Raw genomic sequence first — 55,124 nt, 5'->3', positions numbered from 1 at the left:
CCACGTCCCCAATGGCTGTGTATATTATAGAGATCGTTTTATTATGACAAGCCCTTTTTTCGAAAAAGACACTCGTTTGTTTAAATAAAAAACAAATGTTGCAAATACTGCTTTTTGTTTAAACAATTTGGCTTAATACTTGTTTTATTTGATAAATATTTGAGCAACGTTGCCCTGTTTTTTTCATTAACATCGCTGTTAAAACCATTTCAAAAATTTTAAATCGCTCTGGTAACACTACATTTAACTGCTGACAATGTAAAAATGCCCAATCTTGATAGCTTTTTGCCGATAAGCGCTGTTGTGTCAACCACTCCAACCAAACGATTCCCAACGCATAAATATCGGATTGAAATGATTTTGGTTGCGCATGAAACAATTCTGGTGCCATATACCGTGGTGTTGCTGTATGTGTTGCGATATTTGTTAAATTTGCCTCTTCAGCGGTGTTTACAGCCTGTTCAAAGTCAATCAAATAACTTTTCTCATCCTTAGCGCGAAAGTGCTCAACTTTGATATCACCATGCAGATAACCATAGTCATGCAAATGTTCAAGCACATCTAAGCTGAGCATTAATCGCTTACCAATTTCAGCCAAGCTAAGTTGATCAGGTAGATCCTGAAAAAGCTTTGGGGCATCTTCCACCCATAAAGCTTGATCAATGACCTCTTCATCCATTTGAAATTGCTGTAATGGATCAAATATTGAAAAGTTTAACAATACAGGTTGAGTTTCAGTCTCTAATGCATTCAACTCGCTATAACAGTTCAGCTCATTGAAAAAGTGCTGTTGATAACAGTGATTTGAATTTTTGAGCTGCAATTTCAACCAAAACCATTGCTGTCCCTGTTGAATTTGATAAATACGGCGACCCAATTTTTGACTTTGGATTGAATTATATGCAACTGGAAGAATTCTGCTTTGGCTCATACTTCTGTCAATTGTTCTGCGGGTATATCTTTCGTCATTGGATGATTCAAAACTTCTAGACAATGTTGGATTGTTTTACCAATACGTGCATGTGTTTCTATACTTGAAATTTTTGGCCAAGTTGCACGCTCACCTTCTCGTTGCAACAGCTTAAATAGATATGGGCGTGGGTTCTGTAACATATAGCTATAATGGCGCAGACTATACTCCCCAATAATATTGACATCACCATAGTAGCGCTGGTCAATAATACCGTAACCGTGATCGAGTAAACGACGCATAGAAGGAACTCGTCCCATACGGCCTCTGGCAAAGTCCATGATCCCCATTGCAGCCATGCGTCCTTGACTACGCACTATACGTTCAGGCCAACTCAGTAAGTCTCTACGGTAACGTTCTTCATCATTCTGCATAAACGGTACAATATGTGGATTAACCTGACTGGCAATGGTGTAATTCAAATTATAAAGACGTGACATGCGTTCTTGGGGGAAATCATTGCGGACACTGCCATCCACCCAACGCGTATTTGCCAAATAAGGGGTATGTACACCATCGTAACGCTTACTGATCAAACGCACAGGTGGAAATAAAACCGGTACAGCACATGATGCCAATACTGCACTCCAGACCAATAAATCTGGTGAGGTATATTTATTCATGATTCGTACATCTTCTTGAGAGACATCATAAGGCGCAACGGTGACATTGATATCTAAGCCTGATTTTTCAAACGCCTCCTGAAAGGTTACATCACCTAAATTTTCAACCAAGAACTTTTTAAGATATCGGACATCTGCAAAACCACCATTGCCTTTGATTAATTCTTTTAAGCTTCTGAAGTGAAAAGCTTCACTATAAAACTGGTCACCACTGAGCAAGTTTGGAATCTCACCCGGTTCATTTACCCCCAGCATCGCTGTCATGATTGCCCCAGCACTTGAACCAGAAAGTACTTTTGGCATTAAGTCTTGTTCCATTAATGCTTTACAAACACCGCTATGAAATAAACCTAACGTTGCTCCACCTGAAAACATCAGTGCGGGCTGACCATAGGCCTTTTCACAGTTTTCAAAAAACTTCCTTTTGCTTTCATGACATAAGGCTTGGCAACTTTCTGAAGCAATGAATGCCAAGCTATTGCTAACTTCATCGATATAATCTTCAATTATTTTTTTAGTTCCAACATAGGTATGTGCAAATAGCATCGGATGTCCGATGTTGGCAACATCGTGACTAAATCCTTCTCTTAGGATATACATCAAATCTTGGGTGCGATTTTGTAGACGGTAACGGCGCAATAAATTTAACCGATGGGAAATAATTTCAGCATCAAAATATGGTGAGGTATTATCTAGCTTCCACTCCTGTGCCCCCGTTTCTTCATCCAGTTTTAACGCTATAGATTTCCACTCTTCATAGTTTTCTGCATGTTTCAGTTTTCTTTTTAGTTTTTTAATACGATAAGCCTGATGCGGATTTAAATCTTGAGTGAGTTCTAATAACATTTCTAATATTCCTTTGATTTTTAATCCGACACTTTTAAATACCTGTCGATAAACTATGCTGAAAAATAACCAGATAATCAATTACCATAAGTCATTTAATTCTTGCTTTAGATTCCAATTATCGCCTATTGAGATTAGCTCAATAAATTTACTGTGCTAATATCAACCACACATTGTAATTTCTGAAAATAGCGAACGGATATGGCAACTTTCGACTTACCTGACAATATCATCCAAAAATTATCCACTGTTCTTGATCAGTTACATCAAGTCCTTCCTGAAAAGAAACAAGATACTGACTTTGCAGCAGTGGCTTTTAGGTGGCACGATAAACAACTCAAAGCGATTTATAACCCGAAAGCAATGCATTTGGATGATCTTAAAGGGATTGAACGTCAGAAAGCTAAAATTTTACAAAATACTGAACAATTTCTACACGGCTTACCTGCCAACGATATTTTACTGACTGGCTCACGCGGTACAGGAAAATCATCCATTGTCCGTTCTTTACTTACCCAGTATGCAGAACAGGGCTTACGTTTAATTGAAATTGAACGAGATGATTTGTCTGACTTGCCAGAAATTCAAAAAATTATTAAAGATCGCCCAGAAAAGTTCATCGTTTATTGTGATGACTTGGCATTTAATGCTGAAGATGAAAATTACCGTAGTTTAAAAAGCGTGTTAGATGGCTCGCTACAATCTGGCTCAAGTAATTTTGTGATTTACGCAACCAGTAACCGTCGTCATTTATTGCCTGAATTTATGCATGAAAACACGCCTGTAACCAAAGTCGATGTGCCGCAATATAAAGAGTTGCATCCGCAAGAAGCCATCGAAGAAAAGATTTCATTATCAGATCGTTTCGGTATGTGGTTGTCGTTTTATCCAATGGATCAAAATCTTTATTTAGAAATTGTGGAACATTATTTAGCAAAAGCAGACATGCCCTTTGCTGATGATGTCCGTGCTGAAGCATTAAGATGGTGTCAAGCTCGTGGTCAACGCTCAGGGCGTGCAGCATATCAATTCTCTAAACATTGGATTGGTTCAGAACGTTTAAAAGCATTATAAGCCCGACTTTTTTAGATATACAAAGCCCTAACTGAATAATAGTCAGGGCTTTTATTATTTATCAGTTAGATCATGTGCGATAAGAATAAGTAAGCTAAGCAAATAGCGATATCAAAACGTCCAATAAGCTCATTCATGCTAAACCCATTTATCACCCGATAAAATCTCACTGCATCTTTGTCCCATTCAATAACAATAGCTTGAATGGATTGCCCTGTTTCATTCAATCCATATCATTCAAATAAAGCTTAAATTATTCGTTTCTATATAAAAAAGACCATCAACACACAACTCAAGCTGACTGCTGGTTAATCATGCAACTAAAAGCCAAAATAAAAAAATTCAGTATATTTAAATATATTTCAAATACTTAAATACAAAGCAATAATTCATCCAGAACATTTTATTTCAGCACATCACAGTTTAAGCGTGATAAAATAGCCGACAGTTTCATATAGGATAGGTCTATGCAGTTTGTTCATCTTGGTATTCATACCGAATTCTCGATTACAGAATCGATCGTACGTATACCTGATCTGATTAAAGCTGCCGCATCTGATGAAATGCCTGCTTTAGCCATTACAGACCTATCCAACCTGCATGCAGCAGTTAAGTTTTATAACAAATCGCTGGGGAAAGGGATTAAACCTATTTTCGGCAGTGTAATTCGATTAAATGATGCAAACCATAAAGCAACCTTACTGGCAATGACCAATAAAGGCTGGCGTGGTCTGACTGAAATTGTCTCTCGCGGCTTTATTGAAGGACAACAGCTTTCGATCCCATGTGTACAAAAAGATTGGGTACTTGAACAGTCTCAAGACATCATTGTACTTTTGGGCCTACATAGTGATGTGGGAGAAATGCTCTGTGCAGCTTATCCTGAAAAAGCCGAACCGCTGTTAGAACAATGGATCGAAAAATTTGGCAATCGTGTTTATTTAGCGCTGACGCGTACAGGTCGCCCATTAGAAGAAAGCTTCAATGAAGAAGCGGTTAAACTCGCTGCAAAATATAATATTGGTGTTGTGGCACATAATGATGTGCATTTTGTTAGACCAGAAGATTATGAAGCACATGAAGCACGCGTTTGTATCGCAGATGGTTATGTTCTAGGCGATAGTAAACGTCCTAAGCATTACAGCCCTGAGCAATATTTTAAAACCTCTGCTGAAATGATTAAGCTATTTGCAGATATTCCAAGTGCCATAGAAAACACCTTACAAATTGCAAAGCGTTGTACCGTTTCACTCCGTTTAGGATTTCATGATCTACCAGACTATCCAATTCCGGAAGGTCATACTATCCATTCTTACTTTGAGCATCTTTCTGAAATTGGTTTAGAAGAACGCTTAGACTTCCTTTACCCTGTTGAAACACGTGATGAAGATTGGGCTGAAATTCGTAAGCCTTATGATGAACGTCTGGCCTATGAGCTTGGCATTATCAATAAAATGGATTTCCCTGGTTACTTCCTCATCGTCATGGACTTTATTCAATGGTCTAAAAACAATGGGGTTCCTGTAGGTCCCGGTCGTGGTTCAGGTGCAGGCTCACTCGTCGCTTATAGTTTAAAAATTACTGACTTAGACCCGCTGCGTTATGACCTACTCTTTGAACGCTTCTTAAACCCAGAACGTGTATCCATGCCTGACTTTGATATCGATTTTTGTATCGCTGGGCGTGATAAGGTCATTGACTATGTAGCACGCCATTATGGTCGTGATGCGGTTTCTCAGATTGCAACCTTCGGTACCATGGCTGCTAAAGGTGCGATTCGAGATGTAGCACGGGTTTTAGGTAAATCTTACGGTTTGGCAGATCGTATTTCTAAAATGATTCCGACTAAACCTTTAGGACTCACCTTAGAAGAATCTATTGAGGCTGAACCACAACTTAAAGATATTGTGACCAATCCATCCAACCCAGATTATGACGATGCTGCTGAAATCTGGGAAATGGCACTCAAGCTTGAAGGCATTACCCGTAATACAGGTAAACACGCAGGTGGTGTGGTGATCGCACCAACCAAAATCACCGATTATTCGGCAATTTTGTGTGAAGCTGATGGTACAGGACGGGTTGCCCAATTCGATAAAGATGATGTAGAAGCTGCGGGCTTAGTAAAATTCGACTTCTTGGGCTTACGTAACCTTACTGTAATTGAAGATGCGATTCAAAATATTAATAAGCGTATTCAATCTGATAAGCCGTTAAATATTTCAAACATTCCTTTGGACGATCCTAAATCCTATGCAGTATTTGCTGACGCAAATACCACCGCGGTATTCCAGTTTGAATCCGTGGGCATGAAAAAAATGCTTAAAGAAGCACGCCCAAGTAAATTTGAAGAAATTATTGCCTTCGTATCCTTATATCGACCGGGTCCAATGGACCTTATCCCTGACTTTATCCATCGTATGCATGGTGGTGAGTTTGAATACTTACATCCGCTATTAGAAAGTGTACTCGAACCCACTTATGGGATCATGGTATATCAGGAACAGGTGATGCAAGCCGCACAGTTCTGTGCTGGCTATACACTGGGTGGTGCAGATTTACTTCGTCGTGCGATGGGTAAAAAGAAAGTTGAGGAAATGGTCAAGCAACGTGCCACCTTTATTGAAGGTGCTGCGAAAAAAGATATTGATGAAGGTACAGCCAACCATATCTTTGACTATATGGAAAAATTCGCAGGCTATGGTTTTAACAAATCACATGCCGCTGCGTATGCTTTAGTTGCCTATCAAACGGCTTGGTTAAAAGCACATTACCCTTCTGAATTTATGGCTGCGGTCATGTCTTCGGAAATGCAAAATACAGATAACATTGTATTTTTAATTGATGACTGCCGAATCAACAACTTAGTGGTATTGCCGCCATCGGTAAATATGTCGTTCTACCAATTCTATGCCAGTGATGTAAACACCATTATTTATGGCTTAGGTGCAATTAAAGGTGTCGGCGAACAAGCCATGCAATCCGTGATTGATTCACGTGAGCAAGATGGTCCTTTTAAAGATTTATTCGATTTCTGCCACCGTGTAGATTTGAAGAAAATCAATAAAAGAACATTGGAAGCATTGATTCGCGCTGGTGCACTGGACTGTTTGGGAATTGAACGCTCAAGTTTAATGGCTCAACTTCCAGAAGCCGTCCAAGCCGCTGAACAGGCGCGTTCTAATCGTGAAACGGGCATCATGGACTTATTTGGTGAAGTTGAAGAAGTTCAACGTAAGCCAGCTAAACCTGTAAAACCGTGGTCTGATGAAGTGCGTCTAAAAGGCGAAAAAGATACATTGGGTTTATATCTGACAGGTCATCCAATTGATGTCTATCGTGCAGAATTAAAATCCTTTATTCCAAATAAAATTAATGAATTAACCCCTACTCGCCGTGGTGTAACCACTGTTTTCGCAGGTTTAGTGGTCGATATTGCTAATTTCCCGAATCGGATGATGATTACCCTTGATGACGGCACAGCACGTATCGAAGTCTCTGCGAATCATGAACGCTTCCAACGCTTTAAAGACATTATTCAAAATGAAAAAGTGGTGGTGATTGAAGGTGAAATTTATGAACGTGAAGGTTTTGACCGCCCTATGGGTCGTTTGACCAAAGCATTCACCCTCAATGAAATTCGACAAAAGCGTGCCAATAGCATTGCCATCACACTGAATAACGAAGTGATGACGAAAACTTTAGCCTCGGATATTCAAAAGATCTTACTGCCTTTCTGTAATGTCGATATGTGTCAACACATTCCAATGCAGATTCAGTTAGATTATGACTATGCCACGGCTGAGTTACATTTAGGTCAACAATGGAAAGTTGCCCCATTGGATGAGTTACTTTCTAAATTACGTGATTACTTTGGTAAAGAATCTATTCATATTGAATACCAAGTCAAATCTAAAGCGGCAAAAGCCGTGGATCATCGTGGACTTGCCCAACCGACTCAAGTTGCACCACCGCCAGAAAATATGAGTATGGATGATGCAATGGATGACTATATGGCAGATGCAGGCCAATTTTCCTAACCTCCTATTTGAATTTAAAGCTTAATATTTTGGAATATTCATGGATATTTTCGACAATGCTGTGATTTCACAGCATTTAAGTCATGTACGTATTGTCATGGTCAATACGACACTTCCTGCCAATATCGGAAGTGCTCTACGTGCAATGAAAACAATGGGCTTAACTAAACTTGTGCTCGTTGCGCCTAAAACCTACCCTCACCCAGATATAGATGCCTTGGCAGCGGGTGCAGCAGATCTGATTGAGCACATAGAAATTGTCGACAGCTTAGAAAATGCCATTAAAGATTGTCATATTGTATTTGGAACCAGTGCACGTAGTCGCACCATTCCATGGCCTTTGCTTGATGCACGCCCTGCGGCGCAAAAATCAATGCAGGCTGTTATCCAACACCAACAAGAAATCGCTATTGTCTTCGGTCGTGAAGATCGTGGTTTAACCAATGAAGAGCTTGCGCTGGCAAACTTTCATGTCACCGTACCAGTGAATAGTGAATATGGAGTGTTAAATGTCGCTCAAGCCATTCAAGTACTGTGCTATGAAATGCGTATGGCAACATTAGAACTCGCTGATAAGACATTGGATACTGAAGCAGTGATGCGGGTAACAGATTCAGAAGATATGCATTGGGATGAACCTTTGGTCACACACGAACAAATGGAACAGTTTTATCCGCATATTGAAAAAATGTTGGCTGATATCGAATTTTTAGACCCTAAAAACCCGCGTTTACTGCCTTTACGCTTGCGTCGATTATTTGGGCGTATACAATTAGATAAGATGGAATATCATTTATTAAGAGGCATTTTTAGCCGAGTTCAAGCCTTAAATAATGGTACATGGAAAAAGTCAAAAGATGAGGATCAAAACTAATGCTAAAACAGCTTAAAGAAGATATCCAAGCTGTATTTGCGCGAGATCCTGCTGCGCGTAATACATTTGAAGTTTTAACCACATATCCTGGGATACATGCATTAATCATGCATCGTGTTGCCCATGAATTATGGGAAAAAGATTGTAAAACTTCAGCACGCATTTTGTCTTCTTTTAGTCGTTTTACCACAGGTATTGAGATTCACCCTGGCGCTAAAATAGGTAAACGCTTTTTTATCGATCATGGTATGGGTGTGGTGATTGGTGAGACAGCAGAAATTGGTGATGATGTCACTTTGTATCATGGGGTGACTTTAGGTGGCACGACATGGAATAAAGGTAAACGTCATCCGACTTTAGCAGACGGTGTTGTAGTAGGCGCTGGTGCAAAAATCCTAGGCCCTTTTGTGGTCGGTAAAAATGCTAAAGTCGGCTCAAATGCTGTGGTGACTAAAGCTGTACCTGATGGCGTCACGGCGGTAGGTAATCCTGCTCGCTTTATTAGCAAAGATAAAGAAATCGTCACTACACCAGAACCAAGTTGTCCACAAGAAATGACCAGTGGTATTGAAAACACAGAATTTCAAGCCTACGCAGCCGTACCAGAACAATCTGACCCTATGCTTGATGGTATGCGTGTTTTGTTAGATCGTTTGGAACAAAATGAAAAACGCATCAATAGTTTGTGCCAGCGTTTATCACTTTTAGACCCAACCTTTAATTTACAACACAATATTGAACAGCCTTTAAGTGAAGATGAAATCAAAATTATCGAAGAAGTTAGACGTGAATGTGAAGCACAAAACCACTCATCGAAAGCATAAGGTTTCCTAATACTTCACAAAATGAAGTGTCAATAGACTGTAATGTATAATTTTTAATAATACGAACCAAATCAAGTTGCATGTTCAGACGTCTTTTCATAGACTGATGCGCATGCACGTTTTTTAATATAAATTAATGGAAGAAACACATGACGATTAAGCCTTTGGCATATGCATTGCTCGCAACATCATTACTTACTGCGTGTTCAACAACACCGACCAAGCAACAGAATAAAATAGATGCAAACGAGCCGTTTATTTACACTGAGCCTGAATTGTCTCCTCCGTTTTATGCATTAAACCCTTTCGATTACTCGCAACCGCCAGTTTTTGAATTAGAGTTGAAAAAAGCAGCGGCTCAACCTGTAAACAAACTCGAAGTGACAGATCCGGCAAATCCAAACCAAAAAATCATTTTAGATACCAATAAACTGATTGTACCTACAGTAAATAGCGCACAACGTGCTATGAAATATGCAGTACTTGCTGGAAACAATGAAATTGACATCACTGCAATTGATGATTTCTTGCAAATGGTTGAAGGTAAAGCACGTCATTACCCACCACAATTTAGTGACCGTAAAGAACGTAAAGGTTTTGAAACTAAGTTGAAAGAAGTCTCTACTCAGCTTGACCAATTGGCTGCGGCACCAAATGCTTCTTTTGATATTTTGATTCGTGCATTTAAAGCCAGTGTTTTAGGCCGTAACCTTGACTTAGGTTCTTCTTATACCACCAAGTCACTAGAATATGCTCAACGTATTCTCAAAATCAACAAAGATGACGCTGAAGCAAACTTATGGTTTGGTTTCTCTTTATCTGAAGGTGGCGGTCAAAAAGAAGCGATTCCATATTTAGATAAAGCCATCAAACAAGGGGTTCAAGAAGCCTATTTATCTTCTGCAAACAACTTTATTGGTATGGAGCAAAAGAAAAATGCGATCCAAACCTTGAAAAACTATAAAGTGAAATACCCAGAAGAAGCTGAAGTTGCTGATCGTTTAATTCAAGAAATTGAAAAACAAGGTCGTTACAACGTTTGGCAGGTTTTGAAAAACCCAGCTCTGGCAAAATAAATTTATAAATTTTTGAAAAAATAGGCTGAACATTCAGTCTATTTTTTTGTTTATAAATTGAATAAAACTAACGTATGATTCAGACAAAGATTGATCTAGTTAATGATTATGCAATACTCAAAAAACAATATTTTGCTTTGTGCTTTAGCAATGAGCCCATTGATTTTATCTGGATGCCAAGTTGTCAGTGTAAAAAATCAAAAGGTGAATGTAACCATTACCAATGAACGTGACAGCATTTTAACACGTTCAAAAATGAGTGAAGCCAGCTTAAATGTCTTGTCGATGACTGGACGAGAAGCCAAATCTTGTACAGATGAACCCGAAAAATGTGTGGCAGATTTAGCTGAAATCCCACAGATTCAAGATGAACAACTGCTTTCGACCGCAAGTGAAATTTACTTAACCAAAGCAATCAATCTTGGCGACTCATCAGATTGTAAAGTCAGTCTTTTTTCTAAGCATCAATCCACTGACAAACAACAAGCCTCGCAGAAAAACTATGAGCAATGTTTAGATCAGCAAATGGTGATGCTTGATAACAGTATCCGTTATAGTTATGCCTATTTGTTTAAAACTGAACGCCAGCCTCAAGACCGTATTTTTAATAACCGACAAGTTCAGATACGTGACTTTTATAATCAAGCCTTAGCCAAACTGATTTCGACATATGCCATAAGAAATAAAAAACAAAAAGTGGCGAAACAAATTAAAGTGGGCAAAAGCACTTATCGTATTAATTTTAATGGCTACCCTGCACTGGCTCAAATTGAACTTGAGGATCTTGTTTCAAGCTATAATTTAAACTTCTCAGGATTACGCTCGATCAACCGTAGAGATGGTTTCGGTGCAGAATTTGTCGCAATTTTACCTAACACGACAGCACCTGAAGAAAACAAATATATTGTGAATCCATTTGATTATAAATACAAAAACGGCATAAATCCCAATATTCATCAACCGCGTTATTTATCGGTCAGTATTGCAGCACAACCTGAAAATGCAAATGAATCACTACAAAACATCTTACACAATCCAAACTTTCAACTGAATGTTTATGATCCTTACAGCATTGAAAATTTAAAAATTGGTGGCAAACAATACCCGCTTGCTGCAAACTTTTCAGCTCCCTATGGTCTATGGCTGGCTCAAAATAACTTAGGTATTGCGGCTTATCTTAGCTTAATCGATCGTGATCAAAGCCTGACCATGCCTCATTTATATATGCTTGAACCGTATAACCCAAATAAAAAAGTGATTGTTTTGGTACACGGTTTAGCCAGTAGCCCTGAAGCTTGGATTCGTTTAACCAATGATATTATGGGCGACAATGTATTACGTGAGCACTATCAAGTTTGGCAGGTTTTTTATTCAACCAATATGCCAATCTTAGAAAGCCGTTTTCAGATCAATGCTATCATTAATCAAGGTTTTGCTTCAATTAATCAAAATTCAGCTTCTGCTAAAGATGCCGTACTGATTGGGCATAGTATGGGCGGGATTATTGCGCGCTTATTAGTCAGTGATGCCAATCTGACTCAACCCGCCTTAAAGATGTTGAACAATCGTAAATTTGATAAATTTAAAGATGATCCAATGTTCAAATCTCGCTTGACTATTCAATCTGTACCTAATTTTGATCGTGCTATTTTTATTTCAGCACCACATCGTGGTACTGCATTTGCTGATCGCTGGTTCACTTTGGCTGCTCGTCGGATTATTAAGCTGCCAGGTGCATTCTTGGGGGCTTTAGCTGACTCTATTGATGATCGTGATTTAAATGCAAAAAACTTTTTAAAAGATGTTGGGCATGGACTGATTCAAAATGGTCCAAGTGACTTAAGCCATAGCTCAAACTTCACCAAATTGACTGAAAACGTGATGCCTAAGAAAGACATGATCTATCACTCAATTATGGGCAATATCACCAATAGCACCGATCCTAACGTGATGACGGATGGAATCGTTCCATATACCAGCTCGCATTTGGACGGCGCAGTATCTGAGAAAATTATCAAAGGTGGTCATTCGATCCAAGAGACACCTGAAGCGGTATTGGAACTTAGACGGATTTTAAGATTACATTTGACGGAACTTGGGCTTTATAAACCTTAAACTCAGCGTCCAAGCACATAAAAATGCCAGTCAATCTTAAATTGGCTGGCATAGGATTATTGGTTTTATAAAAATCTAAGGTCTTATCCGAATCAGTGAATAACTTATTTATAAATCAGTGGTTCCTGCAAAAAGCGCGATTACATCTGCTTCGGTTAGTTTTTTTGTCTCATTGTTAAAAGCATAAAACTCAGGCTTATTGTCTATAAAAATTTCCATATCGAATTTTATATCTTGAGGCTGTTGATCCAATGCAAAAGCATTGATATTGCAATAACTCTGGTCTTTAGTCCGCCAAAATAAATTTGTGCCACAGCAGTTACAAAAGCCTCGCTCGCCCCAAGCAGAAGAATTATAAATGCTTAAGTGCTCATCTTGAGTAAACTGTAAACTGCCCTGTTCGACATCAATCGTCATAATTACACCGCTCGTTTGTCTCCTGCAAATTGAACAATGACACGCATGAACATCATGATTTTTTAATTCAACCGTAAACGTTGTTGCCCCACAAACACATTGCCCTTTCATAATGATTTCCTTGTTTTATAAATTTTCCATAAAGATACTACAATGATGTAGTGAAATTATAGTGAAACAGATATTTTTTATCATACGGATGTTTTTTAATTGAAAAGCGAAATGATTCGCTCTAAATTAGTCAATACAACAATTTAAATATAATATTTGGAAAAGTATGCGTTATAAAATTATAGATGTTTATCAGCTCCAAAATATTCAACGGTATATTGCAAAGTGTCTAAAGACACAATCACCTCAATTCATTGTGATTGAAAGTGATCAAACCTTATGTAAAGAGCTAGATATTATTGATGTCGACTTACAAGCATCGATTGCCACATGGGCAACGGGTGAAAGAATTGATTTAAAAATCATTCATCAATCCAACCATATTGAAAAATTCTACGATTTTGAACATTAAAAACTTCATATGCACTAAGTGTTTGAATTTATAATTTTCTTCTTCTAGTTTTTTTATAATATAAACCGTATGTTATATTATGATTATTAAAAAAATAATGTGAGGTGCAATATGGTTAAGCGACTTAAAGATTTTAAAATTGAAAATCGAAAAGCTCGCCCAACTATAGCAGGTCAAGTTTTATCTATGCAATTCAGTAACGATGAAGCGACTAAGCGTATTGTGATGCATAGCGTTAAACGCGTAATTCATCAACACAAAGATGAACTTAACGAGCTTGCTTACAAATGAGTCTAATCACATCTACTTTTGTTATTGCTGTTCATGATGAAATCTTGAAGGAAACAGGAGTAGGCCGTGCAGGTTGTGACTACGCTAAACTTGAAGGTGTACTCAGCCGTATAGATCAACAAATGTATTACAATGATGTTAACTTTTTTAGAAATCCAAGGCGTTTCAATCAAAGATCACACAGGACTTGATGATCTCATGGTTGATATTGTTGAATCACAGGATCATCATGAAGTATTGGCATTAAGTGTTTCTGATTTCTTGTATGAAATTTCTGAAATTTAGTCATCTATAAAAAACTCATTGTTTATTTCAAACACCCCAAAATAAAACTCAATCGTTCAAATTCAATAAAAAGTTTGACAGTAAATCCCTCAACATCATATTTTATTTTAAGTTCTCTTTTAGAACCCCATATAAAGGATAAATATATGAAACACCCAAAAGAAATGACAGGGCTTGAATTTCTACAAGCAATGGTTGATGGACACATTCCTAGAGCATCAATTAGTGAAACCATCCCGATGGATTTACATGAAATTTCGCATGGTCATGCAAGTTTTAAAGTCAAAGCGGATCAGCGTCATTTAAATCCTTTAGGTGGCGTACATGGTGGTTTTGCAGCAACAGTTTTAGATTCAGCAACTGGCTGTGCTGTACATACCACCCTAGAAGCAGGCGTAGGTTATGGGACCATCGATTTAAATGTAAAAATGTGCCGCCCTGTACCTCAAAATAAGCAATTATTTGCTATTGGACAGTTGATTAATTTAAGTAAAAGTCTTGCCATTTCTGAAGGGAAACTGGTCGATGAAGATGGAAAATTATATGCACATGCAACAGCTACCTGCATGATTATCCGTGAATAACTGGCTGCTTAGAGTGCTATTTATATTGAATAGCACTTATTCAGCATTAGCCTTCGGTTCATCAACATACATCTTACCCATCTTCAGCTGTTTTAGGCTCTCATCCCATTCCAGATTACGCTTGCAATTGATTGCTTCTGCACGGCTAATTTCTGCCATGTTTTGCCCACAATATCCCCCACCAACTTCGACTTGAACGATAGCTTTGGCTTGATTATTGATAATCTGATAAGAAAATACCGCACTATTAAAAATTTCTTGTATGGTTTTATGATCTTTAGATTGGTAGATCACCAGCTGATCTCCCCCATGCCCTCTAAATACACCATCTTCAACACACCTAATCAAGTCAGGTTCATAAATATATTCTGGCTGATCATCCCCAATTAAATCCACAACCGTAACAACATCTTTCATATCAACCGCTACTGCTTGCTTACAATGTTTCTGTGCATCTTTTACCTGCTGTATAAGCTCATCAGGATAATTTAATCCTTTAGATTTATGCTCTATTTTTGCTTCAGTAACAGTCGTAGGAATTTCGACTTCAACTTCACTGCTTGCCTTTCCTGTATCAACTTTTACACGATCAACTTTGTCATTATTATCTGCTGCAATCGCTGCTTTTCTCGTAGACTCCGCTGGAGCTACATTCTGAGAATTTTGTTGAGAACAAGCGCTTAAGAAAAGAAGACCTGATAAACTCAAAATATTGACAATGTTCAAAATATTTTCCTAAATATAAATAGGGTTTGATGTAAAATTTTATGTAAGGTTTAATAATGTAGTAAATGCTTAATGATATGAGATTTAACTATAAAAATGAAATCAGCAAATTTATAAAAGACCGAATAATAACGATTTCTGCTCTGATATAAATTCACTTTTAAAATTTTGACAAATTTACTTTCGCATTTTGCTCAAAATGTTTTCTAAAATATTCAGTCTGATACAAAGGTTGCATTTGATAAAAATGCTGTAAAACTTCGGCTCTTTTGACTTTATAGATTTCAGCGTCAACCCACACGTATTCTTGTTGAATTTGCTGTTCATATTCTGCAAAACGTTCATCAGAGCTAGCCAAAATTGCTAAATCGATATCAAGTAAATAATTTAAATCATGCTGTTTAGACGGTTGATGCTCTTGTGTTGCAATGATCCATTGAGAAACTTTGTCTAAGACCGATTGCGTTAAAATATCCGTACAATGCTCGCGCATTAATTGAGCACTTTGTTGTTCATTATCTTTTGCTTGTGGATTATAAACGGCATCATGAAACCAAATTGCCAACTCAACAGCAACAGGATCATTCAATTGCGCTTTTACTTGGTGAAATAACTCAAGGCATTCGACAATATGTTGAACCGTATGATAATGACGTTGTGGCTCAGTATAAGCAGCAACAAGCAACTGCTGTAAAAAAATACACTGCTCTGTTTCGATTGCTATGTGATTCGCAAATTCACCCCAATACTGATTGAATGGTTTGAGGTAATCTTCTGTTTTAGCTATGATCATATTTATAGAACATCTAAGACTTTATATATTAATACAACATTTTTGGTTGTTATCCCATGTTCGGTGATGAGTTTACACATAAACAAATCACCGAAAGACCTGCAGATTATTTTATAGTCAAACTAGCTAATTATTCATACAAGTGATTTCTATCAAGTCATTGATCAAAAATGAAGCTTATTTTTTGTGCTTTTGAATCATAGATGGTGATCCTACCGTGGGGCGACAGGGATGTCGCCGTTGGGCGGGGGTACAGGACGTACCCCTCGCCAAACAGAAGATTTTTGTCACTTTTCATCTCTGAAAAGTGAGGCATCGCCTACGCAAAGCTATTTAAACATTGAATGTCAGGTGTGGCAGTGCTAGATTTTCATCATCAAATAATTGATTTAATTAAAGATATGTTTAACTTTGTTCAAATCAAAGCGGTAAATTCGCTTGGTCATGAATACATTATTTTTGAAAAAGAGCTGGCTTAAGCAAGCCAACTCTCTTTTAATACATTAAACGCTTGAAATACTTAAGCAACTTGCTCATCACGCTTAAATACCAGTTCACCTTTCAATGAACTCTCGGCATCGAAATAATAACCATCAGTATTAAAGGATTTAAGATCATCCATTTTTTTCAATTGATTTTGAATGATGTATCGGGCCATTAAGCCACGCGCTTTTTTAGCATAGAAGCTAATCACTTTATATTTACCATTCTTCTGGTCTAAGAATACTGGTTTAATAATATCAGCCTGAATTTTTGCTTCCTTGACCGATTTATAGTATTCATCAGAAGCAATATTGACCAATAACGTTGAGCCGCTTTGTTGCAAATCCTGATTGATCAAATCGGTAATTCGATCTCCCCAAAATTCATAAAGGTTATGACCACGGGTATTGGCAAGTTTTATTCCCATTTCCAAACGATACGGCATCATTAAATCAAGAGGACGTAATAAGCCATATAGACCAGATAAGCTGCGTAAATGATCTTGCGCAAAATTGAGATCGTCTTGCGACAAACTATATGCATCTAGACCAGTATAAACATCGCCTTTAAATGCAAAAATTGCTTGTCGCGCGTTGGCAAAACTAAAGTCAGCATTCCAGTCACGGAAACGCTCCACATTGAGATTGGCAATTTTTTCACTGACACTCATCAAACTGGCAATATCTGAAGCGGAGAGTTTACGACTTAGGTCTATAAGCTGTTGAGATTGATCCAGCAGTCTTGGTAGAGTGTGCGTATCGGTCGGGAGTGCTGACTGGTAATCGAGCGTCTTAGCAGGGGAAATTAAGGCGAGCATGGTCTTCCTGATCAAAAAATAACTAATCAAACTATAACAGTCGGGATATTTTAATTCCAATTCATGTTTTCTGTGAACAGAATCGGTAAACTATCGCACTTCCCTGCTTATGATCGTTTAAATTATGTCCGAACAACTGTTCATTCAAGGTTCGGTTGGCAAAATTGAAGTTTTTGTTGACTATCCTGTGGGCGAAGTAAAAGGTTTTGCTGTCGTTTGTCATCCTCACCCACTGCAAGGTGGTACACCTCAACATAAAGTTCCTGCTTTACTTGCACAAATCCTCTCTGAACAGGGTTGTGTGGTCTATCGCCCAAGTTTTCGTGGTTCTGGACAAAGCGATGGAATCCATGATGAAGGCTTTGCTGAAACTGAAGATATTCTAGAGGTCATTAGACACGTTAGACAATTACACAAAAGTCTACCTTTCTATGTTGGCGGTTTTAGTTTTGGTGCACATGTAATGGCAAAAGCCTATCATGCGCTACCTGATGAAATTAAACCACAACAAGTGATCTTATGTGGTTTACCAACATCCACTGTAGATGGTCTGCGTCATTATGTTACCCCAGCAATCAAAGGCGATATCCTGTTTGTACATGGTGAAGCAGATCCGACGACTAAACTCTCTGATTTGCTTGAATGGGCGAAACCTCAGCGCCATTTAATCACCGTATTGCCAGGTGCAAACCATTTCTTTACAGGTTATTTAAAGCAGTTAAGAATCGCAATTTCGCGTTTTCTTCTTGTGCCATAAATCTGAATTTAAAAAGAATTCTAGGATAAATAAGGTGAATGATTCACTTTATTTATCCGCTCACATCATCCCAACTCAGAGCAAATTTGGCCAAATACTTTTTCACTCGATCACTGTCGTTGGTGGTTTGTCTTTGCTCACGAGATACAGAAAATAAACGCCGTCCAGCATCGGCCATGGATTTCGATTTTTGGCAAACCTCAATCACCCCTTGCAATTGAATACGATCAAATTCATCAATCTGCGCCACTTGTTCAGCACTTAAAATTTTCATCAGTGACGATTGGGTTAAAGCATCTTTATTTTCAGCAATATTCCAAATTTGTTGTAGTCGGCCAATCTCAGCATTTACCTCATGTAAACCAATACGCTCGCCATTGGCTAAAGTCGCCATACGTGTCACGCTTGCCGTTAGATCACGAAAATTCCCCTGCCAACTGGCATCTGCAGATTGCGCAAATTTTAAATATTTTTCTAAGGCATCGGTATGAAAACGTAACTGCCGTTGATGCGCAACAGCAAAACGCTGTAATTCAAAGGTGATGTTCGGTTCAATATCTTCCACACGATCTTTTAAGCTTGGTAAAAAGAAGGTCCATGTATTTAAGCGAGCCCATAGATCTTCACGGAACCGCCCTGCACGAACTTCCTCACGTAAATCTCGATTGGTTCCTGCAATCAACTGAAAGTCAGCCTGAACCTCTTTATCACTTCCTACAGGAAAGAATGACTTATCCTCCAAGGCTTTAAGCAACATGGCTTGCTCATCCAACCCTAGCTCGCCGATTTCATCGAGAAATAAAATGCCATTATCTGCACTTTTTAAATAACCAGTACGTGCTGCAATAGCGCCTGTAAATGCGCCTTTACTATGACCAAATAATGTCGACATCGCACTATCACCAACCAGCGTTGCGCAGTTCACATCAATAAAGCGCCCTGAAAGATGAAATTTTTCCTTTTTCAATTGATAAATTTGCTTAGCTAAATGCGACTTACCGACTCCTGTTGCACCCATAATCAAAATTGGCGCACTTGAGCGTGTTGCAACCAGTTCTACTTCTTGAATCATTTGATTAAATTTTTGGTTCTTCGTGGCAATATTGGCTTTTAACTGCTGCCAATTTTCAGACTGTTCATGTTCAAACCGCTGGGTTAATGCTGCATATCGAGATAAATCTAAATCTATAATCCGATATTCACCCTCAGGTTGTTGTTTACCTGTAGGTGCACTTTGAATGAGTTTGGCTGGTAAATAATGCGCATCAATTAATAAATACCAGCATATTTGCGCAACATGCGTACCTGTGGTGATATGTAATAGATAATGATTGTTCTCAGTATCAAAAGAATATGATTTTACAAAGTCATATAATGCACCATACATATCCGAAAAATCCCAGGGATCACGGATATTCACCTTATGGCCAGTAATCTGGGTTTGTGGTGAGATTTCTAAAGCATCTTGTCGCAAATGATCAATTAAGCTGACATTTCGGCGATCATGTAACAAAACCAGCTCATCAACCACTAAATCTTCATGCATCAACAAACTCATGGTGGGACGCCAACGTTGCCAGCGATCAAGTTTTTTCCCTTGATCTAAAGTAGAACCCACAAAACCAATCACAACTGTTTTTTTAAATTTTTGCATATTTCTATAAATCTATAAAATTTTATATATCTTGCTTAAAGCATAGTTTTATTTTGTCAAAAATCAAATACTGTTTATACCGTCATTTTTTAATATTTTAAAAATCTCAGTTTCTCTTTTGAATATAATGCGACTATACTATTGATGTACAAAGCTTTTACTCACTTCTCCCATCACCGTCTGATTCGACACTTTTTTGATGGAATCCATCCTGCTTTGTTGTAAAAACAATCATAGAAAACATTTTAAATATTCAATAGGTTTTAATTCCTCATGTTACAGTTTACATTCTTAGGGACATCCTCTGGTGTGCCCACATTAACACGCAATGTGTCAGGTTTAGCGATTCATTATTGCAAAAGCAAAGACTGGATATTGGTTGATGCAGGCGAAGGTACACAGCATCGTATTCAACAAGCAAAACTCTCTTTACAACATTTAAAAGCCATTTGCATTACGCATGTACACGGCGATCATTGTTATGGCTTGATGGGTTTACTGGCAAGTGCTGGTATGAATGCACGTAAAGATCCAATCACGCTGATTGCACCCAAAGAAATTCAGCAATGGTTAGAAGTAACCTGTCAATTCACTGAACTTTTCCTGCCTTATCCAATACATTTTATCGATGTAAATACATTGACGAATCCATTGCAATTGGATGAGCATATTTCTATTGACGTTCATCACTTACACCACCGTGTGACAAGTTATGCTTATGGCTTTAAAGCGGCACAAACGCAGCGCAAACTCAATGTTGACGTTTTAAATCAACTCAAAATTCCGAAAGGTAAACTCTGGGGCGATCTACAACAAGGTCAAAATATTGAGTGGAATGGGCAGTCCATCTTAAGTCAAGATGTTCTCATTCAAAACACTCAAAGTGTTTACGCCATTGTCGGTGGAGATAACGACCAGCCAGAATTACTATCCAACGCTTGTCAGGATGCGGCACTACTGATTCATGAAACCACCTATACTCAAGCGGTGTTAGACAAAGTAGGTGCAGGTCCAATGCACAGTTCTGCGAAAATGGTCGCTGAGTTTGCCGAATCGATTCAGCTATCCAATTTAATTGCAACCCATCTTAGTGCCCGTTACCACGATGCACAAGGTGTGCAAAGCATTGGTGATGAAATTGCCCAGTACTATCATGGCAATTTTTATATTGCTGATGATTTTGATCAGTATGAACTAAATATGCACGGCGAATTAACACAGCTTCGCTCTGGGAAACCTTGGGAAAAGTAATTTTCCCAACTTCAATTTAACGCTATGCAATATTATTGAATCATAGATGGTCGTTCTATCGTGTGGAGATATGGATATCGCCCATTGTGTAGGAATGCGGGGGTACAGGATCTATCCCTCGCCCAACATGAGCAAAACAAAGCTCAGCTTTGTTTGCAGCGCAAGGTTTGGCCTCATCTTCAAAAGGTGTGGCAGTGCAAGCTTTTTATATTCAAATAGTTTATTCCGCCATGCAATTAATTTAATTAAAAATATGAATTAAAAAAAATATCTTTTTGTGCCTGAGTTTTTAATAGGTTGACTATATCCCAACTAACTTTGCTTTTAGCTGGAGTTAGTGTCCTTTTTTTATTTGCACAACATTAGGCTCATTGATTTTTATTTTAAAAATAGAAATAAAGATAAAAATCTATAAATAAAGATATTTTATTTTATACCTTTTAAATTTAAAAACACATAACCACTGAACTTTTAAATTTTTTAAACTAATAAAATCAGTAACTTAAAAATAAAATTTCATTCCAGAATAAAACTTGGCACACTCTCTGCAATATCTATCTCAAGAAATTAAAAAATCACTTGAGGATGCTGTCATGGCGAACAAGACAATTTTTGCCTCTAAACAACAGGCAAAACCAAAAACCATTGAATACAACGAAGCTGGTGGTCGCGCATATAAATTAAAATCTCGTGCCGCATTAGCGCAGCTTGCTGCAACAGGTACACTGAATCAGACCTTTTATCAAAATGCACAAGTGCAACTTGATAGTATTCTAAACCTAGCGCTTGAAGTAGAGCCTGAATTTGTGGCTAAAACTGCAATTTATGCACGCCAAAAGGCACATATGAAAGATACACCTGTAGTGTTATTGGCTTTACTTTCTGAACTTAATGCAGAATTATTTAAGCAAGTTTTTCCTTTGATTATTGATAATGGAAAACAGTTGAGAAATTTTGTTCAAATCATGCGCTCTGGAATGATTGGTCGTAAGTCATTAGGTTCATTACCGAAACGTATGGTCAATGAATGGATTCTTTCAGCATCGGATCAACAATTGATTGCGGCCAATATTGGAAACAGCCCTTCACTTGCCGATGTGTTAAAAATGACTCATCCAAAACCAAAGACAGTTCAACACGATGCTTTTTTTGCCTATGTCCTAGGAAAAGAATACCAACTTGTCCAACTACCGACTCAAGTGCAAGCATTGGAAGAGTTTCGATTGGGAACAGCAACACAAGTACCTAAAGTGCCGATGCAGCTTCTAACCAATTTAAATTTGAATGCGAAACAATGGGCCGAAATTGCAAAAAATGGTTCTTGGCAAATGCTACGTATGAACTTAAATACCTTCTTACGCCATGATGTTTTTAAAATCAAAGGAATGACAAAAATCATTGCCGATAAATTGATGGATGAGCAAGCCATAGCCAAAAGTCGAGTATTTCCATATCAATTGATGATGGCTTGGTCTGCACTTGCAGAGGATATGCCACATGAAATTGCCAATGCGCTAAAGTTTGCTATGCAGCGTGCCATCGCCAATGTACCGAAACTTGAAGGAAATGTGGTGATTGCGATTGATGTTTCCGGTTCGATGTCAAGTTCTGTGACAGGTTATCGTCAGGGTGCAACCTCTCAGTTACGTTGCGTAGATGCTGCTGCATTATTTGCTAGTGCATTTAAATATGTAAATCCAAATATTCGTTTGATGCCGTTTGATACTGAAGTTCGTCAATTATCCAATTTCAGCAAAGTACAGGAATATTTAAAACGAAAAAATTTTGGAAAACAGCAAAATTCAGAAATTGATATTTTTGCTTTGGCTAAAAAATTTGCCAGCATGTGTGGTGGTGGAACTGATTGCTCTAAGCCTTTGGAACTGTTAGTAAAAGAAAATGCCAAAGTCGATATGGTAATTTACTTCTCTGATAATGAATCATGGGCAGATCAAGTTCCAAGATCACATCGAAAAACAGGGATGATGCATTATTGGAAACAGCTAAAACAGCATAACCCTGATGCAAAACTGGTGTGTGTTGATCTGCAACCCTATACCACTACGCAAATGCCTGAACATAGCGATGTGATGAATGTCGGTGGATTTTCCGATACGGTATTTCAACTGATTGAAAGTTTTGCCAAAAATGAAATGCATGCAGATCATTGGGTAAACGAAATTGAAAAAATAGATATTACACAAACTCAGCTTTATGCAAGCTGAATGTATAAACAAATTTGATCGAGTCTCTTCAAGTGTTTACATTTAACAATGTCCACACTTGATAAGACTGGGTTAGATAAAAAGCACAAATGCCATAGGAACTACATTTCAAGATTATGCTGTTTCTATATTTAATTGTTGTGCTAAGTAAGAAATTGCCAAATGCAGATAGAACTACATTACTTTGAATAATTGATGTTTTATCGACACCTTTGTTGGCAAAATACATCGCATAAAATGCGTTAAGGACTACATCTTTAATGCGTAGGTCGGTGGTTCAAATCCACCCTTTTCACGCTTTTCCAAGTTTGAAAAGTAGCTCAGTTGGATAGAGCAACGAAACGTCTTTAACATTTTGTTTATGCAAAGCAGTAAAAGAATCAAATGCTTCAAGGACTACATCTTAAAATTGACGTCATCGGTGGTTCGAATCCACCCCATCATTTCGATGATGGTCGCCAAGTGGTAAGGCACGAATGTCTTTGAAAAACTTGTTGATTCACTTGTAGGGCAGTATATGAAAATATGCTGGGGTCATCAGTCCATCAAATACGCATAGGACTACATTAGAATTCACAGATCAGAGGTTAGATTCCTCTGCTGTATATATACAGTCGCTTAAAGCAAAAGCGGTGAATTGTTTGTCTTATAATCAAATTTGTTGATGGACTTTGACCTATGTTTAATCGATCAAATACCTGTTGGATTACACCGCGATCTCACGCACAGTATTTCGGGTACTGCACATATCCAACACCAACTTTTTTTGATCTTGTATATGCAATAATGAAAGTAGATCAAATGCTTTGAGGACTACATTACGCGTTTGTCGGTGCTTCGATACCACCCTGTATGACAAAATACAGTAGCTCAGTTGGTAGAGCCACGACTGTCTTCAGCCTTTTGTTGATGTACTATCATTATAATAAATAGATTTACACGATAAGCAGTCACGAATATAAATTGGATTACAAGGTAACGCCTTAGTGCAGGGGTTAGGCCCTTCTATCGTGTTCACTCACAAAATCGGATCTTAACGTTTGTGGCTGTTTTTCTTTTTAAACTCATCATGTTTAAAAGCGATGCTTGTGAATCAACAAAAAATTTGCTAGCTTGGACACTTCAACTCAAAACCAAAGACAGGTGTCAGTCTGTAAAACGCAAATTATGTCTATACAAGTTATTGTTGACGATAACAATCTTGATCTTGCTTTAGAAAAACTAAGAGTCAAAAAGTACTATTTAGAAACTAACCACTGGTATAAGAAGTGCCAGAACTATCATGAAAAACCGCCAAGTAAAAGTCGTAAAAAAAGCGAACTGAAACTTTTACATGGGCATAGTCAAATCCTAGAAGACGATCCTCTCGCACTGAGGTTAAAAAACCATATCGAAGAACATTATCAACCAAATGATGATAATACGGTATGGGATATGAATAAAAATTAAGATTCACAAATTTCATCAAACTCAGCTTGGGAGAAGAAATTCTCCTAAGCTGAGTTTCATACTATAATCTGTAACATGATAGATATCCTGAATAATAACAATGCGTACTTGGTTTGCTTTCCTCTTATTTCCTTTAGTAATTTTTGTATTCTTATTTTTCTTCTATGTCATTTTCTTACTTTCACTCACTTTGGGCTGCGGTTTCCAGCAAGAAGATATCCCAACCTGCTCAAAAATTTATTATTTTTCAATTATATCAATATTCCCAATCGCTATTTGGCTTGGCTATTTTACAACTAAATTTGCGCCACATTGTGGAAGATATTTCCTTAGTAGTATTTATAGTCTAATATTTTCAATCACTTTATTTGCATACTTACAAGGCTCTAAAATAAGCCTCATCTTTTCAATTGGTTTTAGCCTCCTTTTCTTATTATGTTTAGGAATTGGTTGTTTTATATTTTATTTAAAATATAAAAATAGATAAATTACTATCTAAAATGATATCTATATTTGCATATTTTTTCAAAACGCACATTTAAAATAAAATCTAAATTTATTTACTCATTAAAAATCAATATTTTATAAAATAAAATCAATTAAAAAAACAAACTTGGCACACTCTCTGCAATATATAGAGCATACATCATGAGATGTATATAAATATCACCTGCCTGCAACCGCTTGGCAGGCAGGTTTTGAAAAGGATCAAAGCAATGTCTATGTTAGTCGCAGAACAAATCGAAAAACAAACTTCCTTAGCACAGGAACGTACTTATAACGTAATTCAGGATGCTAAAGGTGTTCCTATAAAAATGTGGACCAAAGGTGTCCCTGTTGATGAGAAATCGAAAGACCAATTATTAAAAACAGCACAAATGCCTTTTATTTATAAATGGATGGCAGTAATGCCAGATGTACATGTAGGAATCGGAGCAACGATTGGAAGTGTAATTCCAACCAAAGGCGCAATCATCCCTGCTGCGGTCGGTGTAGATATTGGCTGTGGAATGATGGCTGCACGTACTTCGCTAAGCGCATCAGATTTACCAGATAACTTATACGCTCTGCGTACCGAACTTGAACGTTTAATTCCGCATGGTATGACCAAAGGTCGTGGTCGTCGTGACCAAGGTTCATGGGATACACCTACTGCACGTGTTGATCAGGCTTGGGCTGAGTTGGTGACTGATTTTGAATATATCTGTGCCAAGCATCCCCGTTTAAAAAATACCAACAACCATAAACAGTTAGGTACTTTGGGAACTGGAAACCATTTTGTTGAAGTCTGTTTAGATGAGCATCAACAAGTATGGATTATGTTGCACTCAGGTTCTCGTGGTGTTGGAAATGCGATTGGTAACCACTTTATTGAGCTTGCACGTAAAGATATGCAAAAGCATTTTATTAACCTGCCTGATAAAGATTTAGCTTATTTAGTGGAAGGGACTGAACACTTTGATGATTATTGGTTTGCGGTGGGTTGGGCACAACGATTTGCCATGAAAAACCGTGAGTTAATGATGGAAGCTGCGGTTCAAGCTTTACGAATCATCATCAATAAACCATTTAATGCCAAAGTTGAAGCCGTAAATTGCCACCATAATTATGTGGATAAAGAAGAACACTTTGGTCAGGAAGTACTGGTAACACGTAAAGGTGCTGTACGTGCCCGTTTGGGTGAGTATGGAATTATTCCGGGTTCAATGGGTGCCAAGTCTTTTATTGTCAAAGGTAAGGGAAATCAGGAGTCTTTCTGTTCATGTTCGCATGGTGCTGGTCGTGTACATAGCCGTACTGCAGCGAAAAAGTTGTTTACTGTGGAAGATCAGATTGAACAAACCAAAGGTGTAGAATGCCGTAAAGATGCAGCCGTGATTGATGAGATTCCATCTGCGTATAAGCCAATTGAAGATGTGATGAAAGCACAAAGTGATTTAGTGGAAGTGGTTTATACCTTAAGTCAGGTTGTTTGTGTAAAGGGTTAGTTGATGCATAAATTAGGGAGATTAAATCACTCATTTATTTCTATTGAATTAAAAATGTTTGATCATGGCTGGGCTGCTTTAATTTTCAAATATGATCAACTAGAAATCTCAATAGATTTATCAGATGTTTATGATCCGTTTCAAGATTTGGTGAATTGGGGTGGAATATTCAACAAAATATTCTGCCAGCCTCTATTGAGATAGATGAAGAAGGTCATGTTGTTAAAATTGTTGCAGAAAACTCGATTATAGAGGATCAATTAATTATTCGATTTATTGCAAAGTCTTTTGTGCATACTCTTAAATTGAATAAGTATTTTTTTCTGAACACTTTGAAACAAGAAATACAACGTTTTTTTGAAAATGATTTTAATCAACATGAATGGCATGAAATTTACCCAGTACGTAATCTACCATTTTTCTGTATTAACGACTGGGTACTTAATCACACTTGGATTAATCAAAATGAGTAATACCAATGGATCGCTCTAAACAAGTCAAGATCAGTCATTACGATCTTTTGGCTAATCAAGCAATCCATCTTGAATTACCACAAGAGCCATACATTGTTGTGCTAGCAATACACAACAACAATGTAACCAATGATTGGCGCAATCAATGCAGTGATTGGATTGTAAAATCTAAACAATGCTATTGGGCTTTAGCTTGGGGCCATGAATGTTCAATTTGGGATGATGCATTGGATTATTCTTATTTAGAATTTTGTAATTATGATCTACCTGAAGACGATGATTATAATTTCATGACCACTTGGCATGAAAATCAAACTTTAGAAGACGTTATAGAATTTGCCGAATCAATCCCAGTTGATACACTACCCCAGCAAACTTTATATGAAATCGTTGTGTTAAATATTTATTGACTATTAAAAGCGATAAGGAAAATAAAATGAAACTTGCAGAAGCACTCTTATTACGAAGCGATCAACAAAAGAAACTCGCTTCATTGAAACAACGTATCAATGCGAACGTATTGGTACAGGACGGTGATGAGCCATCCGAGGATCCAAATGAGTTATTAAAGCAAGTATTTGCATTAACTCAAGAATCCCAAAAACTTGTTTATGCCATTCATCAAACCAATGCTTTGGCAAAATTAACAGATGGTCGTTCATTATTGGCTTTACTTACTCAACGTGATGAGCTTGTGGAGCGCCATAAAATTTTAACGTCTGCCATCAGCAACACACAACGTGAGCCTGACCGCTATAGCACACGTGAAATCAAATGGCATAAGGTCATTCCAGTATCATCCTTGCAAAAACAATCCGATGATATCAGTGCCAAATTACGCGACTTGAATGTATTGATACAAGCCACCAATTGGCAAGTTGATTTACTTGACGTTTAAAGCCATCATTTAAAAGCTTTGATAGGGCTTTACCCTATCAGATCTCGAAATATATTGGGCGAGTACAAGATCTAAGGCTGTATAGATTGAAATAAAAGTCAGCATCATTTTTGGGTAATGACAGCGAAGCGGATTTAGAGCGGAAACGCACCAATCAAATCCATCACCTATCATCACTTAAACCTTTGTGAATCAGAGTGACTATTCACACTGTATTACCACGTACTGACAATATATTTCACCTTTTCTCAAGTGATTCGTCATTTGAGAAAACCCGAACATACTGGGCGAGTGCAAGATCCCCTACCTCCACAACATAGGATTGAAAATAAGGTGTAGTGGCTTGATGAGCGAGCGGGTTAGCTTAAAACTTTAAGCACAAATCAACCCATCACTACGTACAATGCAAACCTTTGTGAGAGCAAAGTTACAATGCACTGAGCATCACCATGCACTGACAGTATGTTCACCCCTTTTAGGAATTTTAATGAATTACCATTGTTCTTGTTGTCATCATTACACTAGAGATCAACCCTCTGGTAATTTTGACTTTGAGATTTGTCCAGTTTGTTTTTGGGAAGATGATCCTGTACAAAATATTCATCCAAATTCAAAAAGTGGTGCAAATGCAATCTCATTAGCAGAGGCACAAGATAATTATCAACAATATACTGTAAGTGAATTACGATTTTTAAAACATGTTCGAAAACCGAATGATTTAGAAAGAAATGATGAAAAACAAAATGAACACATTAGTAAAAAATAAAACCATCCAAATTGATGGCTCACAAGGCGAAGGTGGAGGGCAAATTTTAAGAACTGCCCTTTCATTGTCTATGTTAACAGGTATTCCATTTGAGCTTGTGAATATTCGTGCAGGACGTAAAAAGCCGGGCTTGATGCGGCAGCATTTAGTCTGTGTACAAGCATCACAACGCATCAGTAATGCCATTGTGGAAGGTGCTGAACTACATTCACAAAAATTATATTTTCAACCCCAACAAGTTCAGGCGGGTAAATATGATTTTCATATTGGTTCAGCCGGTAGCACAGTATTGGTTTTACAAACACTACTACCAGCACTGATGATGCAAAATGAAATCAGTCAAATCAGTATCCACGGCGGAACACATAATCCAATGGCACCGACTGCAGATTTCATAGAGTCTTGCTTTCTACCTGCTCTTCATAAACTTGGAATAAAAGTCGACTTTGAATGCGAACGTGCTGGTTTCTTTCCAATTGGTGCGGGTCAAATCAATATTACAACTTATCCTTGGATAGATAAGCTTGAATATTCAGTATTAAATAAAGGCAAATTACTGGAAATACGTGGCTATGCCGCTGCCTTAAATATTCAACAGAATATTGCGGATCGTGAACTGGAAGTATTGCATAACAAATTGAGCTTAAGCCAACGTAATAGACTAAATTTTCAAGGGATTAGCCAAGGGAATACAGCTTTTGTGGTGTTAAATTACCAACACCATCAACAAGTATTTTCTGCGTTAGGTGAAATGAAGAAAAGTGCAGAAAAAGTAGCGCATGATTTAGCCAAAGAAGTTAAATCCTTTTTAGCTTGCGATGCTGTGGCTGACGAATACCTAGCAGACCAACTTTTATTGCCTTTAGCTTTAGGTAAAGGCGGTGAGTTTACTGCTCAAGTTGTCAGTGAACACACTACAACACAAGCTAAAATGATTCAAAAATTCTTAGATTGTGAAATTCACTTTGAAGCAATCAATGATATTTTTAAGGTGAGTGTCATCACATAAGCTTCAGCTATGCTAAATCCAGTTTACAAGCTCATCAATTGCTTATCTTTATGTGCCAATTCATTTTAAATTTCATACTTATTGGCACATTATGTAAATAAATGACCCAACTATTCATTATATAATCAACGCCTTAAATAAGTATGATTTTAAAGTAGAAAATACCCACTTAAGGAATAAGGGAAATGATGAGAGTTTTATTGGGGACAGCATGTATCGCATTTTTAACATCGACAGCTTTTGCAGAAGATATTGTGGGAACCTGGCGTTATATCGATGACAAAACTGGTGAAGCAAAGGGACTGGTTAAAATTGAAAAACAAAGTAACGGTACCTATGCGGGTACAGCATTAAAAGCAACACCACGCCCAGGCTACACTCCAAAAGAATTTTGCACCAATTGCCCTGCACCTTATACCAACAAGCCAATTATTGGCTTACAGGTAATCTCTGGGCTAAAGACAGATGATCATGTGAGTTATACTGATGGGAAAATTATTGACCCAGTTTCAGGCAAAATCTATCGCTTAAAAGGTAAAGTCAGCCCAAATGGCAAGAAACTATTTCTTCGTGGATATTTAGGTATTTCAGCAGTAGGGCGTAGCCAAACATGGTTACGTGTCGAGTAATAGCATAATTTAATTCATAATAGAAATGACAGTTTTATCTCAATCAAACTGTCATTTCTAAACATCTATTTTGAATGATTTTTAAATCAGTTATTCACAGCAAGTTGATATAAAAAATCTAAATGTGTGGCAGCATCACCCTTATCTAAATTGAGATCACTGGCGCGCCCACCCAATCTCAGTGCAGGAAGATAACAATACATTTGATTTTCAGCTAATTTACCATATTGAGTTTGCGCCTTTACTAAGGCTGATTTTTCTAAAAATTGCTCAATGATCTCATCATCACAAATCCAGTCATTAAAAAAATCTGTTAATGACCAAGCTGTTACCCCAATATCCGAGTTGTGCGGGTCGATAAAGGATACATCCTCATCGCCATCTTCGCTTAATAAACGATAATAAAACACCAAACCAAATGCCGAAATAGCAATGGGTAATCGGGTCATATCAGGTTGATCTTTCATTAACCATGACCAAAGCACATCTTGATAAAGCTCAGGGTTAATGATCTGTAGCAAACCGTTGCCATAGAAGCCAAAACCATGATTTTGCCAAAGCTCTAAGAGCGCTTCAGGTAAATACGCTTGATATTTTTTTACAGTTTCAAAGCTTACTGTGTTTCCTGCCTGATCTACTGAAAATTTATTGATAAATGTTTGTAATTGCATAGCTATCCTCTAGGTCCTGCTTATACTTTCCATTCAAATCCACTAAACGCATCATCTTCTTTTAATGTATTTTCTACAGCATTTGCCAATTGCTTAATCATGCTCTGGGTTGCAATCTTCTTAAACCATGCTTGTTCTTCATCAGCATGGGCTGAAATTTCACAAGTTAATAAGCCCTGATCATTTAAATGACAATTAACCCCCAAACCAATTGGATGATTTTCTACGCTGACAGCGAGATCTTCATCTGAGTGTGTTGTTTCCGCTTTAAAGCCATATTGAGACAGTTGTTTTAACAACAAAGTCGTCACATATTCCTGAGTGACATAACATACATTTTCACCATGATTGTGACTGTTAATATGATTCTCACAGTTTGCAGTAAATTGTAATGTTCTCATTGCTTCATCCAAAAGGCTTTATAGTTGTATGGTTTTAGAATAAGCAATATAAACAAAACAGCCAAGCATTTGCTTGGCTGTTTTTAATTAATTATACAAATATTAGACAAGGACTGATTTATTCGCTGACTTGAATCTGAAGCCCCGCCTGATTGGTGAGTTCAGTAAATGTTGGGAAACTTGTTGCTACAGTTTCAGTGCCAATAATCTTAATCTCGCCAGAGTTACGTAACCCCGCCATAGAAAAACTCATTGCAATACGATGGTCATGGTGCGATTCAATTTCACCGCCAGAGAAAATAGCAGACCAGTCACCCGATTTACCTTTTCCTTCAATGATGATGCCATCATCAGTTGGCGTACAATCAATCCCCATGGTTTTTAAACCATCCGCCATCACTTGAATACGATCAGACTCTTTAACCCGTAATTCAGCAGCTCCTGTCAACACCGTTTGCCCTTCAGCACATGCAGCAGCAATAAACAAAGATGGAAACTCATCAATTGCCAAAGGTACTTGATCTTCTGGCATATGAATGCCTTTCAATGTACGGGTACCACGGATACGGATATCAGCAATCGGCTCACCGCCTGCAATTCGTTCATTTTCAACAGTTAAGTCTGCACCCATTTGCTTAAGGATTTCGATTACACCTGTACGAGTTGGATTAATCCCAACAGCTTCAAGGGTAATATCTGAACCTTCAGTAATGGCAGCACCCACCATAAAGAATGCAGCAGAAGAAATATCAGAAGGTACTTGAATCTCTGTCCCAACTAACTTGCCACCACCGTGTAATGAAATACGATTACCTTCCGTTTTCACAGCATAACCAAAAGCACGTAACATACGCTCAGTATGGTCACGGGTTGGTTCAGGTTCAGTCACAGAGGTTTCACCCTCTGCCCATAGACCTGCCAATAAAATCCCAGATTTGACTTGCGCAGATGCCATTGGCAAATCGTAATGAATGCCTTTCAGTGCTTGAGCACCAGTGATAGAAACAGGCGGAGTACCACGTTCACCTGTGGTTTGAATTTGCGCACCCATTTCACGTAAAGGTTTTGCTATACGCTCCATTGGACGCTTAGACAAAGACGCATCACCCGTCATCACAGAGTCAAACTGTTGTGCTGAAAGCATGCCTGAAAGCAAACGCATCGATGTACCAGAATTACCCATGTACAGTGCCGTTTTGGGTGCTTTTAAACCATGAATACCCACACCATGGATGGTCACTTCACCATTTTTAGGGCCTTCAATACTAACCCCCATATCGCGAAATGCTTGAAGTGTTGCTAAAGCATCTTCACCTTCAAGGAAACCTGTAACGTGGGTTGTACCTTCAGCAATTGCACCAAACATGATGGAACGATGTGACACTGACTTGTCACCCGGCACGGTAAATTTACCTTTAAATGTCTTCTCACCCGGCAAAATGGTAAATTGTTGTGTCACCTTATTTTTCTCCATCAAAGGTTTATTGGCGAGCATATGATTGAAATGCTGTCGTGCCGCTTGTGCATGTCCTAGCAATCCCATCAGGGCTTGTGAATTCTCATCTTCAATCAGTTGACGTAATGTCGCAAGTTGCGTTTCAAAACCATCAACTGCTTTCAATATGGCTGTTTTATTGGCAAAAAATATATCATGCCACATCTGCGGATCACTGGCAGCAATACGTGAGAAGTCACGAAAACCTCCAGCGGCATAACGGAAAATATCTAAGTTATCTTCACGATTTGCAAGCTGTTCGACCAGATTAAATGCCATCAGATGCGGTAAATGACTGGTATGTGCCAACACTTCATCATGTTTGTCCACATCCATACAAATGACTTCTGCTTTTGCAGCCTGCCAAAGCTGAATCAGTTTTTCAACTGCCCAATCAGCACTAGTCGGCAACGGCGTTAGAATCACTTTATGATTCACAAACAAGTCAACTTTACCTGCATGGACACCTGTATGTTCTGCACCAGCAATTGGATGACCAGGTACAAAACCTACAGGAAGATTTTCACCATAGACAGCATGTGCTGCTGCCACCACGTTCCCTTTGGTACTTCCGACATCGGTAATAATGGCGTTTTCAGAAACATAGGCTTGAATCGTTTCAAGTACTTTCTGAGTTGCACGAACGGGCAAAGCCAGAACGATTAAATCTGCATCTTTTACAGCTTCTACAGGATCACTAAAACCCGCAGAAATAATTCCTAAAGCTTTTGCATCTTCCAGCGTTTTCTTTGAGCGGGTTGACGCAACAACATTTTCAGCAAGATGTTCGGCTGCAATCACACGGGCTAGACTTGAACCAATCAGTCCAAGTCCAATAAAAGCAACTTTTTTAAATAAAGGTTGTGACATAACGATTTTGAACTACCTATTTCACAACAACATCAAAGCACAGCAATCGGATATGAACCCAGTACACGTACTTCTTTAACCAGTGGACGAATATCTTCAATCGCCGCTTTAACATTGTCCTGTTCCACATGACCTTCAAGATCAATGAAGAATACATACGCCCATTTTTCAGGTAATGCAGGACGGGTTTCAATACTGGTCAAACTAATGTTGTGTTTTGCAAATGGTGCAAGAATTTCCAATAAAGCCCCTGCACGGTCATGTGCTGAAATCAGTAATGAGGTTTTATCATTGCCACTTTGCGGTACCTTTTCACGACCAATGACCAAGAATCGTGTCGTATTTTCAGGATTATCTTCAATATTTCCGTGGAGAACTTCCAAGTCGTAAATACTTGCAGCCACATCAGATGCAATTGCTGCTGAATGCCATTCATTGCGAATACGGCGAGCAGCCTCTGCATTTGAGCTTAAAGCTACACGTTCTACACCCGGATAATGTGCATCCAACCACTTACGACATTGCGCAAGTGTTTGTTGATGTGCATAAATTTGTTTAATACTGTCTTTACGAGTATTTGAAGAAATCAGGAATTGGTGATGAATACGCAATTCAACTTCACCAATCACATTTAAATGCGATGCTTTAAAACAGTCTAAAGTATGGTTGACCACACCTTCAGACGAGTTTTCAACTGGAACTAAACCATAATGTGCACTGCCCGCTTCAACCTCACGGAACACTTCATCGATCGTTGGTAGTGGACGAACCACAGCATCCTGACCAAAATGTTTTAATACAGCAGAATGTGTATAAGTACCGACTGGACCTAAAAATGCAATACTTTGTGGTGCTTCAAGTGCCAAACATGCAGACATAATTTCACGGAATAAACGTGCCATGGTTTGATCTGACAATGGCCCTTCATTGCGCTCCATAACTTGACGTAAAACCTGTGCTTCACGTTCAGGACGATAAAATAACGGATTCTCTTCTGCTGCAAATTTTGCTTTAGCAACTGATTCCGCCAGTTTTGCACGGCGATTGATAAGTTGTTGGATTTGCTGATCTACAGAGTCAATATCTTCACGGATTTGAGCAAGATCTAGAGAAGTCGTTTTTTGATCATCGTTGATCATTGTTATGTCGCCCTTTAAAGTCGAGAATTACGAGAAGTCTATGTTTTAGACCACTGACAGTATAACAATAGTTCAGTTTAATTTGTTGGGCAATAGTGCATTTTTCAATGTTTCACTTTCAACTTATATATTGAATAAAATGTCATCACTTTATAACTTTTCTGACCACAAAATGAATTACAAAGCAGCTATAGAATTTTAAGCATTGCGCTCTATGATAAAAAGCATAAGCGCATTTCGAGTCATAGAATATGAATAAAAAAATCGCTGTTCTCATTACCCATGATTTCGAAGATGCGGAATATCATCATCCCGTTGAAGCTTTTCGAGCTGCAAGCCATTCTGTGCGCAATATTGAAAAGTCTGCGGGGAATATTGTGTATAGCAAACAAAGAAAATCTTCGGTCAGTATAGATTTAGGTATTGATGAAATCTCTGTTCGGGATTTTGATGCGTTGATGATTCCGGGTGGATATTCCCCTTATCATCTTAAAGAAGATGAACGATTTATTGATTTTTTACGTAATTTTGCCAATGCGCAAAAACCTATTTTTTTATGTTGTTACAGTAGCCATTTGCTTATCGATGCACAAATTGCCATTGGACGACGCTTAACCTCGATTGAAGATATCCTCAAAGAACTTAAAGACGCTGGCGCTGTGGTTTTTGATCGCGAAGTGGTAAACGACAACAATTTATATATTTCTTCACGCTCGACTTTTGAACTGCCTATCTTTATTAATGAATGTTTAAATGTATTAAGTGCTTAGCTTATTAGTTTTAACCTTGTTTATGAGATTTTGTATCTCTTTTATAAGTCAAAATAATCATATTGCATGAATCATATGAGTATTGAAAGCCCATTCCTCATTTGGGAAAAGACTAGGATGACGGAGCTTTTATGTTGATCTATGCTTTAAAAAGGATTTACGACTGAAGCTTAATATAAAAATTTAAAAGCTCATCAAAAAAGCGAAATCATTAATTCACGTATCATTGCCTGTACCAATGGGTCTAAACGTTTAAGCTAAAATCACGTTGTAAGGGCTTTACAGCGATATGATTTGACTTATTCAATACAGCCTCACTAGTGGTCAAATATACATAATCAAAGCTTGACCATTAAAACTTATAACAGAATTGAAAAAGAAATATGATCTCCTGAATATATCTTCTCTTTTTTGCGAATCTCTGCTTTAAGTGGCAGTAAATAGCCCTCTGATTGCTTGTCAGGAAATATAGATGTTTTCCAGATACTTTTACCCAGTGTGACAGTAATAGGTACAGCACCCCAGCTTCGTTTCTGATGAATGTATTTTTTTATTTCTTCAGATTGTAATTTGGAAATAAGAGCATAATGCCATCCACCAACACCCAAATACTGCTGGACTGTTGATTCAATTTGAAAAGAAACTCCATAATCCATCATTTTAATTTCACTCAAAAGTTTAAACAGCTTATCGTTGTTATATCTACTTCATTCGCCAATTCTATTTTTTAGATAAGGCATGAGCACATTACCACTGACTTATTATTGTACAAATCCAATCAAGCAAACAAGACCTACACCTACGTATTTGATCAATTGTTGTTTGCTCTACCTTTACTTTTTAATATTTGTTTTTCAATATATTTATTTGATTTTTCTCAATATATTCCCATCAAAATAAAAAAGCTGTTCATGTTTCATAAAAAACATGAACAGCTTATATTTATATTAGTGTTACATATACACTATCGACCAATGATGCCACGTGCCACGATTTCTTTCATGATTTCATTTGTACCACCATAAATACGCTGAATACGTGCATCTACAAAGAAACGAGAAATTGGATATTCCGTCATATAGCCATAACCACCAAACAGTTGTAGCAAGCTGTCGATGATTTTCATCTGCATATCCGTACTAAAACTTTTTAAAGCTGCTGCTGTTTCAACATCCAATTTACTTTGTTTATACAAAGCTAGATTTTGGTTATAGAATGCTGCTGTTGCCAACTCATCAATTTTTGCTTGAGCCAAAACAAAACGAGTATTTTGGAAGCTGCCAATTTTCTGACCAAACGCTTGACGTTCCTGTACATACTGAGTAGTGATATCGATTGCACCACGAATTGCACCAAGTGCCGTTGCTGCAATTGCAGTACGTTCACGAGGTAACTCTTGCATCAAATAGGCAAAACCTTGCCCTGCACTACCTAACAATTGATTTGCTGGAACTTTAACATTATCAAAGAACAGTTCTGAGGTATCTTGAGAATGCAAACCAATTTTATCGAGGTTGGTGCCCTTTTTAAATCCATCTAGATGTGTATCAACCAATAAAAGTGACACACCTTTTGCACGCGCTTGTGGATCAGTTTTTGCTGCCAGTACCACTAAATCTGCATGCTGACCATTTGAAATAAACGTTTTAGAACCATTCAAAATATAATGGTCACCATTTAAAATCGCACTACTACGCATCCCTTGTAGGTCTGAACCCGCACCCGGTTCCGTCATCCCAATTGCGCCCACCACTTCACCTGACACCATTTTAGGTAACCAGTATTGCTTTTGTTCTTCGTCGGCAATATGCAAAATATAAGGAGCTGCAATTTCTGAATGGCATGAAATCGCGGTAGACAATGCACCATAGCCTGCACGTGCAGACTCTTCAACCAACATCAATGAATATTCAGTTGGAACGCCGTAACCACCATACGCTTCAGGTACATCAACACAAAGATAGCCATTTTCACCCAATAATGACCATACTGAACGTGGCATTAAACCTTCTTTTTCCCATTGCTCATAAAATGGAGCAACGTGTTCACTCATAAAACGTTTAAAGTTATCACGAAAAAGTTCTAAATCTGCATCATATGCCAACATGTCTTGTATTCCTTTCAATCTGAGTTTTTGATTTTATGATCCCTAGCATGCTAATCATTTTTTGCAGACTTGTCATGACCACATGAGGTCATTTTTTCTGAGCATTTTTGCGAATAAAGAAAAGACTTTTCTATAAAAAAGAGTAATCAGCTTTCGCCAATTACTCTTTAGGTTGTCAATGAACAATCAAAACTTAGAATTTATCATCTTTAAGCATCGGTAAAGAAGAATTTAGCTTGGTGATCTCACTCATCAATTTATTCACAACGGATGGAATTAAGGCATCTGCCATTTGTGCAGCTTGTAAACCTAACTTTTCGCCAAGTGTTGGCTTACGACGTGTTTGAATCACATATACGTCATGTTGTGGCAATAAGCTCAGCAAGTATTCATCTGAAGTTTGCAATTTATCCACTAAATTTAAATTGCGCGCATCTTCACCATACCAGTGTTCACCTGTTGCAACTTTTTCGACATTGAGTTGCGGGCGATATTTTTCAACAAAATGCTTAAATAATTGATGCGTTTGTTGTAACTCTTCTTCAAATTTTGCTTTACCTTCTGGGGTGTTTTCACCAAACATCGTCACAGTACGTTTAAACTGACCTGCGGTATATAGCTCAAAATCAACATGATGTTCTTTTAACAGTCGATTAAAATTAGGGACTTGCGCAACAACGCCAATCGAACCAACCACAGCAAATGGTGCAGAGACGATTTCACTTGCGATACACGCCATCATATAACCGCCACTCGCAGCCACTTTATCCACGCAAATCGTCAGATTAAAGCCTGCATCACGTAAACGAACCAATTGTGCAGCTGCAAGACCATAACCATGCACCATACCACCTGGGCTTTCTAAACGAACAATGACACGATCACGCCCTGCTTTTGCTGTCGCAAGAATTAATGTAATTTCTTCTCTTAAGTTTTCTACAGCTGAAGCCTGTACATCTCCTTTAAAATCTAAGACATAGATTTTTTGATTATTTTTTTTACGTACACGTGCTTCTTTTACAAACTGTTGAGTCAGTTGAAACAATTCCAATTTCGATGCAGTTGACTGAGCAATTCTTTTTCTTTGCTCATTAATTCGAGCATTTAAATGACTGATGCGAATTTCTGCGGGTACTTTGGGTAAATGAAATAACATAGAATTTATAATCTCGAATATCTAAGGAAATGCTTTTCTAATAAGATGCGGACGGATCAGTTAAATTTCAATACACTTTTTGAAAAATTCGACAAAACTCAATTCACTTCGACTTGATGCATGATCAAAAGATTTAGCTAGACTTTTAAAAACAACAATAACTAAATTTTAGTTATAGAATACATAGCTTTTTTTTATAGTTAAAAACGCATGAAAATTCGAGTAAAGATAAGCGTTTTGAATAAATTAAGATTTTATTAATAGTTTTTACATCTAAGTTAAGCTTTGCAGATTTCAGCATATTCAGCGACTTTATCTTGAAAATAACGCAAATGCCACTTGGTAGAACTTTTGCTGGCTTTTCTTATGACAAATTCACATAAAAAAACATAGACATGTTTATATCAAACAGAAAATACAAATAATCATATATCACACATTTTAAAAATTTATATTGGGTTATTTACCAGCTCTTTTTATCTAAATAACATATTTGTTATTTTGATTAAACTATTTAAAATCAACACGTTAAAAAGAATAATTACATTTTTTAAATTTATGAACATTATCGTGTCATTTCTTTAAAAAATGTTTAATTTTATCAACATCAAGGATAAGGATTGAGTATGGATATCTCCTCACACGATGAACACCTACCCCCTAAAAAACAAAAGTTTTATCAAATCCTCTATGTTCAGGTTATTTTTGCCATTGTACTTGGTATCCTTCTTGGACACTTTTGGCCAGATATTGGTGCAAGTTTAAAACCATTAGGTGATGCATTTATTAAACTGGTCAAAATGATTATTGCGCCTGTTATTTTCTTGACGGTTGTCACTGGAATATCAGGCATGAAACATATGGGAACTGTAGGACGAGTAACGGGTAAAGCAATGCTTTATTTCCTAACATTCTCTACACTCGCATTAATCGTCGGGATGATTGTTGCCAATATTATTAAACCAGGACAAGGTTTAAATATTGACCCTACATCATTGAAATCAGAGAAAGTTGTTGAGTACGCTGAAAAAGCACATGACGCTTCGATTGTCGACTTCTTGCTGAATATTCTTCCAACAACCATCGTTAGCCCATTAACAAGTGGTGACATTCTACAAGTTCTATTTGTTGCCGTATTATTTGGTTTATCCTTGGCTGCGGTAGGCGAAAAAGGTCAACCGATTGTAGACTTCTTAAATAACCTTACAGCACCCGTATTCCATTTAGTTGGAATGCTGATGAAATTTGCTCCGATTGGTGCTTTTGGTGCAATGGCATTTACAATTGGTAAGTATGGTATTGAAAGTATTGGAAATCTTTTACTTTTAATTATGACATTCTATATCACTGCCTTACTCTTTATTCTGGTTATTTTGGGTGCAGTAGCGCGCTATAATGGATTTAGAATTACAGATCTAATTCGCTATATCAAAGATGAATTATGGTTGGTTTTAGGGACCAGTTCATCTGAAGCTGCACTTCCATCATTGATGCGTAAAATGGAAAAAGCAGGCTGCGAAAAATCTGTGGTTGGCTTGGTTATTCCTACCGGTTATTCATTTAACCTCGATGGTACCAACATCTATATGACGATGGCAGCGCTCTTTATTGCACAAGCATGTAATATCGATTTGAGTATTCAAGACCAAATCTTATTATTGCTCGTTGCAATGCTGAGCTCTAAAGGTGCTGCTGGTGTTACAGGTGCCGGATTTATTACTTTAGCAGCCACATTGTCTGTTGTTCCAGCAGTTCCTGTTGCAGGTATGGCTTTAATTCTAGGTATTGACCGCTTTATGTCTGAGTGTCGTGCACTAACCAATTTAGTTGGTAATGCTTGTGCGACGATTGTTGTGGCGCGTTGGGACAATGCTTTAGATAAAGACAAACTGGCTGCTGCATTCGCTCATCCGAGTAAAGCACACTATGATGCTAAAGCAGTTGAACAACATCGTGAAGATCCAACCGATTAAAAACATCCGATAAGTAATATTTGTAATAAGAAGGAGCTTTTGAGCTCCTTTTTTTATATAAAGCAACTATGAATAGATCAAAAAATTAAAAATAACAACCAATTGCTATTCGCATATAAAATAAAGCACTAACTGAAAAATAGGTTTAATACACAAAGCTTAAAATGATGTATTTCTTAAAAGCATTTGTCTAATTTACCCATTCTCAATAGATTGGTTTTATTCAGACAATACCAAACTTAAACAAAAATACTTCATTCAAAAGACTTAACGAAAACAGTATTACTCCCCTATTTCAGTACTCATCAATAAATAGATTTAGACGATCCATTCATTATTTTAAAGCTTAAGTTTTTAATAGTTTTTGATCCACCATTCTCATCAATTTAATTCATTGCTTCAGACTCTTATATACTTTATCTATAAAAAAAGAGCCTTTCGGCCCTTTAATTTCACATCTAAACTTATCTTGATTAATATTCTACTTAACCGAAACGGCCGGTAATATAAGCTTCAGTCAATTGGTGATCTGGTTGAGTAAAGACTTTCTCTGTAGAGTTCACTTCGATTAAGTCACCTAAATGGAAGTATGCTGTACGATCAGAAACACGCGCTGCTTGTTGCATGGAGTGGGTTACAATTGCGATTGTATATTGCGTAGAAAGCTCAGAGATTAACTCCTCAACTTTTGCTGTAGCAATTGGATCAAGTGCAGAACAAGGTTCATCCATTAAAATCACTTCAGGGCTTACCGCAATCGTACGTGCAATACACAAACGTTGTTGCTGACCACCTGAAAGACCTGTACCTGGCTGACTTAAACGATCTTTTACTTCATCCCACAAACCTGCTTTACGCAAGCTATTTTCAACAATCTCTTCTAAATCATACTTATCTTTGGCTAAACCATGCAGTTTAGGCCCATAAGCAACATTATCAAAAATTGATTTAGGGAACGGGTTTGGTTTTTGAAATACCATTCCAACTTGAGCACGAAGCAGCACAACATCTAGATTTGGATCATAAATGTCTTGATTGTCTAAGCGTACTTTACCTGTTACACGGCAAGTATCAATCGTATCATTCATACGGTTCAAGGTACGTAGAAATGTTGATTTACCACAACCTGATGGTCCAATAAATGCAATCACTTCATTTTCATAAACTTGAAGATCAATACCCTTAATCGCTTCTGCGTCACCATAGTAAACATGTACATCTTCAGCACTAAGTTTCACAGTTGTATTTTTTTCTTTCTTCGGTGTCGAAGACTCAAACTGGGAGACAAAAGAAGTGCTTGCTTGCTTTTGCTTACTATCAGTCGATGTAAATTGAGATTGTTCAGAATTCACGGTTGTATCCTGTCTTAAGGAATTTTTAGTTTCTACAGTATTCATCTCTATTCTGCCCTCTTTTACCAGCGAACTTCAAATTTCTTACGTAACCAAATTGCAAAGCTGTTTAGACCGACCATAAGTGCCAATAACACAATGATGGCTGCAGCCGTACGCCCTTCAAAGAAGTTACGTAATTCATTACCTTGCCATAAGTAAACTTGAACAGGTAAAGCCGTAGATTGATCTAATGGAGATACTGGAATATTTGCAACGAAAGCGCTCATACCAATTAATAGTAATGGTGCGGTTTCACCCAATGCATGAGCAATACCAATAATCGCACCTGTCATAATCCCCGGTAGAGCCAAAGGCAATACATGGTGGAATACTGTTTGTAAACGAGAAGCACCAATACCTAACGCCGCTTGGCGAATTGATGGTGGTACTGCTTTCAATGAAGCACGTGTGGTAATAATTACTGTAGGCAAAGTCATTAAACTTAAGACCAAACCACCAACCAAAGGTGCTGATATAGGTAAATGCATCCAACCAATAAAGATGGCAGCACCCAACAGACCAAATACAATCGATGGAACTGCTGCAAGGTTATTGATATTGACTTCAATGATGTCAGTAATAAAGTTTTTCGGTGCAAACTCTTCTAGATAAATCGCACTTGCTACACCCAATGGAATAGAAATCGCGATCACAATTAACATCATGAACAATGAACCCATAAACGCACCAGCCAAACCTGCTGTTGCTGGTGAGCTGCGTGAATCTGGATTGGTGAACATTTGCGTGTTAAAAGTACGGTTAATAATCCCCTTCGCAGCCAAGTCATCAGAAAGTTGACGCACTTCTGGACTAAGTTGTTGCTGCTCATCAGGCAATGAACGATCGATATGACCAGCCAACCACACATCAATATTGGCATCAGCAAGGAAATTAAGTTCTACCGTTTTACCAATCAATGCTGGGTCTTTAAAGACCATATCACGGATACGATATGCTTCTGAACTGGTGTAAATACTTGAAAGATCATCACGACGACTTTCGAGTGCAGGGTCTTTTGCAATGATTGCATTTACAATCAATGCATCCCAATCGACCATACCCATTTTTGTTTGCCAGTCGACATAACGCTCTTGAAATACAGCAGGAGATTCGCCCACTTTTTGTGTTGGTTTTGGTCCAGCATCAATCATACTTGGATCAAAATACACAGGTACAGTCATACTTGCTTGCCAAAATGCTGGCAACCCTTTGTATAAGATACTTCCAAATAAAATTGCAACAAATGCCAAACCAATAATCACTGCTGAAAAACCAGCAAAACGGAAGGTCTTTTCTTTACGATGGCGTTTTGACAATGAGCTGGCGATTTTAGCTTTACGTTTTTCTCGCAACTCAGCGGCAGCTTGAGGATCAAATACATTTTGATCCACAGGAGATGTATTTGATGTACTCATTCGTATTGCTCACGATATTTACGCACGATATAAAGTGCGACAATGTTTAAACACAATGTAATGGTAAATAAAGTTAAACCCAGCGCAAACGCAACCAATGCCTGCGGACTTGCAAAGTCTGTGTCGCCTGTTAATTGTTTTACAATCGTTACAGTAACTGTTGAAACAGCTTCAAGTGGATTGATATGTAACAATGGACTATTACCAGCAGCAAGAACCACAATCATGGTTTCACCGACTGCACGAGATACTGCAAGTAAGAATGCACCCGTAATACCTGGTAAGGCAGCTGGAAGAACCACTTGACGAATGGTTTCAGATTTGGTCGCACCTAAACCTAAAGAACCATCACGTAGGGCACGTGGCACTTGAGTGATAATGTCATCTGACAAAGAAGATACGAATGGGATAATCATAATACCCATTGCAAAACCTGCGGTTAATGCACTGGTCGCATTAACTTCAACACCAATTGAATCACCAATAGATTTGAAGATTGGGCCAATCACCATCATGGCAAAAACACCATAAACAATGGTTGGAATACCTGCTAAAACTTCAATTGTCGGCTTTGCCCATGAACGGAATCGAGGTGAAGCATATTCAGCAAGATAAATTGCAATCATTAAACCCAGTGGAACAGCAACCAGTAGTGCAATACCACTGACCATGAGTGTTCCCCACAGTAATGGTAATAAACCATAACTTCCTTCAGCATTACCTGAAGTACTAAAGCCAGGATTCCACTCTGTACCAAAGAAGAAGTCGATTGGACTTACAAACTGGAAAAAGTGCATCGCTTCACTGAACATCGACATCACAATACCCACAGTCGTGAGAATCGCAACACCTGAACACAGAATCAAAACAACGTTAATAGTTTTTTCAACTTCGTTACGTGCGCGAAATTGTTGACTAATTCTTTTTCTTGCCCAAATCAATCCAAGGATCGCAGCACACGTTACCACAGCAAACTTTGCAAACGAGCCAATTCTTTCAAATTTTGAGAGTTGTTCTGCAGCTGCAACCTCATAAGCTGCTGGCGTATCTGTCACACCAAAGCCAGAGGCAATTGCTTTAATACGATCTACCAGTACATCTACCCCAGCTGTATCTAGCGATGAAGCAATATTTGCTGGAACATTTTTTAAAATTAGATGTTGTAAAACACTTGGTTCTACCAAGTTCCAAACGATCAAAATTAAAAAAGCTGGGATTCCACACCACAACGCCACCAAAGAGCCATAATAGCCAGGACGTGAATGTAAAATTGCAGTGTTATTTCCCTTACCTGCTAGGCTTCGGCTTTTTCGTAGCCCGATTTGATATGCGATAGCGATTAAAGCCAATAACACGCCAATGAGTAGCAGATTCATGTATTCTCCACCGTTTTTTCAATTTTAATGATTTGAAAAAACTCTACTTAGCAAGGAAAGCCGATGGTAGTCACCCACCATCAGCTCCATTATTGCGGTTTTATTATTTACCAGCTTTAAAACCAGCCAATACTTTTGCACGTTCAGCATCAGACAATGAAATCAAACCTGCTTTGTCTAGCTTAGAACCTTTACCAGATACTTTCTTGTTAAGGAAATATTCAGTATATTCTTTTAAGCCTTTGATTGACTGTAAATGCTCACCTTTCACATAGAAGTATAAAGGACGAGATACAGGGTAAGTACCATTTAGTACAGTTTGCTCAGAAGGAACAACGTTGTTCACTGTCGCAACACGTAATTTATCTTTGTTTTGATCATAAAAACCTAAACCAAATACACCTACCGCACTTGGAGATGTTTTTAAACGTGCTAGAGTTTCAGTATAATCACCTGCAATTTCAATTACTTTACCGTCTTTACGGAAGCTAGAACATGCTTTTTTCTGCGCGTCTTTGTCTAACTTTTTAAAGTAATCATAACTTTCACAACCCGCTTCAACCATTTTTTCTTGGAACACTTCACGTGTACCGTGGTTAGAAGCAGGAACAACTAAAGTAATTGGCTCATTTGGAAGAGACTTGTCAATTTGGTTCCAACGCGTATATGGGTTTGGTACCAATTTACCATTTGATGGTAATTCAGCAGCTAGGGCTGCAAATACGTGTTGTGGACGTAATTTATAAGCTGCTTTGCTTGCATTTGAAGCAAAAACGATACCGTCATAACCGATTTTTATTTCTTGGATTTTATTTACGCCAGCTTTTTTACATGCTGCAATTTCAGTATCTTTAATTTTACGTGAAGCATTTGCGATATCAATTGTGTTATCGCCTACACCTGAACAGAACTGTTTAAGACCAGCAGAACTACCGCCTGAGCCAACTACAGGTGCTTTAAATTGAGGGAAAGTATTACCAAATTCTTCAGCAACAATACTCGCATAAGGAAGTACAGTAGAAGAACCAGCGATTTGGATGGTATCACGAGCGTTTGCTGCTACTGCTGCCCCTGAAACTGCTAATGCAAGTGCGATGTGATTAATGCGCATTCTTTTCTCTCTTAAATAAACTGCTATTTTGAAGTACACCACTTCTTGTTGTGTCGTACTTTTCGGATAACTGCATTTTGATTTTAAAATATGACAAATAAGTTACAGCTTTATGACGCTTTTATGATATTTGATAATTCACATTTGATTTTATTAAAAATCTTTTAAATTCAATATGTAATCAACTGTGTTCTATTTTTTAAATTTGAGGATATTACAATTCAAATTGTAATATTTCATGTGTATGTCACAAAAGATGTATTAAGGTTTACCCATTTCAAGCGACACTATATGTCGTGATAGCCTTATTTTCTCATCTAAAAACCCTTAAAATAAATAAAAAAGAGCAATTTAAATGATCAGATTAAATCGTAAAGAATGGCATGAAACTTTTCTAAAAATGGTAGCCTCAGCCAGCATGATCACGTTTATTATCTATATGAGTTGTTGGATTATTTACTTTTTATTGGCACAAATTAGCCAATACAATCTGATCCAAAATATTGTCATTAGTTTTAGCTTCATCAGTTTATTTATATTAACCATGCAAACCTTACGTTCAATGTATCAGGTCTACTATTTGCCTTTAATGAATAGTTGCAGGTTAAATTATCAAAAAATTATTTTCTTTTGCAGCAGTTTCTCCATCGCACTTATTGTAGTCAGCTCATTTTTATTAAATTTTGGAAAAATGTTAAAAGATTATTACAACTAAGCAGATATAAATGATCGCCGCTGCGCATGCCTACTATGCAATCAAGTGTTCTATTTTTCTTAATCATTCCGCACAATAATTGAAATTTCAAAGAACACGGCATTGTTTTATATTCAAATGAGCACTCCCTAAAAGATTTGAATATGAATAGCAAAACGCTGAACAGCTTTAACCCAGACCTTCCCGTTCATATGAGCTTCTCCGAACATGATTGGCAGCTCTTAGCCCAATATTGGTATCCAATTGCATTAGCAAGAGACATTACTGAGCAGCCACTCGGAACCATGTTGCTGGATATGCCATTGGTCATTTATAAAATAGATACTGAAATCATTGTTGCCAAAGATGCCTGCCCACATCGCGGTGTTCCTTTAAGCATCGGAACAAATGATGGTCAAGGTATCGTTTGCCGTTATCATGGTTTACGCTTTGGTGAAAATGGCAAATGTAATCGTATCCCTGCGCACCCAAATCATAAAATTGCGGACCGTTTCCACCTAAAAACCTATGCTGCTGTTGAACGTTATGGATTAATCTGGTGTTCACTTTTAGCAAAAAAACAGGATATAGCCAATATTCCAAACATGCCGCATTGGGATGAGACCACGTACCAACAACTGGTTTGTCCTCAAGTCGATTTAAAATGCTTTGCTGGTCGACAATTGGAAGGCTTTATCGATGTTGCTCATTTTGCATGGGTACATCCAGAAACTTTTGGTGACCCAGAAAATACTGAAGTGCCTGATTACACCACGCAAGAAACAGACTATGGTTTTAGTGCTGATTATATCAGTAGTGTAGGTCGTTACCCAATTGGTCTAGATCAATTAGGACAAGCGGATTTTCAATGGTTACGCCATTTTGAAATTCATTTGCCTTTTACCGCAACATTAACCATTCATTTCCCCAATCAAGCGAAACAGGTCATTATGAATGCTGCCTCGCCCATGACAGCACGTAGTACTCGATTATTTGCCCCCATTTGTCGTAACTATGATCAAGATTTACCAATAGAAGATGCTTACGAATACAACCTTAAAATCTTTGAAGAAGACCGTTTGATTGTTGAGACTCAAAAACCAGAATATCTACCTTTAGATTTATCCATTGAGGCGCACTTCCCTGCTGACCGCAGTTCAAGTATGTATCGCCGTTTATTAAGAAAAATAGGATTTAGTCCATTATTCGCCGCATAAATCAGTTTCATCACCATGTTTTATAGAAGTTGATCAGGCTTCTTTAAAACAATAAAACCTGAATGTATCGCTCTATATATTTATAATATTTTCCAGTTGATTAAATTTAACTCAAAAGTTTCTATTAAAATTGCACTCTTCGATTAAAAGATTAAAATGCACATTACATAAATGAAGTGACTCCAATTAGGTGGTATAACATGCAACAAATGTGGTCAGACATCGATGCCTATATCGAATCACATTTAATTCCTGAAGATCCAATCCTCATACAAACATTAAAAAACACTGAGGATAAAGGATTTCCAGACCACCTTGCTGTTGCCGCAAATCAAGGCATGTTATTGCAAATGTTGATTCAAATGAACAAGTGCAAACGTGTTTTAGAATTAGGTACTTTTGCAGCGTATAGCACCATGTGGTTAGCCCGTGCGCTACCTGAAGATGGCTATATTTTAACGATTGAGGGTCGTGATACGCATGCTGCTTTAGGTCAAGAAAATATAGATCAGGCCAAGCTCAAACAAACTGTTGAATTAAAATGTGGTCGTGCAGCTGATATTTTAAAAGCGTTACCTGAAGCTACAGAACCTTTTGACTTTATTTTTGTCGATGCTGATAAACAAAGCTATCCTGAATATTTAGAATTAAGCTTAAACCTGTCGCATTCAGGTACAGTGATTGTTTTGGACAACGTGATTCGTGCTGGTGACATTCTTAACCCAGACAACATCAAACCAAGTATTGAAGGGATCCGTGACATGTATAAAGCCATGCAAAACCATCCTAAAATTCTGTCATGTACAGCTTTGCAAACTGTAGGTAGCAAAGGACATGATGGTTTTGCTATTGCAATTGTAAAATAAAGCATGCTTATTTAATTTTTAAAGCTGCTATTTAGATAGCAGTTTTTTTATAGCTAAAATTTTAATAAGTCCATCGTAGCTTCAATCATTCTCTTAGAGTTATCCCCTGAACTTGTTTGTAGAATTGTGGATAACTCAATAATGCTTTAATAAACCCATGAAAATAAAATACTTTTAATCGTCGATTAATTTTCAACCAGTTAAATTCATGGTTCATGAAAAAGTGCTTGCATTTCAAAATGCAATATTTTTATCAAATTTTTTAATCAAAAAAAATGCCACAAATCATATTATTTGTGGCATTTCATCTCTTCTGTTTGATCGGTCATTTGACTCAATGTCGATTGCTCAATCGCGTTGTCTTTTATCTTCAAATCAAACTTATTTTGCGACCAACAATGGAACTGCAGCATTTCTAAAAATAGTGGTGGTTACACTACCCAAAAAGAACTGATGAATTTTACTATGACTAAATGCACCTAAAACAATCAATTGAATTTGATGCTGATCTTGATAATCCAAAATATTTTCAGCAACATCACCATAACGGTACTCTACCACTACATCCAAACCCGCCTCTTTTAAACGTTGCGCAGGCTCATTGAGAATCTCAGGATGATCACCGACATAGAGTAAATGGCATTGCAAAAGTTTAAGCAAATCACTTTTTTCAACACGTTTTAGCATTTTTTGACATGTTTCTGAAAGCTCATAAGCAAAAATAAACCGTGTAGGTGGCTTAAATGTTTGCCCAACGGTTAATACCGTACTTTTGGTTCCACGAATAAAGTTTTCAACATTACTGCCCAGTATTTTATTCTTCTCAGCTGAACGCTCACCCACTCGACCGATGACAGCGATATCATCTTCAGTCAATTCATTGAAGCTTTGTTCGAGAAAATCACCTTTGGCTTGAATTTGAATCGGTGTGATATTGTATTTTTCTTGAATCATTTCAGAAATATGCTTGAGTAAATTATTACTGTAATCCAGTGCTAACTCACTTTGCTTTTGTTCAAGTTCAGCCAGCTCTTTAAGTAACATCGCATTACTTTCAAAGCCAATTACCCCACTAATTTCCCCTAAATGATAACTTGCAGGGTAATAATCCAATACTTGCAATAAAACCAGTTCACGACCAGTTTTTTGAGCAATCCATGCGGCTGCTTCTGCCAATGCATTGATGCACGGAGAAGAGTCAATACAAGCCACTACTCTGTTCATTTTAACCTCGCTTTAGCTTTACAGCTTTGGGTCTATATTATTGTTTTAAATTAGCATAAGTTTTTATAAGTTTGGACAACTTTATGTAATTAATCCCATAATTTAATTATGTATTTGTACAAACTGTGCGTTCATTCACGATAACGAATAAAACGCGCTGGGTTCCCTGCCACAATTTCTCGTTCAGCTACATTTTTAGTAACCATACTATTCATTCCAATCACCGCATGTGAAGCAATTTTTACACCATCTTTCACACCAACATGCGCGCCCAACCAAACATCCTGACCAATTTCAATGCCTTTGGAAGTCACAGCTTGTTGATAAACAGGAATACTCAAATCCATCCCATGATCAAAAGCATAAAGATGACAATAGGCGGCTATACGAACTTGATCATGTAATTTAATACCGACTTTGCCCCCATCCAAAATACAATGATGGTTGATCGCGACTTCATTACCAATCTCTAACGGTCCATGCAAGGTACAATCTGCCGCAATAAAAGTATTATCCCCAATGACAATTTTCCGACCAGGCTCAGCAAATATATGCGCTAATGGTGAAATAAAACAATTTTGACCTATTTCAACAGTTTCCATTGCCATCAAATACGCTTGATACTGCTGCTGCCACTGCTCCGCCCAAACTCGATTTTTCGGTTTAAGCGAATAATATAGCCACGGCATATAATTTAAGCGATGCTTATGTTGTTCGCGATATTTCAATAATGGGTCTTGCTCAATCATCAGCGTCTTCCAACAATTTAAGTTGCTCACGCCCGCGCGTTACATCTTGAATTTTTAACTTAAGTGGATCAATTTGATGTATTTGTAATAATGCCTCAACTTCAACCCCATTAGTAGTATATTGTTCTGTATATTCAATGCCTTGGGTATTTAATTCATACTGAAAAATTGACCATTCGCTAAATTGGCATTGAAAATAAATTTTCTTCTTTTCAATTAATTCTATTTTTTCAGCCAAAAGCAGACATTGCCCTGCACAACCACCATAGGCCCGAACTAAACCACCTGTACCCAACTTGATGCCACCATACCAACGATTGACCAATACAATTACATTGGTTAAATCATTGCCCTCAATGGTCGCAAGGATCGGGCGACCTGCTGTACCTGAAGGTTCACCATCGTCATTAAAACGAACATTATGACCTATTTTCCATGCCCAACATTGATGGGTTGTTGTTAGATCTAAATGTTTTTCCAGAAACATTTTAACTTGCTGTTCATTTTCAACAGGCGCTGCAATGGCTTGAAATCGACTCTTTTTAATATCTTCCTCAAAAATCGTTTCGGATACAAGTGTATAAACCATAATGAAAATAAAACATTCAAACTCAATATATTGCCATTATAACGTGCTTTTAAAATACATTGGGCAATAAAAAACCCTAAGCGAACTTAGGGTTTTTTCTATTCACTCACTAAATTACAGGACAAGCTGATGATTTTGAAGCAAGAGTTTCAAGATATCATCTTCAGTTTTGCCGTTAAATGCAGCACCTGATTGCGCCAAATTATCCAATTGGAGTAAATCAGTTTTGCCAGTGTACGTAGTACCTGCACCATCACGATCTAGGGTGAGTGTGACATTATTACCATCAACTCTAACACCAAGATAGTTTTTCAAATAGTTTGCCGATGCTGTTAAATCAGTTGTGATATTTGCACTGTTAAAACCAATGAGTAAATCAGAAATATCAATGATGTCTGCATTCGTATCAGTATTCACATTTCCAGAATGGAAGTCTGTCCAATGATCAACACCATTTCCACCACTTGCACTAGCACTTTCTAATACGTGATATACAAGCACATCTGAACCTCCATTACCCGTAAAGGTATCATTCAGTTCACCACTAATTAGCGTATTGCGTAGAGCATCACCAGTGGTTAGTGCATCAACTGTTACTGTAAGAGATGCTGTATGATCTTGACCAAAAACAGAGAGTTTATAATCGAATACTTCTTGGCGACCAATTACGCCCGTACTTGGTGTATAAACATAGCTTCCATCACTTTTCACGAACAGACTGCCATACTCACCTTGCACTGTCACACCATTATATCCAACCTCTACAAACTGACCATTCCCCGTATCAATACTAAATTTAGCATAAGATGGATTATAGGTATCGTCTGTCAACATGTTGCCAGTAATTGCAGCAGCAGTTACTGGGGCAATTTCATTATAATGAGTAATGTCTTGCGCTAAGCTCACTGTAGCATTAAATCCTAAACCTATATTACCTGATGCAGATGCCGTAATTGTATAGGTTCCTGGGCCTAAATTAGGTATGTCGACAGTTATTGAACTTCCAAGTGCGTTGAGAAGAGGCTTACCGGTTATCGTCCCAACTTCTGTACCATTTTGATCTTTGATTGTAAGAACAATCGTTGGCAATAGAGAAACTGAAAGTGGTGGGATATTTACTTTAACTACAACATGCGAAGAGTCTGTATTCGCTACATTAAATGTTGTTGGAACATAAGTACCACCACCACCACCTAATGTACCTGCCACTGCAAAACTAGCACCTTGATTTGCTTCACTTACTATTTGCACCACATTCGTTACAACACCAATAGCAACATGCTCTGCATTGTCTAGAATGATTGGAGCTGGAAGAGATACATCATTTTGTGGATTTGTATTATCCCAAATTACACCAGAGTTATCACCATCGATACGAATATTCAAATTCGCTGTTGCTTCACTCCCATTGAAGTCCCTAATCGTATAGGTGAATGTATCTACCTTACCAATATCCGCAGAATCACCATTACTTACATATTTATAATGTCCGTTTGGAGAAATATAAAGTGTTCCGTAAGCACCAACCACAACCGTGTTTGCACCAGATAATGTAACTGCAGGATCACCAACCTCATTGGCTACTTTAGTGACAAATGTTGTTGTATTTACTTCATCTGCACCATCCACACTTGAAATTACATTTCCTTCTATGGTACTTGAACCCAAATATTTATTGGTTTGGTCTTGCATGGTTAATTCAACACCGCCAAATAATTGAGCAGATAAGGTTGAATCCAACAGATTTAATATCTGCTGCAATAAACCACTATTGGTTGGATTCTCTTGCAGTGCGATGGTATATACACCTGATGGTAAATTATCTAGATTAATTTGGCCAGAATAAGTAAATACAGCACCTAATAGACCTGTTGCAGTCAATTTTACAGCATCTTGAACGATGAAATATTCTTTTTGCGCTACACCATTTTCATCTAGGTATTGACGTTCTAGGACTGCATTAAAGGACTTACCAGATGTCCCTAATAAAGTACCAACAATCCCTCCAAGCGCAGCATTAACAAAACTGCCGCCTACACTAACATTAACACTTGAAGTGCTATTTTCTTCAACTTCAAAATTAAATGGTACGGTATTACCTAAAGAGATATTTAGTCCGAGTAAATTTACGCCCAGCAATTGTGAAGCTCGACCTTGTACTCCAATATCATCACCCACGGATTCATGATAATTTTTAACAGTTGCAAGGTCGTCACGGGCAACAACTTGATCAACATAATCTGGCGGTGTTAATTCACCTGGATCAGCTGGTGTTCCTGCAATATTAATAATGATTTGAGCCGTATCAGATGTTGCTCCATTAGACAGTTTATAATCAAATATTTCAGTTTTTCCAACAGCCGATTCTCCTGCTGTCACAGTATAAGTAAAGACTCCAGTTAGTGTGTTAATTTCAAGACTTCCATACTCTCCTTGAATTGTAACACTACCTTGTGCAACAGACGCACCATCTATTTCAGTGATTGAACCACCACCAACTACATCTTGACCATTTCCATTATCATCAAAAACATTACCTGTCACTGCATAGTTCGCAAAAACCTCTTCAGTTCCAGTTACGCTAATATCAGTTTTTTCGTAAATCGTTAATAAGTTTGACAATAGAGGAGCAACAGCCGCGTCAACAATGTAATCAATTACGCTAATTGGCAATACATTTAATAGTTGGTTAACGACACTTGAAAGCGGTAAACCGAGTGTATTTACAGGAATTAAAATTGTATTGACTAAAGCGAGAACTGGAGCACCTAATGGGCCAAGTACTGCATTAATTGCTGCCCCGATAGCTGCCGCATTTGAAGCACCCAGAATTTCTCCTTCGCCACCAAGGTCAGTAATCGCAACGTCTTTGAGTAAAGTTGTTAGAGCACTATCATCAGCCTGAACTGCAACCGTATAATTACCCTCAGGTAAATTAGTGAAATCAAGCTTAATTGAGTCGTTACTATTCACGACACCAATGATTCCAATCCCCCCCACAGTGACAATACCACCTTGACTCGTACCACGTGCAACCTCCACTGGTCCATTGGCAGTTTGCTGATAAATAACAATCTGAACAGCCTCACCGACCGAAATCAGGTCTTGTTGTGAAACTGTGACAGAAATATTACCTGTCGCTCCCTTACCTGCACTTCCTGTCGTTTGTGGAATTGAGAAATCTAGACCAGTAGCATTATTCCCCAAGATATCAACAACTGCGATATCTGAACCTGCAACTTCTGTACGGTTTACTCGGACTTCCTGACCTAGATTTAATGCAAATTCATCATTTACAGCATTAAGTGGTGGAATAACAACCGAACCATTGGTCACTGAAGTTGGTGGAAGGGTTACTGCATCATTGCCCGCAATGTCTTGAATCGCATTCGGATCATTCGCTGCTGTTGGATCGGTATAACCTACTTGCACCGCTTGACCTAAGGT

The 55,124-nt window shown here is 37.8% G+C and carries 47 protein-coding genes and 1 pseudogene; 26 read left to right on the top strand and 22 right to left on the bottom strand.

Annotation, left to right across the window (positions count from 1 at the left end; genetic code table 11):
- Window positions 1-118: 118 nt before the first annotated feature.
- Together AC07WY_RS13495 and AC07WY_RS13490 are read right to left on the bottom strand one after the other, a co-directional pair.
- Window positions 119-931, bottom strand: coding sequence for a protein kinase domain-containing protein (locus AC07WY_RS13495; protein WP_494736506.1), 813 nt, complete (start codon window positions 929-931; stop codon window positions 119-121).
- Window positions 928-2,439, bottom strand: coding sequence for a DUF3336 domain-containing protein (locus tag AC07WY_RS13490; RefSeq protein ID WP_056511973.1), 1,512 nt, complete (start codon window positions 2,437-2,439; stop codon window positions 928-930). Before AC07WY_RS13490 ends, AC07WY_RS13495 begins: the two co-directional genes overlap by 4 nt.
- Before the next feature lie 201 nt (window positions 2,440-2,640).
- Between AC07WY_RS13490 and AC07WY_RS13485 the strand changes: the two genes are divergently transcribed.
- The 6 genes from AC07WY_RS13485 (at window position 2,641) to AC07WY_RS13460 (ending at window position 12,442) form a co-directional block, all read left to right on the top strand.
- A complete protein-coding gene (locus AC07WY_RS13485; protein ID WP_034618149.1) occupies window positions 2,641-3,513 on the top strand; it encodes an ATP-binding protein in 873 nt (290 codons plus the stop codon).
- Between the two features lie 467 nt (window positions 3,514-3,980).
- Window positions 3,981-7,553 (top strand): DNA polymerase III subunit alpha, encoded by a 3,573-nt coding sequence (gene dnaE, locus AC07WY_RS13480; RefSeq protein ID WP_419335851.1) that lies wholly within the window; start codon window positions 3,981-3,983, stop codon window positions 7,551-7,553.
- 40 nt (window positions 7,554-7,593) lie between these two features.
- Entirely contained in the window at window positions 7,594-8,427 is an 834-nt protein-coding gene (locus AC07WY_RS13475; RefSeq protein WP_262086422.1) for an RNA methyltransferase, read from the top strand.
- Window positions 8,427-9,251 (top strand): serine O-acetyltransferase, encoded by an 825-nt coding sequence (gene cysE, locus AC07WY_RS13470; RefSeq protein WP_494736505.1) that lies wholly within the window; start codon window positions 8,427-8,429, stop codon window positions 9,249-9,251. The genes AC07WY_RS13475 and cysE overlap by 1 nt, the downstream gene beginning before the upstream one ends.
- A gap of 149 nt (window positions 9,252-9,400) precedes the next feature.
- The gene (locus AC07WY_RS13465; RefSeq protein ID WP_096734442.1) at window positions 9,401-10,327 is read left to right on the top strand and encodes an ABUW_2363 family tetratricopeptide repeat lipoprotein; all 927 of its coding nucleotides are present in this window, start codon (window positions 9,401-9,403) and stop codon (window positions 10,325-10,327) included.
- A gap of 102 nt (window positions 10,328-10,429) precedes the next feature.
- The gene (locus tag AC07WY_RS13460) at window positions 10,430-12,442 is read left to right on the top strand and encodes a lipase family alpha/beta hydrolase (RefSeq protein ID WP_494736504.1); all 2,013 of its coding nucleotides are present in this window, start codon (window positions 10,430-10,432) and stop codon (window positions 12,440-12,442) included.
- A 108-nt stretch (window positions 12,443-12,550) separates the two neighbouring features.
- Here AC07WY_RS13460 and AC07WY_RS13455 read toward each other — a convergent pair whose 3' ends face one another.
- Window positions 12,551-12,970 carry a GFA family protein gene (locus AC07WY_RS13455; RefSeq protein WP_494736503.1) on the bottom strand — a complete coding sequence of 140 codons (420 nt, stop codon included), beginning with the start codon at window positions 12,968-12,970 and terminating at the stop codon, window positions 12,551-12,553.
- A 166-nt stretch (window positions 12,971-13,136) separates the two neighbouring features.
- Between AC07WY_RS13455 and AC07WY_RS13450 the strand changes: the two genes are divergently transcribed.
- The 4 genes and pseudogenes from AC07WY_RS13450 to AC07WY_RS13435 all read left to right on the top strand — a co-directional run bounded on the left by AC07WY_RS13450 (window position 13,137) and on the right by AC07WY_RS13435 (window position 14,542).
- Entirely contained in the window at window positions 13,137-13,382 is a 246-nt protein-coding gene (locus AC07WY_RS13450) for a hypothetical protein (protein WP_004719281.1), read from the top strand.
- A 111-nt stretch (window positions 13,383-13,493) separates the two neighbouring features.
- A complete protein-coding gene (locus tag AC07WY_RS13445) occupies window positions 13,494-13,673 on the top strand; it encodes a hypothetical protein (RefSeq protein WP_166782259.1) in 180 nt (59 codons plus the stop codon).
- Window positions 13,670-13,958, top strand: a pseudogene (locus tag AC07WY_RS13440) (type II toxin-antitoxin system death-on-curing family toxin). The gene AC07WY_RS13445 and the pseudogene AC07WY_RS13440 overlap by 4 nt, the downstream one beginning before the upstream one ends.
- Window positions 13,959-14,104: 146 nt before the next feature.
- Entirely contained in the window at window positions 14,105-14,542 is a 438-nt protein-coding gene (locus AC07WY_RS13435) for a PaaI family thioesterase (protein ID WP_494736502.1), read from the top strand.
- A 36-nt stretch (window positions 14,543-14,578) separates the two neighbouring features.
- On the opposite strand, the gene AC07WY_RS13430 is transcribed toward AC07WY_RS13435, so the two are convergent.
- Both AC07WY_RS13430 and AC07WY_RS13425 read right to left on the bottom strand, forming a co-directional pair.
- The gene (locus tag AC07WY_RS13430; protein ID WP_262086426.1) at window positions 14,579-15,268 is read right to left on the bottom strand and encodes a hypothetical protein; all 690 of its coding nucleotides are present in this window, start codon (window positions 15,266-15,268) and stop codon (window positions 14,579-14,581) included.
- A gap of 160 nt (window positions 15,269-15,428) precedes the next feature.
- Window positions 15,429-16,061, bottom strand: coding sequence for an HD domain-containing protein (locus AC07WY_RS13425; protein ID WP_494736501.1), 633 nt, complete (start codon window positions 16,059-16,061; stop codon window positions 15,429-15,431).
- A 344-nt stretch (window positions 16,062-16,405) separates the two neighbouring features.
- Between AC07WY_RS13425 and AC07WY_RS13420 the strand changes: the two genes are divergently transcribed.
- On the top strand, window positions 16,406-16,540 hold the full coding sequence (locus AC07WY_RS13420; RefSeq protein WP_494736500.1) for a hypothetical protein: 135 nt from the start codon (window positions 16,406-16,408) through the stop codon (window positions 16,538-16,540).
- Window positions 16,541-16,581: 41 nt separating this feature from the next.
- On the opposite strand, the gene yaaA is transcribed toward AC07WY_RS13420, so the two are convergent.
- Window positions 16,582-17,361 carry a peroxide stress protein YaaA gene (gene yaaA, locus AC07WY_RS13415; protein WP_494736499.1) on the bottom strand — a complete coding sequence of 260 codons (780 nt, stop codon included), beginning with the start codon at window positions 17,359-17,361 and terminating at the stop codon, window positions 16,582-16,584.
- Between the two features lie 124 nt (window positions 17,362-17,485).
- On the opposite strand from yaaA, the gene AC07WY_RS13410 reads away from it, so the two are divergent.
- Window positions 17,486-18,118, top strand: coding sequence for an alpha/beta hydrolase (locus AC07WY_RS13410; RefSeq protein WP_004719268.1), 633 nt, complete (start codon window positions 17,486-17,488; stop codon window positions 18,116-18,118).
- A 52-nt stretch (window positions 18,119-18,170) separates the two neighbouring features.
- On the opposite strand, the gene rtcR is transcribed toward AC07WY_RS13410, so the two are convergent.
- A complete protein-coding gene (gene rtcR, locus AC07WY_RS13405; protein WP_262086428.1) occupies window positions 18,171-19,772 on the bottom strand; it encodes an RNA repair transcriptional activator RtcR in 1,602 nt (533 codons plus the stop codon).
- Window positions 19,773-20,045: 273 nt separating this feature from the next.
- Between rtcR and AC07WY_RS13400 the strand changes: the two genes are divergently transcribed.
- From AC07WY_RS13400 to AC07WY_RS13355, 10 genes are all read left to right on the top strand, one after another.
- On the top strand, window positions 20,046-21,023 hold the full coding sequence (locus AC07WY_RS13400) for a ribonuclease Z (RefSeq protein ID WP_494736498.1): 978 nt from the start codon (window positions 20,046-20,048) through the stop codon (window positions 21,021-21,023).
- Between the two features lie 593 nt (window positions 21,024-21,616).
- Window positions 21,617-23,248 carry a TROVE domain-containing protein gene (locus AC07WY_RS13395; protein ID WP_262086430.1) on the top strand — a complete coding sequence of 544 codons (1,632 nt, stop codon included), beginning with the start codon at window positions 21,617-21,619 and terminating at the stop codon, window positions 23,246-23,248.
- Between the two features lie 1,167 nt (window positions 23,249-24,415).
- Window positions 24,416-24,697, top strand: a complete 282-nt coding sequence (locus AC07WY_RS13390) for a hypothetical protein (RefSeq protein ID WP_494736497.1) — start codon at window positions 24,416-24,418, stop codon at window positions 24,695-24,697.
- 722 nt (window positions 24,698-25,419) lie between these two features.
- The gene (locus AC07WY_RS13385) at window positions 25,420-26,685 is read left to right on the top strand and encodes an RtcB family protein (protein ID WP_494736556.1); all 1,266 of its coding nucleotides are present in this window, start codon (window positions 25,420-25,422) and stop codon (window positions 26,683-26,685) included.
- 155 nt (window positions 26,686-26,840) lie between these two features.
- Window positions 26,841-27,158 (top strand): KH domain-containing protein, encoded by a 318-nt coding sequence (locus tag AC07WY_RS13380; RefSeq protein ID WP_262086431.1) that lies wholly within the window; start codon window positions 26,841-26,843, stop codon window positions 27,156-27,158.
- A gap of 5 nt (window positions 27,159-27,163) precedes the next feature.
- Complete coding sequence (locus AC07WY_RS13375) at window positions 27,164-27,568, top strand: DUF7684 family protein (protein ID WP_262086432.1); 405 nt, start codon at window positions 27,164-27,166, stop codon at window positions 27,566-27,568.
- Between the two features lie 26 nt (window positions 27,569-27,594).
- Window positions 27,595-28,056 carry a DIP1984 family protein gene (locus tag AC07WY_RS13370; RefSeq protein WP_004822548.1) on the top strand — a complete coding sequence of 154 codons (462 nt, stop codon included), beginning with the start codon at window positions 27,595-27,597 and terminating at the stop codon, window positions 28,054-28,056.
- A gap of 487 nt (window positions 28,057-28,543) precedes the next feature.
- The gene (locus AC07WY_RS13365) at window positions 28,544-28,822 is read left to right on the top strand and encodes a CPCC family cysteine-rich protein (RefSeq protein ID WP_262086433.1); all 279 of its coding nucleotides are present in this window, start codon (window positions 28,544-28,546) and stop codon (window positions 28,820-28,822) included.
- Window positions 28,800-29,831 (top strand): RNA 3'-terminal phosphate cyclase, encoded by a 1,032-nt coding sequence (gene rtcA / locus AC07WY_RS13360; RefSeq protein WP_262086434.1) that lies wholly within the window; start codon window positions 28,800-28,802, stop codon window positions 29,829-29,831. The genes AC07WY_RS13365 and rtcA overlap by 23 nt, the downstream gene beginning before the upstream one ends.
- Window positions 29,832-30,016: 185 nt before the next feature.
- Window positions 30,017-30,460 (top strand): DUF2147 domain-containing protein, encoded by a 444-nt coding sequence (locus tag AC07WY_RS13355; protein ID WP_105713769.1) that lies wholly within the window; start codon window positions 30,017-30,019, stop codon window positions 30,458-30,460.
- Window positions 30,461-30,546: 86 nt separating this feature from the next.
- Here the strand turns inward: AC07WY_RS13355 and AC07WY_RS13350 are convergent, their stop codons facing one another.
- From AC07WY_RS13350 to pheA, 4 genes are all read right to left on the bottom strand, one after another.
- Window positions 30,547-31,131, bottom strand: a complete 585-nt coding sequence (locus AC07WY_RS13350; protein ID WP_262086436.1) for a GAD-like domain-containing protein — start codon at window positions 31,129-31,131, stop codon at window positions 30,547-30,549.
- 20 nt (window positions 31,132-31,151) lie between these two features.
- Window positions 31,152-31,532 carry a hypothetical protein gene (locus AC07WY_RS13345; protein WP_004822559.1) on the bottom strand — a complete coding sequence of 127 codons (381 nt, stop codon included), beginning with the start codon at window positions 31,530-31,532 and terminating at the stop codon, window positions 31,152-31,154.
- A gap of 118 nt (window positions 31,533-31,650) precedes the next feature.
- Complete coding sequence (locus AC07WY_RS13340) at window positions 31,651-33,897, bottom strand: bifunctional prephenate dehydrogenase/3-phosphoshikimate 1-carboxyvinyltransferase (RefSeq protein WP_494736496.1); 2,247 nt, start codon at window positions 33,895-33,897, stop codon at window positions 31,651-31,653.
- 32 nt (window positions 33,898-33,929) lie between these two features.
- Complete coding sequence (pheA, locus tag AC07WY_RS13335; protein WP_004719240.1) at window positions 33,930-35,036, bottom strand: prephenate dehydratase; 1,107 nt, start codon at window positions 35,034-35,036, stop codon at window positions 33,930-33,932.
- A 251-nt stretch (window positions 35,037-35,287) separates the two neighbouring features.
- On the opposite strand from pheA, the gene AC07WY_RS13330 reads away from it, so the two are divergent.
- Window positions 35,288-35,806, top strand: coding sequence for a DJ-1/PfpI/YhbO family deglycase/protease (locus tag AC07WY_RS13330; protein ID WP_004719237.1), 519 nt, complete (start codon window positions 35,288-35,290; stop codon window positions 35,804-35,806).
- A 359-nt stretch (window positions 35,807-36,165) separates the two neighbouring features.
- Here AC07WY_RS13330 and AC07WY_RS13325 read toward each other — a convergent pair whose 3' ends face one another.
- From AC07WY_RS13325 to sohB, 3 genes are all read right to left on the bottom strand, one after another.
- On the bottom strand, window positions 36,166-36,465 hold the full coding sequence (locus AC07WY_RS13325) for a DUF1905 domain-containing protein (RefSeq protein ID WP_262086438.1): 300 nt from the start codon (window positions 36,463-36,465) through the stop codon (window positions 36,166-36,168).
- A gap of 305 nt (window positions 36,466-36,770) precedes the next feature.
- Entirely contained in the window at window positions 36,771-37,913 is a 1,143-nt protein-coding gene (locus AC07WY_RS13320; protein ID WP_327857349.1) for an acyl-CoA dehydrogenase family protein, read from the bottom strand.
- 193 nt (window positions 37,914-38,106) lie between these two features.
- Window positions 38,107-39,069, bottom strand: coding sequence for a protease SohB (sohB, locus tag AC07WY_RS13315; protein WP_494736495.1), 963 nt, complete (start codon window positions 39,067-39,069; stop codon window positions 38,107-38,109).
- A gap of 626 nt (window positions 39,070-39,695) precedes the next feature.
- Between sohB and AC07WY_RS13310 the strand changes: the two genes are divergently transcribed.
- A complete protein-coding gene (locus tag AC07WY_RS13310; protein ID WP_262086440.1) occupies window positions 39,696-41,042 on the top strand; it encodes a dicarboxylate/amino acid:cation symporter in 1,347 nt (448 codons plus the stop codon).
- A gap of 485 nt (window positions 41,043-41,527) precedes the next feature.
- On the opposite strand, the gene pstB is transcribed toward AC07WY_RS13310, so the two are convergent.
- From pstB to AC07WY_RS13290, 4 genes are all read right to left on the bottom strand, one after another.
- On the bottom strand, window positions 41,528-42,439 hold the full coding sequence (gene pstB, locus AC07WY_RS13305; protein WP_004719228.1) for a phosphate ABC transporter ATP-binding protein PstB: 912 nt from the start codon (window positions 42,437-42,439) through the stop codon (window positions 41,528-41,530).
- 17 nt (window positions 42,440-42,456) lie between these two features.
- A complete protein-coding gene (gene pstA, locus AC07WY_RS13300; RefSeq protein ID WP_262086441.1) occupies window positions 42,457-43,851 on the bottom strand; it encodes a phosphate ABC transporter permease PstA in 1,395 nt (464 codons plus the stop codon).
- Window positions 43,848-45,227 carry a phosphate ABC transporter permease subunit PstC gene (pstC, locus tag AC07WY_RS13295; protein ID WP_004822570.1) on the bottom strand — a complete coding sequence of 460 codons (1,380 nt, stop codon included), beginning with the start codon at window positions 45,225-45,227 and terminating at the stop codon, window positions 43,848-43,850. The genes pstA and pstC overlap by 4 nt, the downstream gene beginning before the upstream one ends.
- A 103-nt stretch (window positions 45,228-45,330) precedes the next feature.
- Window positions 45,331-46,338, bottom strand: a complete 1,008-nt coding sequence (locus tag AC07WY_RS13290; RefSeq protein WP_262086442.1) for a substrate-binding domain-containing protein — start codon at window positions 46,336-46,338, stop codon at window positions 45,331-45,333.
- An 858-nt stretch (window positions 46,339-47,196) separates the two neighbouring features.
- Between AC07WY_RS13290 and AC07WY_RS13285 the strand changes: the two genes are divergently transcribed.
- Both AC07WY_RS13285 and AC07WY_RS13280 read left to right on the top strand, forming a co-directional pair.
- Complete coding sequence (locus tag AC07WY_RS13285; RefSeq protein ID WP_270384199.1) at window positions 47,197-48,249, top strand: Rieske 2Fe-2S domain-containing protein; 1,053 nt, start codon at window positions 47,197-47,199, stop codon at window positions 48,247-48,249.
- Window positions 48,250-48,449: 200 nt separating this feature from the next.
- Window positions 48,450-49,115 carry an O-methyltransferase gene (locus AC07WY_RS13280; RefSeq protein WP_494736494.1) on the top strand — a complete coding sequence of 222 codons (666 nt, stop codon included), beginning with the start codon at window positions 48,450-48,452 and terminating at the stop codon, window positions 49,113-49,115.
- A 381-nt stretch (window positions 49,116-49,496) separates the two neighbouring features.
- On the opposite strand, the gene AC07WY_RS13275 is transcribed toward AC07WY_RS13280, so the two are convergent.
- From AC07WY_RS13275 to AC07WY_RS13260, 4 genes are all read right to left on the bottom strand, one after another.
- Entirely contained in the window at window positions 49,497-50,339 is an 843-nt protein-coding gene (locus AC07WY_RS13275) for a universal stress protein (protein WP_234624312.1), read from the bottom strand.
- A 131-nt stretch (window positions 50,340-50,470) separates the two neighbouring features.
- Window positions 50,471-51,088, bottom strand: a complete 618-nt coding sequence (locus tag AC07WY_RS13270; protein ID WP_105713775.1) for an acyltransferase — start codon at window positions 51,086-51,088, stop codon at window positions 50,471-50,473.
- Window positions 51,081-51,677: an IMPACT family protein gene (locus AC07WY_RS13265; RefSeq protein WP_494736493.1), complete on the bottom strand. Its 597-nt coding sequence runs from the start codon at window positions 51,675-51,677 to the stop codon at window positions 51,081-51,083. The genes AC07WY_RS13270 and AC07WY_RS13265 overlap by 8 nt, the downstream gene beginning before the upstream one ends.
- Before the next feature lie 114 nt (window positions 51,678-51,791).
- The coding region (locus AC07WY_RS13260; protein WP_494736492.1) for a BapA/Bap/LapF family large adhesin at window positions 51,792-55,124 on the bottom strand (3,333 nt) is incomplete at its 5' end.

It is taken from the genome of Acinetobacter sp. GW821-FHT01C12 (assembly GCF_059422625.1).
Note: the sequence above shows the minus strand (reverse complement) of the source record. Positions and strands in the feature narration are given on the sequence as shown.

Excerpts from the sequence above, each read along its gene's own strand:
- AC07WY_RS13495 (WP_494736506.1), bottom strand. The coding sequence starts at position 931 with ATGAGCCAAAGCAGAATTCTTCCAGTTGCATATAATTCAATCCAAAGT.
- AC07WY_RS13490 (WP_056511973.1), bottom strand. The coding sequence starts at position 2,439 with ATGTTATTAGAACTCACTCAAGATTTAAATCCGCATCAGGCTTATCGT.
- AC07WY_RS13485 (WP_034618149.1), top strand. The coding sequence starts at position 2,641 with ATGGCAACTTTCGACTTACCTGACAATATCATCCAAAAATTATCCACT.
- dnaE (WP_419335851.1), top strand. The coding sequence starts at position 3,981 with ATGCAGTTTGTTCATCTTGGTATTCATACCGAATTCTCGATTACAGAA.
- AC07WY_RS13475 (WP_262086422.1), top strand. The coding sequence starts at position 7,594 with ATGGATATTTTCGACAATGCTGTGATTTCACAGCATTTAAGTCATGTA.
- cysE (WP_494736505.1), top strand. The coding sequence starts at position 8,427 with ATGCTAAAACAGCTTAAAGAAGATATCCAAGCTGTATTTGCGCGAGAT.
- AC07WY_RS13465 (WP_096734442.1), top strand. The coding sequence starts at position 9,401 with ATGACGATTAAGCCTTTGGCATATGCATTGCTCGCAACATCATTACTT.
- AC07WY_RS13460 (WP_494736504.1), top strand. The coding sequence starts at position 10,430 with ATGATTATGCAATACTCAAAAAACAATATTTTGCTTTGTGCTTTAGCA.
- AC07WY_RS13455 (WP_494736503.1), bottom strand. The coding sequence starts at position 12,970 with ATGAAAGGGCAATGTGTTTGTGGGGCAACAACGTTTACGGTTGAATTA.
- AC07WY_RS13450 (WP_004719281.1), top strand. The coding sequence starts at position 13,137 with ATGCGTTATAAAATTATAGATGTTTATCAGCTCCAAAATATTCAACGG.
- AC07WY_RS13445 (WP_166782259.1), top strand. The coding sequence starts at position 13,494 with ATGGTTAAGCGACTTAAAGATTTTAAAATTGAAAATCGAAAAGCTCGC.
- AC07WY_RS13435 (WP_494736502.1), top strand. The coding sequence starts at position 14,105 with ATGAAACACCCAAAAGAAATGACAGGGCTTGAATTTCTACAAGCAATG.
- AC07WY_RS13425 (WP_494736501.1), bottom strand. The coding sequence starts at position 16,061 with ATGATCATAGCTAAAACAGAAGATTACCTCAAACCATTCAATCAGTAT.
- AC07WY_RS13420 (WP_494736500.1), top strand. The coding sequence starts at position 16,406 with ATGTCAGGTGTGGCAGTGCTAGATTTTCATCATCAAATAATTGATTTA.
- yaaA (WP_494736499.1), bottom strand. The coding sequence starts at position 17,361 with ATGCTCGCCTTAATTTCCCCTGCTAAGACGCTCGATTACCAGTCAGCA.
- AC07WY_RS13410 (WP_004719268.1), top strand. The coding sequence starts at position 17,486 with ATGTCCGAACAACTGTTCATTCAAGGTTCGGTTGGCAAAATTGAAGTT.
- rtcR (WP_262086428.1), bottom strand. The coding sequence starts at position 19,772 with ATGCAAAAATTTAAAAAAACAGTTGTGATTGGTTTTGTGGGTTCTACT.
- AC07WY_RS13400 (WP_494736498.1), top strand. The coding sequence starts at position 20,046 with ATGTTACAGTTTACATTCTTAGGGACATCCTCTGGTGTGCCCACATTA.
- AC07WY_RS13395 (WP_262086430.1), top strand. The coding sequence starts at position 21,617 with ATGGCGAACAAGACAATTTTTGCCTCTAAACAACAGGCAAAACCAAAA.
- AC07WY_RS13390 (WP_494736497.1), top strand. The coding sequence starts at position 24,416 with ATGTCTATACAAGTTATTGTTGACGATAACAATCTTGATCTTGCTTTA.
- AC07WY_RS13385 (WP_494736556.1), top strand. The coding sequence starts at position 25,420 with ATGTTAGTCGCAGAACAAATCGAAAAACAAACTTCCTTAGCACAGGAA.
- AC07WY_RS13375 (WP_262086432.1), top strand. The coding sequence starts at position 27,164 with ATGGATCGCTCTAAACAAGTCAAGATCAGTCATTACGATCTTTTGGCT.
- AC07WY_RS13370 (WP_004822548.1), top strand. The coding sequence starts at position 27,595 with ATGAAACTTGCAGAAGCACTCTTATTACGAAGCGATCAACAAAAGAAA.
- AC07WY_RS13365 (WP_262086433.1), top strand. The coding sequence starts at position 28,544 with ATGAATTACCATTGTTCTTGTTGTCATCATTACACTAGAGATCAACCC.
- rtcA (WP_262086434.1), top strand. The coding sequence starts at position 28,800 with ATGAACACATTAGTAAAAAATAAAACCATCCAAATTGATGGCTCACAA.
- AC07WY_RS13355 (WP_105713769.1), top strand. The coding sequence starts at position 30,017 with ATGATGAGAGTTTTATTGGGGACAGCATGTATCGCATTTTTAACATCG.
- AC07WY_RS13350 (WP_262086436.1), bottom strand. The coding sequence starts at position 31,131 with ATGCAATTACAAACATTTATCAATAAATTTTCAGTAGATCAGGCAGGA.
- AC07WY_RS13345 (WP_004822559.1), bottom strand. The coding sequence starts at position 31,532 with ATGAGAACATTACAATTTACTGCAAACTGTGAGAATCATATTAACAGT.
- AC07WY_RS13340 (WP_494736496.1), bottom strand. The coding sequence starts at position 33,897 with ATGTCACAACCTTTATTTAAAAAAGTTGCTTTTATTGGACTTGGACTG.
- pheA (WP_004719240.1), bottom strand. The coding sequence starts at position 35,036 with ATGATCAACGATGATCAAAAAACGACTTCTCTAGATCTTGCTCAAATC.
- AC07WY_RS13330 (WP_004719237.1), top strand. The coding sequence starts at position 35,288 with ATGAATAAAAAAATCGCTGTTCTCATTACCCATGATTTCGAAGATGCG.
- AC07WY_RS13325 (WP_262086438.1), bottom strand. The coding sequence starts at position 36,465 with ATGATGGATTATGGAGTTTCTTTTCAAATTGAATCAACAGTCCAGCAG.
- AC07WY_RS13320 (WP_327857349.1), bottom strand. The coding sequence starts at position 37,913 with ATGTTGGCATATGATGCAGATTTAGAACTTTTTCGTGATAACTTTAAA.
- sohB (WP_494736495.1), bottom strand. The coding sequence starts at position 39,069 with ATGTTATTTCATTTACCCAAAGTACCCGCAGAAATTCGCATCAGTCAT.
- AC07WY_RS13310 (WP_262086440.1), top strand. The coding sequence starts at position 39,696 with ATGGATATCTCCTCACACGATGAACACCTACCCCCTAAAAAACAAAAG.
- pstB (WP_004719228.1), bottom strand. The coding sequence starts at position 42,439 with ATGAATACTGTAGAAACTAAAAATTCCTTAAGACAGGATACAACCGTG.
- pstA (WP_262086441.1), bottom strand. The coding sequence starts at position 43,851 with ATGAGTACATCAAATACATCTCCTGTGGATCAAAATGTATTTGATCCT.
- pstC (WP_004822570.1), bottom strand. The coding sequence starts at position 45,227 with ATGAATCTGCTACTCATTGGCGTGTTATTGGCTTTAATCGCTATCGCA.
- AC07WY_RS13290 (WP_262086442.1), bottom strand. The coding sequence starts at position 46,338 with ATGCGCATTAATCACATCGCACTTGCATTAGCAGTTTCAGGGGCAGCA.
- AC07WY_RS13285 (WP_270384199.1), top strand. The coding sequence starts at position 47,197 with ATGAATAGCAAAACGCTGAACAGCTTTAACCCAGACCTTCCCGTTCAT.
- AC07WY_RS13280 (WP_494736494.1), top strand. The coding sequence starts at position 48,450 with ATGCAACAAATGTGGTCAGACATCGATGCCTATATCGAATCACATTTA.
- AC07WY_RS13275 (WP_234624312.1), bottom strand. The coding sequence starts at position 50,339 with ATGAACAGAGTAGTGGCTTGTATTGACTCTTCTCCGTGCATCAATGCA.
- AC07WY_RS13270 (WP_105713775.1), bottom strand. The coding sequence starts at position 51,088 with ATGATTGAGCAAGACCCATTATTGAAATATCGCGAACAACATAAGCAT.
- AC07WY_RS13265 (WP_494736493.1), bottom strand. The coding sequence starts at position 51,677 with ATGGTTTATACACTTGTATCCGAAACGATTTTTGAGGAAGATATTAAA.